The organism is Nonomuraea sp. NPDC048901 (assembly GCF_040649695.1).
Taxonomy (GTDB): domain Bacteria; phylum Actinomycetota; class Actinomycetes; order Streptosporangiales; family Streptosporangiaceae; genus Nonomuraea.
The window spans coordinates 1-56,167 of sequence record NZ_JBEZFW010000033.1; the positions used below are offsets into that span (position 1 = coordinate 1).

Annotated in this window: 54 protein-coding genes, 1 pseudogene and 2 riboswitches (1 of these 57 cut by a window edge); of the genes and pseudogenes, 30 read left to right on the plus strand and 25 right to left on the minus strand. The window is 71.4% G+C overall.

The features are described from left to right. The first annotated feature begins 119 nt into the window (after positions 1–119). From AB0C30_RS55485 to AB0C30_RS55495, 3 genes are all read left to right on the plus strand, one after another. Complete coding sequence (locus tag AB0C30_RS55485; protein ID WP_357960383.1) at positions 120–1,172, plus strand: helix-turn-helix domain-containing protein; 1,053 nt, start codon at positions 120–122, stop codon at positions 1,170–1,172. Between the two features lie 187 nt (positions 1,173–1,359). After that, the gene (locus AB0C30_RS55490; protein WP_357960386.1) at positions 1,360–2,604 is read left to right on the plus strand and encodes an FAD-dependent oxidoreductase; all 1,245 of its coding nucleotides are present in this window, start codon (positions 1,360–1,362) and stop codon (positions 2,602–2,604) included. A 144-nt stretch (positions 2,605–2,748) separates the two neighbouring features. Next, positions 2,749–3,066 (plus strand): glyoxalase/bleomycin resistance/dioxygenase family protein, encoded by a 318-nt coding sequence (locus AB0C30_RS55495; RefSeq protein ID WP_357960389.1) that lies wholly within the window; start codon positions 2,749–2,751, stop codon positions 3,064–3,066. 234 nt (positions 3,067–3,300) lie between these two features. Here AB0C30_RS55495 and AB0C30_RS55500 read toward each other — a convergent pair whose 3' ends face one another. From AB0C30_RS55500 to AB0C30_RS55510, 3 genes are all read right to left on the minus strand, one after another. Next, a complete protein-coding gene (locus AB0C30_RS55500; protein WP_357960392.1) occupies positions 3,301–3,468 on the minus strand; it encodes a hypothetical protein in 168 nt (55 codons plus the stop codon). A gap of 357 nt (positions 3,469–3,825) precedes the next feature. Next, positions 3,826–4,998 (minus strand): MFS transporter, encoded by a 1,173-nt coding sequence (locus AB0C30_RS55505; protein ID WP_357960394.1) that lies wholly within the window; start codon positions 4,996–4,998, stop codon positions 3,826–3,828. 282 nt (positions 4,999–5,280) lie between these two features. Next, positions 5,281–5,895, minus strand: coding sequence for a DJ-1/PfpI family protein (locus tag AB0C30_RS55510; protein ID WP_357960397.1), 615 nt, complete (start codon positions 5,893–5,895; stop codon positions 5,281–5,283). 581 nt (positions 5,896–6,476) lie between these two features. Between AB0C30_RS55510 and AB0C30_RS55515 the strand changes: the two genes are divergently transcribed. Genes AB0C30_RS55515 through AB0C30_RS55525 form a run of 3 tightly spaced genes read left to right on the plus strand, consistent with a single transcriptional unit; the run spans position 6,477 to position 10,089 of the window. Beyond that, entirely contained in the window at positions 6,477–6,929 is a 453-nt protein-coding gene (locus AB0C30_RS55515; RefSeq protein WP_263655841.1) for a (2Fe-2S)-binding protein, read from the plus strand. Then, positions 6,929–7,909, plus strand: a complete 981-nt coding sequence (locus AB0C30_RS55520; RefSeq protein WP_357960400.1) for a xanthine dehydrogenase family protein subunit M — start codon at positions 6,929–6,931, stop codon at positions 7,907–7,909. The genes AB0C30_RS55515 and AB0C30_RS55520 overlap by 1 nt, the downstream gene beginning before the upstream one ends. Next, positions 7,906–10,089 carry a xanthine dehydrogenase family protein molybdopterin-binding subunit gene (locus tag AB0C30_RS55525; protein WP_357960402.1) on the plus strand — a complete coding sequence of 728 codons (2,184 nt, stop codon included), beginning with the start codon at positions 7,906–7,908 and terminating at the stop codon, positions 10,087–10,089. Before AB0C30_RS55520 ends, AB0C30_RS55525 begins: the two co-directional genes overlap by 4 nt. Before the next feature lies 1 nt (position 10,090). On the opposite strand, the gene cobF is transcribed toward AB0C30_RS55525, so the two are convergent. Continuing rightward, on the minus strand, positions 10,091–10,849 hold the full coding sequence (gene cobF / locus AB0C30_RS55530; RefSeq protein ID WP_357960403.1) for a precorrin-6A synthase (deacetylating): 759 nt from the start codon (positions 10,847–10,849) through the stop codon (positions 10,091–10,093). Positions 10,850–10,912: 63 nt separating this feature from the next. Here cobF and AB0C30_RS55535 point away from each other — a divergent pair, with 63 nt between their 5' ends. The 4 genes from AB0C30_RS55535 (at position 10,913) to AB0C30_RS55550 (ending at position 14,067) form a co-directional block, all read left to right on the plus strand. Then, a complete protein-coding gene (locus AB0C30_RS55535) occupies positions 10,913–11,299 on the plus strand; it encodes a pyridoxamine 5'-phosphate oxidase family protein (RefSeq protein ID WP_357960405.1) in 387 nt (128 codons plus the stop codon). After that, positions 11,296–12,501 (plus strand): precorrin-6y C5,15-methyltransferase (decarboxylating) subunit CbiE, encoded by a 1,206-nt coding sequence (gene cbiE / locus AB0C30_RS55540; protein ID WP_357960407.1) that lies wholly within the window; start codon positions 11,296–11,298, stop codon positions 12,499–12,501. The genes AB0C30_RS55535 and cbiE overlap by 4 nt, the downstream gene beginning before the upstream one ends. Then, positions 12,498–13,253 (plus strand): precorrin-4 C(11)-methyltransferase, encoded by a 756-nt coding sequence (gene cobM / locus AB0C30_RS55545; protein ID WP_357960409.1) that lies wholly within the window; start codon positions 12,498–12,500, stop codon positions 13,251–13,253. Before cbiE ends, cobM begins: the two co-directional genes overlap by 4 nt. A gap of 73 nt (positions 13,254–13,326) precedes the next feature. Next, the gene (locus AB0C30_RS55550) at positions 13,327–14,067 is read left to right on the plus strand and encodes a cobalt-precorrin-6A reductase (protein ID WP_357960412.1); all 741 of its coding nucleotides are present in this window, start codon (positions 13,327–13,329) and stop codon (positions 14,065–14,067) included. Here AB0C30_RS55550 and cobJ read toward each other — a convergent pair. From cobJ to cobG, 3 genes are read right to left on the minus strand one after another with little or no spacing between them, the layout of a single operon-like run. After that, a complete protein-coding gene (cobJ, locus tag AB0C30_RS55555; protein ID WP_357960415.1) occupies positions 14,058–15,539 on the minus strand; it encodes a precorrin-3B C(17)-methyltransferase in 1,482 nt (493 codons plus the stop codon). The genes AB0C30_RS55550 and cobJ overlap by 10 nt on opposite strands. Positions 15,540–15,544: 5 nt before the next feature. Further along, positions 15,545–16,165: a precorrin-8X methylmutase gene (locus tag AB0C30_RS55560; protein ID WP_357960418.1), complete on the minus strand. Its 621-nt coding sequence runs from the start codon at positions 16,163–16,165 to the stop codon at positions 15,545–15,547. A gap of 37 nt (positions 16,166–16,202) precedes the next feature. After that, the gene (cobG, locus tag AB0C30_RS55565) at positions 16,203–17,450 is read right to left on the minus strand and encodes a precorrin-3B synthase (protein ID WP_357960421.1); all 1,248 of its coding nucleotides are present in this window, start codon (positions 17,448–17,450) and stop codon (positions 16,203–16,205) included. A 28-nt stretch (positions 17,451–17,478) separates the two neighbouring features. Beyond that, positions 17,479–17,667, plus strand: a riboswitch (cobalamin riboswitch). 34 nt (positions 17,668–17,701) lie between these two features. On the opposite strand from cobG, the gene cobN reads away from it, so the two are divergent. Continuing rightward, positions 17,702–21,289, plus strand: coding sequence for a cobaltochelatase subunit CobN (gene cobN, locus AB0C30_RS55570; RefSeq protein ID WP_357960424.1), 3,588 nt, complete (start codon positions 17,702–17,704; stop codon positions 21,287–21,289). On the opposite strand, the gene AB0C30_RS55575 is transcribed toward cobN, so the two are convergent. The 8 genes from AB0C30_RS55575 to AB0C30_RS55610 form a co-directional block, all read right to left on the minus strand. Beyond that, positions 21,244–22,623: a cobyrinate a,c-diamide synthase gene (locus tag AB0C30_RS55575; protein WP_357960628.1), complete on the minus strand. Its 1,380-nt coding sequence runs from the start codon at positions 22,621–22,623 to the stop codon at positions 21,244–21,246. The two genes, cobN and AB0C30_RS55575, sit on opposite strands and share 46 nt — an antisense overlap. An 8-nt stretch (positions 22,624–22,631) precedes the next feature. Then, entirely contained in the window at positions 22,632–23,234 is a 603-nt protein-coding gene (cobO, locus tag AB0C30_RS55580; protein WP_357960427.1) for a cob(I)yrinic acid a,c-diamide adenosyltransferase, read from the minus strand. Between the two features lie 2 nt (positions 23,235–23,236). Further along, on the minus strand, positions 23,237–25,417 hold the full coding sequence (locus AB0C30_RS55585) for a VWA domain-containing protein (protein WP_357960430.1): 2,181 nt from the start codon (positions 25,415–25,417) through the stop codon (positions 23,237–23,239). A gap of 19 nt (positions 25,418–25,436) precedes the next feature. Then, a complete protein-coding gene (locus tag AB0C30_RS55590) occupies positions 25,437–26,054 on the minus strand; it encodes a histidine phosphatase family protein (RefSeq protein ID WP_357960433.1) in 618 nt (205 codons plus the stop codon). A gap of 6 nt (positions 26,055–26,060) precedes the next feature. Beyond that, positions 26,061–26,801, minus strand: coding sequence for a CbtA family protein (locus AB0C30_RS55595; protein WP_357960435.1), 741 nt, complete (start codon positions 26,799–26,801; stop codon positions 26,061–26,063). Positions 26,802–26,809: 8 nt separating this feature from the next. Then, positions 26,810–26,998, minus strand: coding sequence for a CbtB-domain containing protein (locus tag AB0C30_RS55600; protein WP_357960438.1), 189 nt, complete (start codon positions 26,996–26,998; stop codon positions 26,810–26,812). 34 nt (positions 26,999–27,032) lie between these two features. Further along, positions 27,033–27,162: riboswitch (cobalamin riboswitch) on the minus strand. After that, entirely contained in the window at positions 27,140–28,690 is a 1,551-nt protein-coding gene (locus AB0C30_RS55605; protein ID WP_357960441.1) for a M28 family metallopeptidase, read from the minus strand. Its footprint overlaps the riboswitch before it by 23 nt. 173 nt (positions 28,691–28,863) lie before the next feature. After that, positions 28,864–29,886: a hypothetical protein gene (locus AB0C30_RS55610; protein ID WP_357960444.1), complete on the minus strand. Its 1,023-nt coding sequence runs from the start codon at positions 29,884–29,886 to the stop codon at positions 28,864–28,866. A 170-nt stretch (positions 29,887–30,056) separates the two neighbouring features. Here AB0C30_RS55610 and crcB point away from each other — a divergent pair, with 170 nt between their 5' ends. From crcB to AB0C30_RS55640, 6 genes are all read left to right on the plus strand, one after another. Next, a complete protein-coding gene (gene crcB, locus AB0C30_RS55615; protein WP_357960447.1) occupies positions 30,057–30,536 on the plus strand; it encodes a fluoride efflux transporter CrcB in 480 nt (159 codons plus the stop codon). Beyond that, positions 30,533–30,886: a DUF190 domain-containing protein gene (locus tag AB0C30_RS55620; RefSeq protein WP_357960450.1), complete on the plus strand. Its 354-nt coding sequence runs from the start codon at positions 30,533–30,535 to the stop codon at positions 30,884–30,886. Before crcB ends, AB0C30_RS55620 begins: the two co-directional genes overlap by 4 nt. A gap of 11 nt (positions 30,887–30,897) precedes the next feature. After that, positions 30,898–31,260, plus strand: a complete 363-nt coding sequence (locus AB0C30_RS55625; protein WP_357960631.1) for a CrcB family protein — start codon at positions 30,898–30,900, stop codon at positions 31,258–31,260. Positions 31,261–31,265: 5 nt separating this feature from the next. Beyond that, positions 31,266–32,087, plus strand: a complete 822-nt coding sequence (locus AB0C30_RS55630; RefSeq protein ID WP_357960453.1) for a sulfite exporter TauE/SafE family protein — start codon at positions 31,266–31,268, stop codon at positions 32,085–32,087. Positions 32,088–32,248: 161 nt separating this feature from the next. After that, positions 32,249–32,899 (plus strand): Chromate resistance protein ChrB, encoded by a 651-nt coding sequence (locus AB0C30_RS55635; protein WP_357960455.1) that lies wholly within the window; start codon positions 32,249–32,251, stop codon positions 32,897–32,899. Continuing rightward, the gene (locus AB0C30_RS55640) at positions 32,896–33,324 is read left to right on the plus strand and encodes a DUF1232 domain-containing protein (protein ID WP_357960458.1); all 429 of its coding nucleotides are present in this window, start codon (positions 32,896–32,898) and stop codon (positions 33,322–33,324) included. Before AB0C30_RS55635 ends, AB0C30_RS55640 begins: the two co-directional genes overlap by 4 nt. Before the next feature lie 115 nt (positions 33,325–33,439). On the opposite strand, the gene AB0C30_RS55645 is transcribed toward AB0C30_RS55640, so the two are convergent. Next, a complete protein-coding gene (locus AB0C30_RS55645) occupies positions 33,440–34,120 on the minus strand; it encodes an ABC transporter permease (RefSeq protein ID WP_357960460.1) in 681 nt (226 codons plus the stop codon). A gap of 123 nt (positions 34,121–34,243) precedes the next feature. Between AB0C30_RS55645 and AB0C30_RS55650 the strand changes: the two genes are divergently transcribed. Continuing rightward, a complete protein-coding gene (locus tag AB0C30_RS55650; RefSeq protein WP_357960463.1) occupies positions 34,244–34,405 on the plus strand; it encodes a hypothetical protein in 162 nt (53 codons plus the stop codon). A gap of 9 nt (positions 34,406–34,414) precedes the next feature. Here AB0C30_RS55650 and AB0C30_RS55655 read toward each other — a convergent pair whose 3' ends face one another. Continuing rightward, on the minus strand, positions 34,415–35,101 hold the full coding sequence (locus tag AB0C30_RS55655; RefSeq protein WP_357960466.1) for a TetR/AcrR family transcriptional regulator C-terminal domain-containing protein: 687 nt from the start codon (positions 35,099–35,101) through the stop codon (positions 34,415–34,417). Between the two features lie 115 nt (positions 35,102–35,216). Between AB0C30_RS55655 and AB0C30_RS55660 the strand changes: the two genes are divergently transcribed. Next, positions 35,217–36,362 (plus strand): NAD(P)/FAD-dependent oxidoreductase, encoded by a 1,146-nt coding sequence (locus AB0C30_RS55660; protein WP_357960468.1) that lies wholly within the window; start codon positions 35,217–35,219, stop codon positions 36,360–36,362. Positions 36,363–36,375: 13 nt separating this feature from the next. Here AB0C30_RS55660 and add read toward each other — a convergent pair whose 3' ends face one another. Then, positions 36,376–37,320 (minus strand): adenosine deaminase, encoded by a 945-nt coding sequence (gene add, locus AB0C30_RS55665; protein ID WP_357960471.1) that lies wholly within the window; start codon positions 37,318–37,320, stop codon positions 36,376–36,378. Continuing rightward, entirely contained in the window at positions 37,317–38,291 is a 975-nt protein-coding gene (locus AB0C30_RS55670; protein ID WP_357960474.1) for a nucleoside hydrolase, read from the minus strand. The genes add and AB0C30_RS55670 overlap by 4 nt, the downstream gene beginning before the upstream one ends. Positions 38,292–38,359: 68 nt before the next feature. Here AB0C30_RS55670 and AB0C30_RS55675 point away from each other — a divergent pair, with 68 nt between their 5' ends. From AB0C30_RS55675 to AB0C30_RS55700, 6 genes are all read left to right on the plus strand, one after another. After that, positions 38,360–39,355, plus strand: a complete 996-nt coding sequence (locus AB0C30_RS55675) for a LacI family DNA-binding transcriptional regulator (RefSeq protein ID WP_357960477.1) — start codon at positions 38,360–38,362, stop codon at positions 39,353–39,355. 40 nt (positions 39,356–39,395) lie between these two features. Further along, positions 39,396–39,824 carry an MmcQ/YjbR family DNA-binding protein gene (locus AB0C30_RS55680; protein WP_357960479.1) on the plus strand — a complete coding sequence of 143 codons (429 nt, stop codon included), beginning with the start codon at positions 39,396–39,398 and terminating at the stop codon, positions 39,822–39,824. 149 nt (positions 39,825–39,973) lie between these two features. Beyond that, on the plus strand, positions 39,974–40,792 hold the full coding sequence (locus AB0C30_RS55685) for an NAD(P)H-binding protein (RefSeq protein WP_357960482.1): 819 nt from the start codon (positions 39,974–39,976) through the stop codon (positions 40,790–40,792). A gap of 192 nt (positions 40,793–40,984) precedes the next feature. Next, entirely contained in the window at positions 40,985–41,422 is a 438-nt protein-coding gene (locus tag AB0C30_RS55690) for a hypothetical protein (protein ID WP_357960485.1), read from the plus strand. Further along, on the plus strand, positions 41,419–42,642 hold the full coding sequence (locus AB0C30_RS55695; protein WP_357960488.1) for a divalent metal cation transporter: 1,224 nt from the start codon (positions 41,419–41,421) through the stop codon (positions 42,640–42,642). The genes AB0C30_RS55690 and AB0C30_RS55695 overlap by 4 nt, the downstream gene beginning before the upstream one ends. After that, entirely contained in the window at positions 42,639–43,451 is an 813-nt protein-coding gene (locus AB0C30_RS55700; protein ID WP_357960491.1) for a hypothetical protein, read from the plus strand. Before AB0C30_RS55695 ends, AB0C30_RS55700 begins: the two co-directional genes overlap by 4 nt. 223 nt (positions 43,452–43,674) lie before the next feature. Here AB0C30_RS55700 and AB0C30_RS55705 read toward each other — a convergent pair whose 3' ends face one another. The 5 genes from AB0C30_RS55705 to AB0C30_RS55725 all read right to left on the minus strand — a co-directional run bounded on the left by AB0C30_RS55705 (position 43,675) and on the right by AB0C30_RS55725 (position 51,475). After that, positions 43,675–44,484, minus strand: coding sequence for an alpha/beta hydrolase (locus AB0C30_RS55705; RefSeq protein ID WP_357960494.1), 810 nt, complete (start codon positions 44,482–44,484; stop codon positions 43,675–43,677). An 11-nt stretch (positions 44,485–44,495) separates the two neighbouring features. Further along, positions 44,496–45,260: an alpha/beta hydrolase gene (locus AB0C30_RS55710; RefSeq protein ID WP_357960497.1), complete on the minus strand. Its 765-nt coding sequence runs from the start codon at positions 45,258–45,260 to the stop codon at positions 44,496–44,498. Between the two features lie 84 nt (positions 45,261–45,344). Continuing rightward, positions 45,345–48,302: an AAA family ATPase gene (locus AB0C30_RS55715; protein ID WP_357960500.1), complete on the minus strand. Its 2,958-nt coding sequence runs from the start codon at positions 48,300–48,302 to the stop codon at positions 45,345–45,347. 278 nt (positions 48,303–48,580) lie between these two features. Then, entirely contained in the window at positions 48,581–49,135 is a 555-nt protein-coding gene (locus tag AB0C30_RS55720) for an alpha/beta hydrolase (protein ID WP_357960503.1), read from the minus strand. 114 nt (positions 49,136–49,249) lie between these two features. Then, the gene (locus tag AB0C30_RS55725; protein ID WP_357960507.1) at positions 49,250–51,475 is read right to left on the minus strand and encodes a helix-turn-helix transcriptional regulator; all 2,226 of its coding nucleotides are present in this window, start codon (positions 51,473–51,475) and stop codon (positions 49,250–49,252) included. A gap of 406 nt (positions 51,476–51,881) precedes the next feature. Between AB0C30_RS55725 and AB0C30_RS55730 the strand changes: the two genes are divergently transcribed. From AB0C30_RS55730 to AB0C30_RS55745, 4 genes are all read left to right on the plus strand, one after another. Beyond that, a complete protein-coding gene (locus tag AB0C30_RS55730; protein WP_357960510.1) occupies positions 51,882–52,916 on the plus strand; it encodes an alpha/beta hydrolase in 1,035 nt (344 codons plus the stop codon). Positions 52,917–52,942: 26 nt separating this feature from the next. Further along, a complete protein-coding gene (locus AB0C30_RS55735) occupies positions 52,943–53,416 on the plus strand; it encodes a cupin domain-containing protein (protein WP_357960513.1) in 474 nt (157 codons plus the stop codon). Positions 53,417–53,543: 127 nt separating this feature from the next. Continuing rightward, the gene (locus AB0C30_RS55740) at positions 53,544–54,404 is read left to right on the plus strand and encodes an alpha/beta hydrolase (protein ID WP_357960516.1); all 861 of its coding nucleotides are present in this window, start codon (positions 53,544–53,546) and stop codon (positions 54,402–54,404) included. Between the two features lie 215 nt (positions 54,405–54,619). Then, entirely contained in the window at positions 54,620–55,687 is a 1,068-nt protein-coding gene (locus AB0C30_RS55745) for an MBL fold metallo-hydrolase (RefSeq protein WP_357960518.1), read from the plus strand. 149 nt (positions 55,688–55,836) lie between these two features. Here the strand turns inward: AB0C30_RS55745 and AB0C30_RS55750 are convergent, their stop codons facing one another. Further along, entirely contained in the window at positions 55,837–56,061 is a 225-nt protein-coding gene (locus AB0C30_RS55750; RefSeq protein ID WP_357960521.1) for a Tn3 family transposase, read from the minus strand. A gap of 41 nt (positions 56,062–56,102) precedes the next feature. Here AB0C30_RS55750 and AB0C30_RS55755 point away from each other — a divergent pair. Further along, positions 56,103–56,167 (plus strand): annotated as a pseudogene (locus AB0C30_RS55755) (hypothetical protein); its annotated part runs 134 nt beyond the window's last position; the annotation flags it as partial.

Genomic DNA, 56,167 nt, shown 5'->3' on the forward strand with positions numbered 1-56,167 from the left:
CAGCCCGTGCCGCCACATCGCGCCGACGAAGGACGAGCCGAGCGCCCTGGCCGTACGCAGATAGTCGGCGCCGAGCACGTCCACCGTGGCCGAGCCAGCAGGCGGGGGATCCGGCCCGGGTGGAGACGATCCTCGGCCGGCGCGTCCCGGACCGGCTACGCGAGCTGTTCCAGCAGCGGGGGGTGTTCGCCCAGCTGGCGGCGACGGACGAGCCGGTGTTCGTCCCCGCCGATCCCGGGCACGGCCTGACCGGGCGGATGGCGGTGGCGGTGCGGGCCGGCCGCGAGTTGCTCGGTTCGGTCTGGGTGAGCTGCGAGCGCCCGCTGACCGGCGCCCGCCGGCGCGCGCCGGCGCACGGCGCACGCACGGTGGCGCTGCACCTGCTGCGCTCGCGGGCCAGCGCCGACCTGGAGCGGCAGGTGGAGTCCGACCTGGTCATCCGGCTGCTGGAGGGCAGCGTCGACGCGGAGACGGTGATCAGCCGGCTGGGCCTGCCGTCGCAGGCGCTGCGGGTCATCGCGATCCGCGCCCACACCGACGGCGAGGAGCCCCACGCCGCGCTGCTGCTGGCCTTCGAACAGGCCACCACCGGCTTCGGCTGGTCCAGACCCGGCCGCAGCACCCTGCTCGGCGACACGCTGTACACGATCCTGCCCGCCGAGCAGGCGGACATGGCCCGCCACTGGATCACCGCGCTGCGGGTCGAACTGCCCGCCCGGGTACGCATCGCGGCCGGAATCGGCGCGCCCGCCGCGACCGAGGAACTGCCCGCCGGCCGCCAGGAGGCCGACGAGTGCCTGGCTTTGCCCGAGACCGGCCGGCCCGGCACTGTCGCGCCCGCCTATGACGAGTCGTGGGACGACATCTTGCTGCGGCGGCTACGCGCGGCCTCGCGCACCGGCCGTGTCCCGGCCCGCGGGCCGCTGAGCACGCTGCTGCGACATGACGCCCGCCACGGCACACGCTACGTGCCCACGTTGCGGGCCTGGCTGGAAACCCAGGGCGACCCCGCTTTGGCCGCCGAACGACTGCAGGTGCATCCCAACACCGTCCGCAACCGGCTGCGCAAGATGAGCGAGGTCACTCTCCTGGACCTGGACGACCCCCGTAAACGCCTCGCCATGATCATCATGCTGGCCGCCTCCGACGCCGAGGACGACCCCCGCCGATGATCTTGTACCAGGCCTGTCACTGACGCCGACGCGGCCGGTCAACGCCGTCGAGGCGTGGCTGGGGGCCGGGCGTTGTGACGATGGCACAACGGCCGCGAAGTGATTGTCGGCCGCCCACAACGCCGCCGGCTGCCGCGCGCGCCATGCTGGCTTGGACATCGGCATTCGTACCCGTTGGAGGTTGGGCATGGTCGGCAACTGGCCGCGATCGGTGATCGTGGTGGGCGCGGGCATCGTGGGCCTGTCGACCGCGTGGTTCCTGCAGGAGCGCGGCGTCGAGGTCAAGGTGGTCGACCGTGGCGGCGTGGCGGCCGGCGCATCCTGGGGCAACGCCGGATGGGTCGCCCCAGGCCTGGCCATCCCGCTGAACGAGCCCGCGGTCCTGCGCTACGGCCTGCGCTCGCTGCTGAACGCGGACGCGCCGCTGCACGTGCCGGCGAGCCTCGATGCGGGGCTGTGGGCGTTTCTGGCCCGGTTCGCCGCCAACTGCCGCTGGCGATCGTGGATGCGCGCCGTGCGCGCCAACCTGCCGCTCAACGAGGAATGCGTCGAGGCTTACGAGGTACTGGCCGCCAACGGCGTGTCCGCCCCGGTCATCGCGGCGCCGATCACCGCCGCGTTCCGCACACCACGCCATGCCGAGAGCCTGCTGCGCGAACTGCGCCGACTGGAAGCGGCCGGGCAGCGGGTCGACCATACCCTGCTGGACGCCCGGCGACTGGCCGAGCACGTGCCGCTCGCCGGTCAGGCGCTGGGCGTGGGGGTGCGCATCGACGGGCAGCGCTACGTCGACCCGGGCGCGTTCGCGCACGCCCTGGGCAAGGCCGTGATGAGCCGCGGCGCGACCGTGTACGCCTTCGAGGTCGACGAGGTGCGCACCGACGGCAGGAAGGTGATCGTGCGCTCGGGCAAGGGCACCGTCCTGTCGGCCGACGCGGTGGTGCTGGCCACCGGCGCGTGGCTGCCCCGCCTGGCCCGGCAGTGGGGCGTGCGCGTCCCGGTCCGGGCCGGCCGGGGCTACTCCTTCACCGTGCCGGTGGACCACCCCGTCCCCGGCCCGATCTACCTGCCCGACGTACGGGTGGCGTGCACGCCGTATCGCAACGGGCTGCGCGTGGCAGGCACCATGGAATTCCGCGACCCGGACGCCCCGCAGGTGCCCGCCCGGCTGGCGGCCATCGTCGCCTCCGCCCAGCCCCTGCTGCGCGGTGTGCACTGGGATGAACGCACGGATGTCTGGGTGGGCCCTCGCCCGATCACCCCGGACGGCCGGCCGCTCATCGGCGCGACCAAAGCCCCCGGTATCTACGTGGCCGGCGGTCACGGCATGTGGGGTCTGGCCCACGGCCCCATTACGGGGCGGCTGCTCGCCGAGCACATCACCACCGGCAAGCAGCCCACCGCCCTTGCCGACTTCGCCCCCCTGCGCTGACGGGCTTCTCCTGTCCGGCCGAGCACGCGGGCCGGCCACTGTGTCGAAGTTTCGCTGCCGAGCGCCGGAGCCGAGAGATCGTCAAAGGAAATACCCTGATCGGTCGGCTCGGCAGGTCAGGCGCCGGCGCGCACAAGGAGCACCATGTACACCAGCTTGATCGTCCTGTACACCGACCACCTGCGGGAGTGCGCCGACTTCTACCTCAGCCTTGGTCTGCCGTTACAGCTCGAACAGCACGGCAACGGCCCCGAGCATTACGCCGCCGAGCTTGGCGGGACGGTCTTCGAGGTCTACCCGGCCTCCGACCGCCGACCCCCCACAGGCAGCCTGCGTCTGGGTTTCCGCGTCCCCGCGCACGCGGTCGTCCGCGGGCTCCCGACCGGCAGGCACCTTCTCACCGACCCAGACGGCCGCATGGTAGAGCTGGAGATCATCAAGGAGACGAACATCAAGGCGTAGCGCGCCTGGCAAGCCATCGCCGCCACCCTCGGCGGGGACGTTCAAAAGGCCCGTCATCGCGAGCAGTCCCGCCCGTCTAGCCGTGCTGCAGGCCCAACAACGTCTCCTGGGCTTGCTCGACCCCCGGCACCCAGCCAAGAGGTCGGCCCGCTTCAGAACCCCCTGGAGCGGGCTTCTCGTCCGGAACGAAACTGCGTTGTGACCACCACCCATAGATGGCGGCTGGGAGACAGATCAGCCTGCGGGATCGCCCGGATTCCCAGGTGCATGCTGCCCTCGGAGATCAACGGCGATCACCTCGGCGGAGACTCGGCCACCGACTTCAAGGGGTTCAGACTCCCAGGAAATATCGAGCGGGTCGATGATGCCGATCGGATCACTGGCGAAGGCGTCGAGAAGCACGGTCGTCTGCGATCGCGTGACCGCGCAGCCCTGCGCGGCGCAAGTCAAATAAATCTACAATGTAAAGGGCTAGGTCTGAAGGATTTCACTCATCACAAACCCCCGGACAACGACGACGCCCAGTTGTGTACCACCCCATGGTGGATCAACGATCTTGTTGTGTTTCCTACGTAGGCGAACAGGGCTGAGCGCGTCAAAAACTACACCGCTCTGCCGGACGTCATCCGACGCCCTCGACCTGGCCCGGCCCGCCACGGGCCACCTAACGTTCGGCCACGGCATCCGCCGGCAACCGGCCCGGGCCGCGATGCGCCAACCCATCAACGAGCACGACAACCGTCAGGCAGATCTTCGCCGTCAACCTGGCAGACGCCGCAGCATCAATGGCACCAGCAGGAACGCTAAGCCGGCAGCCAGGAAAGCACCGGCTCCGACAGCGCCGGCGATGGTTGCGGCGGCCGCGGCCAGCGGTGGGACCATGGGCTGCGCCACGCCCCACGACGATCCTTGTACGGCGAACCAGCGCGGCCGGTCGTCTTCCGGCGCGGCATCGGCGACCGCCGCTTGCCAGCGGCCGAGCAGGACGCTGTTGGTCGCGGTACAGCCCAGGTAGGCGGCGATGGTGAGCGGCACACTGGTGGTGGCGGCCATTACCAGCGCGAGCGCCCCGAGCAGCAGTGCGCCCATCCCGAGGATCAGCCCGTGCGAGCGCCCGGCGAGCAGCCGGCGGGCGGCCCACAGCGTGAGGGGGGCCAGCGCGGCGGCGCTCGCCAGCGTCAGGCCGGGCAGCCACGATGCGGCGCCCCGCTCCAGCAGCGCCAGCGGCACGTACATCATCACCGCCAGAGAGCCGATCGCGAACGCGGTGCCCGCCACGGTCAGCCGCATCAAGACGGCGGGTGGCCGGAAGCGCCCGCTCAGCCCAGCGGGCCGCTCGGTGCGGCGGTCGCTCTTCCCAGTCTGCCGCGCGGCGCGGCGCCCGCCGGATCGGGCATCATCGCGTGGTAGGAACGACACAGCGACGGCCGCCGCGACCAGGCAGGTGAGCGCGTCGGCGGCCACCAGCCAGCGCACTCCCAGCGGCAAGAGCACCGCCGCCAGCAGTCCCGCCGCGGCCCCGGCGGCCGACAGCGCCACTCCCAGGACGGCGAAGGTGGCATGGCGCTGCTCACCCTCGCTCGCCCGCGCCAGCAGTTCCTGCGAGGGCGGCTCGTACACCTCGAAGGCCAGTCCGACCAACGCGATGGCGATCAGCACCTGCGCCGGGCCCTGGGCCAGGACGAGCGTGAACAGGGCCAGGCCGGTCGCGGCCAGCCCGGCACTCAGTACACCGCGCGGCGAGAACCGCTCCAGCAGCAGCGCCCCCGCCCAGCGTGAGAGCAGCGCGGCCACCCCGAACAGGGCCAGCGCCGCCGCGGCCAGCTCCGGCCCGGCCAGCACCGCCAGGAACGACAGTGCGTAGGCGCCGAGCGCGTTGAGAATCCGGACCCACAACAGCACCCGCGCCGCCACCGGCAGCGACCTCCACATGGAACCCCCAGAGACGCCGACAAAGACGCCATCCTCACAGACGCCACCGACGATTCCAGCGCCCTCCTGGAGCCTGGCGGCACCGTGAGAGCTCGGCGACCTGCGGCTCGGCTGGTCGGCCAGGCTCGGCGTTCGCCGGTCGGGCGGCGGCAGGCCCGACGGCCGGCCTCGTCATGGGTGGCGTACTACTTCGGTGATGGCGGCAGCGTCTGGCACGGAGAGCCCGCCCGAGCCGCGTAAGCCGACCCCGCCCCTATCCCGTTGCGGTCCTCGTGAGACCGGTCAGCGCAGCGCCGCTTCGACCGTACGCACCCTGGACATGACGCGCTGAACGATCTCCTGTTTCTCACCTACAGGCGCCGCGTACTCGATCGCGGCCCAGGCGGCGGACTCGCCGACCGTGTGGAGGAGTGTCCACGCCGCCAGATAGACAGATGCCAGGCATCCGCCCGCGGTCGCGATCGCGCCCTCCGCGTGGAACGGCGCGTCCAGGACCGTCACTCCGCGCTCTTCGAGCCAAGGCCGGGTGATGGCGTCGGTGCAGGCGGGTCGTCCGGTGAGGAGGCCGAGGTGCGCGAGCACCAAGGCTCCGGAGCACTGCGAGCCGATCAACTGACGTGCGGGATCAAGGGGGAGACGCGTCAGCAGGGTGTCATCGGCCACGACATCACGGGTCTTGATGCCGCTGCCGAGGAGTACGACGTCGGCCTCGGTGATGAAGCCCAACGGCCGCTGACCGGCCACCTCCACGCCGTTCATCGAGGTCACGACGGGCGTTGGTGTCGTGATGTACGCGGTCACGTCCTGACCTTGCACGCGAGCGCGATTGATCAGCCCGTACGCGATAAAGCTGTCGAGCTCGTTGAATCCGTCAAAGGTGACGACCGCGACCTGCAAGCTCACTCCCTGCGCAGCTCTCCATAACAACCTCATATGGTACAAGTCTCACGCCTGACAGCCCAGGTCGGCACCTGTCCTGGGGCCGACGATGCCATTCCGCTCGGGCTCATCACGGTCGTCCTCGCCATGATCGTCTACGTCGTGTCCATCCGACGTCGCCGCATGGCCAGACTCAAAGGTGCCCTGTCAGTACATGTCTCAGCAGGGTCTCCCTCAGGCCGCTGACCAGTGCTTTCATGGGGAGCGGCCCGGAGAGACGGCTGGCGTCGCCGCCTCTTGCCGCCGGGCGCGGATACGGCTACGGCCGCGGCGCCGGAATCCTTGAATCGCGTGGCGCGGCCATGCCTCCGGCGCGCGGATGAGTGTGAACGCCGGTCCTTCGCCCAACCGAGAGGGTGCCTATGTCTTCCGAACTTCCTGACTCATATGTTCCGGGGCCCGCCTCGACGGTGTCTCGGCGTACGTTCATCGCCACGTCCACCGCGGCGGTCGTTGTCGCGGGCGACCTGGTGAGCGCGGAGACGGCGGTCGCGGAGGCGGCGGGCGCCGCCGAGGGGCCGCTCAGCGGGCGCGTCTCGCTGACCGTCAACGGTGAGCGGCACGCCGCGATGATCGACAATCGGACCTCGCTGCTGGACCTGCTGCGCGAGCGGTTCGGGCTGACGGGCACCAAGAAGGGCTGCGACGCCGGGGCCTGCGGAGCGTGCACGGTTCTGGTCGGCGGTCGCCGGGTCAACGCGTGCCTGACGCTGGCGGTACGGCTGGAGGGCGCGGAGGTCACCACCATCGAGGGGCTCGCCCCGGGAGAGGGTGACGAGCTGCATCCGTTGCAGGAGGCGTTCGTCGAGCAGGACGCCTTCCAGTGCGGCTACTGCACCCCGGGTCAGATCATGTCCGGGATCGGCTGCATCCGGGAGGGTCACGCCGGGTCGCCGGCGGAGATCCGGGAGTGGATGAGCGGCAACATCTGCCGCTGCGGCTGTTACGTGAAGATCGTCAGAGCGGTTGAGCAAGCGGCGCGGAGGACCTGATGCATCCCTTCTCCTACACCAAGGTCTCCGACCTCGAGGGAGCGCTTGCCGCCGGGCGGCGGGGCGGGCGCTACATCGCCGGCGGCACCACCCTGGTCGACCTGATGCGCGAGAGCGTCGAGCGCCCCGGCGCGCTGGTCGACATCAGTGCCCTGCCCCTGGGGGAGGTCACCGCCACCGCGGGCGGGGGCCTGCGCATCGGCGCGCTGGTCTCGATGGCCGAGGCCGCCGCCGATCCCAAGGTGCGGGCCACCTTCCCGGTCGTGTCGCAGGCGCTGGAGCTGAGCGCGTCGGCCCAGCTGCGCAACATGGCCACCATCGGCGGCAACATCATGCAGCGCACCCGGTGTACGTACTTCCGTGACGTGACAGCGCCCTGCAACAAGCGCGAGCCCGGCTCGGGATGCGCGGCGCTGGAGGGGTTCAACCGCGCTCACGCGATCCTGGGCGGCTCCGACCAGTGCGTGGCCACCCACCCTTCCGACGTCGCCGTGGCGTTCGCGGCGCTGGAGGCGAGTGTGCGCTTGCGGGGCCCGGACGGGGAGCGCGGCGTCGCCTTCGCCGACTTCCTGCTGCGGCCGGGCGCCACCCCGGACCGGGAACAGGGCCTGCGGCCCGGCGAGCTGATCACCGCCGTGGAGCTTCCTGCCCTGCCGCGTCCGCTCAGGTCCGGCTACCTCAAGGTGCGTGACCGGCAGTCGTACGAGTTCGCGCTGACCTCGGCGGCGGTCGCGCTGCACGTCAAGGGCGGGGTGATCCGGGAGGCGAAGGTCGCCGCCGGAGGCGTGGGCACCGTGCCGTGGAAGCTGCCCGCCGTCGAACGCCGCCTCATCGGTGAGCGGCCGTCGCCGGCGCTGTGGACTGAGGCGGCCGAGCACGCGGCGGATGGAGCCCGCCCGCTCGCGCACAACCGCTTCAAGGTCGAACTGCTGAAACGTACCGTCGAACGGCAACTGCGCGTCGTGGGAGGAAGCGAATGAGCCGGCGAGCCGTGGGGGCGCCGCTGTCCCGGGTGGATGGGCGGCTGAAAGTGACCGGGCGGGCGACGTACGCCGCCGAGCATGACGTTGATGGCGTGGTGTACGCCGTCATCGTCGACAGCGGCGTGGGGCGAGGCCGCATCACCGGCCTCGACGCGCGCGCCGCCCTCGGTCAGTCCGGCGTCCTGAAGGTGATCAGTCACCTCAACGCGCCCAAGCTCGCCTACCGTCCCAACGCGGGATCGAACAACCCGGAGGGCGGTGAGCGGCTGCACGTCTTCCAGGACGATCGGGTGCGCTTCTTCGGTCAGCCGGTCGCCGTCGTGGTGGCCACCACGCTCGAGGCCGCGCAGCACGCGGCCCGCCTGGTCGAGGTCCGCTACGCCGCCGAGAAACCGTCGACCGGCCTGGCCGGCGACCGGACGAACAAGCCCGTGACCTACGCGCGGGGTGACGCGGAGCAGGCCCTGCGCTCGGCGGAGGTACGGATGGAGATGACGTACCGTACCGCCCGCAACCATCACAACGCGATGGAGCCGCACGCCACCATCGCCCGCTGGAACGGCCATCGGCTCACGGTGTGGGACAAGACCCAGTGGGTGAACGGCACCCAGGAAGAGCTCGCCGCCGTGTTCGGCATGCCGAAGGAGTCGGTGCGGGTCATCTCGCCGTTCGTCGGCGGCGCGTTCGGCAGCGGCCTGCGGGCCTGGCCGCACGTCACCATCGCGGCCCTGGCCGCCCGCGAGACCGGCCGCCCGGTCAAACTCGTCCTGGCCCGCAGGCAGCAGTACTTCGGGACGGGCTACCGGCCCGCCTATGAGTACAAGGTGCGGCTGGGCGGCGACCGGCGGGGGCGCCTGCTCGCCATGACGCACGACATCAGGGCCGAGACCTCTACGTACGAGGATTACCAGGAGGGCGTCCTGACGACGGGGCAGATGCTTTACAGCATGCCCAACATCTCGCAGACGTATGAGAGGGTGCCGCTGGATGTGAACACTCCGCTGTACATGCGCGGCCCCGGTCACTCGACCACCTCCTACATCGTCGAGTCGGCGATGGACGAACTCGCCCACGAGCTCGGCCTCGACCCGATCGAGCTACGCCGGCGCAACGAACCCGACGACGATCCCGCGACGGGGCGGCCGTTCTCCACCCGGCGGCTGCGCGAGTGCTACACCGTCGGCGCCCGCGAATTCGGCTGGGACCGGCGTGACCCCAAGCCGCGCTCCACCCGCGACGGCGACTGGCTGATCGGCATGGGCATGGCCGCCGGCGTCTATGACACCCAGCGCGGCGCGGCCCAGGCGCAGGCCAGGCTCGATGCCCGGGGGAGCGCCCTGGTCGAAGCCGCGTCCAGCGACATGGGACCGGGCACGTACACCTCCATGACCCAGGTCGCCGCCGACGCCCTCGGGTTGAGCGTGAGCGCCGTGACCTTCCGGCTCGGCGACTCCATCATGCCGCCGACCCCGCCCCACGGCGGTTCCATGACCATGGCCAGTGTCGGCTCCGCCGTCCAGGACGCCTGCGACAAGCTGCGCCGTCAGGCCGTCGAGCTGGCCGTCGCGGATGAGCGGTCGCCGCTGCACGGCGTCGACGCGGGCGACGTCGTGGCCGGTGACGGCCGGCTGCACGTCAAGGGCGATTCCGCGCGCGGGGAGACGTACCAGCAGCTCCTTGCCCGTAACAACCGCACCCACCTCGAAACGCTCGGCTCCTTCACCCCGGGAGAGAGTCGTTTCTCGATGTATGCCTATAACGCCACGTTCGCCGAGGTCGCCGTCGACCACCGTCTCGGCCTGGTCCGCATCCGGCGGATGCTCGGCGTCTACGACGCGGGACGCATCATCAGCCCCAAACTCGCCGACAGCCAGGCGATCGGCGGGATGGTCGGCGGCATCGGCGCCGCCCTGCTGGAGCACACGGTCACCGATCCTCGCGACGGCCGGATCGTCAACGCCAACCTCGCCGACTACCTCGTCCCCGTCAACGCCGACGTGCCCTCCCTGCGCGCGATCTACCTCGACGGTGACGACCGCGAGGCCGACCCCATCGGCGTCAAGGGCCTCGGCGAGGTCGTGTACACCGGCGTGGCGCCCGCCATCGCCAACGCCGTCTTCCACGCCACCGGCCGCCGCGTCCGCGAACTGCCCATCACCGCCGATGCGCTGCTTTGACTCAACTGTCCGTACGAGGAAGGCGGCGCAGCAGGTAGGTGTCCATGATCCAGCCCTTGCGGGCCCTGGCCTCGGCGCGAAGCTCGCGGATCCGGTCGCCGACCTCGGCCACCGGGCCGGACACCAGGATCTCGTCGGGGCTGCCCAGATAGGCGCCCCAGTGGATGTGGAAGTCGTCGAGGCCGGCGAAGGAGCAGTGGGCGTCCAGCATGACCACGACATCGTCGGCGGACGGGCCGTCCTCGGCCAGGCGGCGGCCGGTGGTCAGGTGCACGGGGCGGCCGACCTGGGTGAGGCTGGTGCGGTGGCGGGCGGTGAGCGCGGCCACGCTGCTGACCCCTGGGATCACCTCGTAGTCGAACGTGACGTTTCCGCGTTGGAGGATCTCCTCGACGATGGTCAGCGTGCTGTCGTACACGCCCGGATCGCCCCACACCAGGAACGCCCCCGTCTGGCCCTCCTTCAGCTCCTCACGGATCAGCGCCTCGCAGGCCAGCGCGCGGCGGGAGCGCCAGTCCTCGACGGCGGCGGTGTAGGCGGGGGTGGTGCGGTCGCGCTCGGGGTCGCGGGCCTCGGCGATCCGGTACGGCGGGCGGCCGTGCTGGTCGATCAGGTCCAGCCGGAGACGTACGAGATCCTGTTTGACCTCGCCCTTGTCGACGATGAAGAACACGTCCGTGGCGGAGATGGCCTTGGCCGCCTGCAGAGTGAGATGGTCGGGATCTCCGGCGCCGATGCCGATGATGAGTAGCCGCTTCACCCGCACGAGTCTGCCAGAGAGCTGGATATACGATATGCCTCCGCAATTCCCTCGAGGAGGCTCGTGAATCTGGTCGAGCAGGGCGCCGCTTTCGCCGCGTTCTGGCAGGAACGGCACCTGTGCACGCTCTCAACGGCGCGTTCCGGCGGGCCGCCGCACGCGGTGCCGGTCGGCGCGACGCTGGATCTGGAGACCGGCGTCGCCCGGGTGATCACCTCCGGTTCCTCGTACAAAGCCCGGCTCATCGGAGCGGACGGCGCGCTGGTCGCGCTCAGCCAGGTGGACGGCCGGCGGTGGTCGACGCTGGAGGGGCGGGCCGTGGTGCGTACCGAACCGGAGCAGGTGGCCGACGCCGAGCGCCGTTACACCGCCCGCTACAAGCCGCCCCGGCCCAATCCGGCGCGGGTGGTGGTGGAGATCCAGGTGACGCGCGTGCTGGGCAACGTGTGATCACCGTCGTCGGCATCGGCGCGGACGGCTGGGACGGCCTGCCGGCGGAGTCGCGACGCGTACTGGAGGCGGCGGAGGTGCTCATGGGCGCCTCCCGCCAACTCGGCCTCGTGCCCCGGTCCGGTGCTGAGCGGGTGGCCTGGCCCTCGCCGCTGCTGCCCGCGCTGCCCGAGCTCATGGAGCGGTACGCCGATCGCCAGGTGTGCGTGCTGGCCAGCGGCGATCCGATGTTCTACGGCATCGGCTCCACCCTGGTGCGGCTGCTCGGCGCGGCCCGGGTCAGGGTGCTGCCGCATCTGTCGTCGCTGTCGCTGGCGTGCGCTCGGCTGGGCTGGCCGGTCGAGCAGGTGGACGTGGTCAGCCTGGTGGGCCGGCCGCTGGCCGCGCTGAACGCCGCGATCCTTCCCGGGCGCCGGGTCCTGGTGCTGGGCGCCGGTCGGGACGCCCCGGCTCTGGTGGCGGGGCTGCTGACCGGGCTCGGGTACGGTCCGAGCCCGATGACGGTCTTGTCGGACCTGGGCGCGGCGTCGGAGTCCGTCCGGACGGGAACGGCCGAGAAATGGGCGGGAGCGACATCGGTGTTGCAGGTGATCGCGGTCGAGTGCGTCGCCGGACCCGGCGCCGAGCCGTTCGCTCGCGTGCCCGGACTGCCGGACACGGCCTTCGAGCATGACGGGCAGCTCACCAAGCGCGAGGTCCGGGCCGTCAGCCTGTCACGGCTGGCGCCGCTGCCCGGCGAACTGCTGTGGGACGTGGGCGCGGGCGCGGGCAGCATCGCCGTCGAATGGCTGCGCGCCCACCCGTCGAACGCCGCCGTGGCGGTCGAGAGCAGGGCCGATCGCGTCGCTGCCATCCGCCGCAACGCCGACCGGCTCGGGGTTCCCGCCCTGCGCGTCGTGGAGGGGCGAGCGCCGGTGGCGCTGGAGGGCCTGCCCGCGCCGGACGCGGTGTTCGTCGGCGGCGGCGCCACCGCGCCCGGAATGCTGGAGACCTGCTGGGCGGCGCTGCGGCCCGGCGGCAGGCTCGTGGTGAACGCCGTGACCTTGGAGTCGGAGTCCCTCGTCGCCGGATGGTACGCCCGGCTGGGCGGCGATCTGGTGCGCCTGTCCGTGCAGCGGGCCGCGCCCGTCGGCGGGTTCACCGGCTGGCGGGCCGCGATGCCGGTGACCGTGTGGTCGATCGTCAGGGAGGACGTGTCGTGACCGTGTACTTCATCGGGGCTGGCCCCGGTGCCGCGGATCTGATCACGGTGCGGGGGTTGCGGCGGTTGGAATCGTCGCCGGTCTGCCTGTACGCGGGCTCGCTCGTACCCCGCGAACTGCTGGAGTCCTGCCCGGCAGACGCCAGGCTGGTGGACACCGCGAACCTGACGCTCGACGAGATCGTCGCGGAGCTGGCCGCCGCCCACGCCAAGGGCATGGACGTGGCGCGGCTGCACTCGGGGGACCCGTCGGTGTTCAGCGCGGTGGCCGAGCAGATGCGCAGGCTGGACGCGCTCGGCGTGCCGTACGAGGTGGTGCCGGGCGTTCCGGCGTTCGCGGCGGCGGCGGCCGCGCTGGGCAGGGAGCTGACCGTGCCCGGTGTCGGCCAGACGGTCATCCTGACCCGTACGTCGGCGCGGGCCACGCCGATGCCCGACGGCGAGGACCTGACCACGCTGGGCGCCAGCCGTGCCACGATGGTGCTGCACCTGGCCGTACAGCGGATCGACGCGGTGGTGGCGGAGCTGCTGCCCTCCTACGGGGCCGACTGCCCGGTCGCGGTGGTGGCGCGGGCGAGCCGGGCCGATGAGGTCGTTCTGCGCGGCACGTTGAGGGACATCGCCGAGCAGGTCCACGAGGCCGGGATCCGCCGCACCGCGGTGATCGTCGTCGGCCGGGCGCTGTCGGCGACACAGTTTCCCGACAGCCACCTGTACAGCGCGGAGCGGGAACGATCATGCGACGGGACCTGATCGCGCTGCCCCTGCGGCAGGGCAGGCGGTGCCGCAGGGGCAGCGGCACAGCGCAGGCGCGCAGGATGGCGGCATGAGACGGGTTCTGATCCTGGGCGGCACGGCGGAGGCGCGGGCGTTGGCCGCCGAGCTGGCCGACGTCCCGAGCGTGCACGTGGTGTCGTCGCTGGCCGGGCGGGTGACGAACCCGAGGCTGCCGGTCGGCGAGGTGCGCGCGGGCGGATTCGGCGGGCCGGACGGGCTGGCCACGTGGCTGGCCGCCGAGCGGATCGACGCCATGGTGGACGCCACCCACCCGTTCGCGGCGCGGATGACGGCTTCGGCGGCCGAGGTGTCGGCGCGCACGGGCGTGCCGCTCCTCGTCCTGCGCCGACCGGGCTGGCCGCAGGGACCAGCCGACACCTGGCAGCGCGTCGACTCCCTGCAGGCCGCCGCCACCCGCCTCGCCGAGTCGGCCGGGCCGGTGCGGGTGTTTCTCACCACCGGGCGCCGGAGTCTGCCCGTCTTCACCGGGCTGGCCGGGGTGTGGCTGCTGGCCAGGTCCGTCGATCCGCCCGAATCGCCGGTCCCGCCCCACGTACACGTACTGCTCGACCGTGGGCCCTACACGGTCGAGGGCGAGCTGGCCCTCATCCGCGAGCACCGTCTGGACGTGCTGGTCACCAAGGACAGCGGCGGCCGGCTCACGGCCGCCAAGCTCGTCGCGGCCCGCGAGCTGGGGCTACCGGTGATCATGGTGGACCGGCCGCCGCTGCCGACGGGTGTCCGCCTGGTGGAGACCGTGAACGCGGCGGCGCTCTGGGCTCAGGGGTAGCGGCGGGGGGTGTAGACGACGCCGCGGGCGGTGACCCGGGTCGTGGAGGAGCCGACGATCAGCAGGCAGCGCATGTCCACCTGGGCCGGGTCGAGCTCGCCGAGCGTGGTGACGGTGACGCTCTCCTGCGCGCCGCCGACGTCGCGGCCGATCACCACGGGAGTGGCCGCGTCGCGATGTTCCAGCAGCAGGTCACGCGCGGCGGCGAGCTGCCACGTACGGCTGCGCGAGGCCGGGTTGTACAGCGCCAGCACCAGGTCGGCCTTGGCCGCCGCCGTCAGCCGGTCGGCCACCACCTCCCACGGTTTGAGCAGGTCCGACAGAGACAGAACGCAGTAGTCGTGGCCGAGCGGCGCCCCCGCCCTGCTGGCCACCGCCTGCGCGGCCGTCAGGCCGGGCACGATCCGCACCGGCACGTCGGGGAACCCGGCCGCCGCCTCCTCCAGCACCGCGCTCGCCATGGCGAACACCCCGGGATCGCCGGAGGACACCACGGCCACCCGCGCGCCCGCAGCGGCCAGCTCCAGCGCGTGCCTGGCGCGTTCGGCCTCGACCCGGTTGTCGGTTCGGTGGCGGCGCTGGCGCGGGTTGGGCGCCACCCGGTCCACGTACGGGCCGTAGCCGACCAGGTCGGTGGCCGCGGCGAGGGCCTCCTGCGCCTCCGGCGTGAGCCACGGACGCCCGGCCGGGCCGAGACCGACGACGGTCACCTCGCCGCGCCCCTCGGTCGATGAGGGCTCGGGGACGAAGGTGCGCTCGGCCGGGCTGGCGAGCAGGGCCAGCGAGAAGTACGGAACGCCGTCGGCGTCCACGTCCTTGAGCGGCGCGACGCGTTCGGCGCCCATGGTGGCGCGCTCGACGTACCAGGCGTCGTCCAGCCGCCCGGCCTCGGCCAGGGCGTCGCGGACGTTCTCGAACGTCCTGCCCAGCTTCAGCACCGCCGCCGAGTCGGTGCCGCGCAGCCGCTCGGCCAGCACCTCGGCGGGCAGCGTGCCGGGCAGTACGGTCAGCACCTCGTCCCGCTCCACCAGCGGCCGCCCCAGTACGGCGGAGGCGGCGCTGACCGAGGTCACGCCCGGCACCACCTCGGTCGGATAGCGGTGGGCCAGCCGCTTGTGCATGTGCATGTAGGAGCCGTAGAACAGCGGGTCGCCCTCGCTCAGCACGACCACGGTCCGGCCCGCGTCCAGGTGGGCGGCCAGCCGTTCGGCGCAGTCGGCGTAGAAGTCGTCCAGCGCGCCCTGGTAGCCGCCGGGGTGGTCGGTGGTCTCCGTGGTCAGCGGGTACAGCAGCAGCTCCTCGATCTGCCCCTCCCGCAGGTACGGCAGCGCGATCGAGCGGGCGATGCTGCGGCCGTGCCTGGCGGCGTGGTACGCGATCACGTCCGCCTCGCCGATCAGCCGGGCCGTCTTGACCGTGACCAGCTCAGGGTCTCCCGGGCCCAGTCCGACCCCGTACATCCGTCCCGTCATCGCCGTCACTCCGTCTCGTTCGCGATGGCGTTGACCGCCGCCGCCGTCATCGCACTGCCGCCGCGGCGCCCGTGCACCACCAGGTATTCCAGGTCGCTGTCCGCCAGGGCCCGCTTGGACTCGGCCGCGCCGATGAAGCCGACCGGCACGCCGAGCACCGCCGCCGGCCTGCCGGCCCCGTCGGCGACCAGTTCGAGCAGCCGGAACAGGGCGGTCGGGGCGTTGCCGATCGCCACCACGGCGCCGTCCAGCCGGTCGCGCCACAGCTCCAGGGCGGCGGCGCTGCGTGTGGTGCCGAGGCGTTCGGCCAGCTCCGGCACGCCTGGCTCGCCCAGAGTGCACACCACGTCGTTGCCGGCGGGCAGCCTGCGCCTGGTGACGCCGGAGGCGACCATCTGCGCGTCGCACAGCACGGGCGCGCCGCGCCGCAGCGCCGCGCGGGCCCGGACGACCACCGAAGGCGACCAGTCCAGGTCGGCGACGAGGTCGGTCATGCCACACGCGTGGATCATCCGCACCGCCACCTGGGCCACATCCGGGGGCATCCCGGTGAGGTCGGCCTCGGCACGGATGGTCGCGAACGAGCGCCGGTAGATCTCGGCGCCGTCGCGCAGGTAGTCGGTCACTGCTGCCTTTCCTCGTATCGGTCGAAGCTGACCGCCATCAAAGCGGCCGTTCCTCGTAGCCGTCGGCGGTGGCCACCATTTGGACCACCCGGCCGCGGGGCAGCCCGCAGCGCCGCTCGCAACCTGCCCAATGCACCGGCGTCGCAGCGGGCGCGTCCAGGGTCGCCACCCACCGCCGTACGTCCTCCTGCACGTCCGCCAGCGACTTGGCGCAGCCGGGACGTCCGGTGCAGGCGCTCACCCCGACCCAGGGCGACGCCGGATCGGTCACCAGCCCGGCCGCGGACAGCTGCCGCACCGCCGTCTCGGCCGCGGCGGGGGACAGGTCCAGCAGGACGACCGTCCGCCACGGCGTCAGCCGTACAGGAACCGCCCCGCCGTCGTCGGCGGTGTCGGCGACAGCGCGTACCTGAGCGGCGGACAGCCGCCCGAGCGGCACCACGGCCTCCAGCGCCACGCGGCCGTCCCGCTGATCGACAGGTCCGGGACGATGGGCCGAGCGGGGAGAGGATGCGTCCAGAGCGGTCGTCGCACGCTCGCCCGCAACGCCGAGGTGGGCGGCGATTCGGGCGGGACCGTCCGCCAACTCCGCGATCCGCCACGCGCCCCGGTCACGATCGGAAAGCCCGCGCTCCCGTTCGTCGAGGAACGCCTCGGCGGCGGCGATCATCTGCCCGACCGCCGCGTCACGAGGCACGACAAGCCCGGTGTCCACGCCCGCCAGCAGCAGTGACACCCAGGCGTCACCGCCCGCCACCGCGCTGTCGGGCAGTGCCGCCCAGGCGTCCCCATCCACTGCCGCAGGCACGAGAGTGACATCGGCGGCCAGCTGCCGCATGTCACCTGTGCCGTCGTCCAGCGCGAACAGGAAGCGCCCCGGCAGCCCGGCCAGCCGGGTCCGCGCGCACAGCGCCAGGTCCAGGGCCTCGACCAGGGGTTGCGTGTCCACCAAACCCGCAGGACCGCGGCCGCCGAGCGGCGAGGCGACGATGTTGCGTACCCGTTCGTGCGCGGCCGAGGGCAGCAGCCCGGCGGCGGCGATCCGTTCGGCGAAGACGGCCGGCGCGCGCAGGCCCCGCACCTGTACGTTCGCCCGCGACGTGAGCTCGACCACCCCGGAGCCCAGCTCCGCCGCGCAGGCCGCCAGCTCGCGGAGCTGGACGCCGGAGACCGCGCCGCCGGGCAGGCGGACCCGGGCCAGCGGGCCGTCGGCGGCCTCGTGCACCTGGAGCGCTCCCGGACAGGCGTCGGGCCGGACCCGTCCGGAAAAGTCGGCTATGGACACGATGAGGATGGTAACGCCACTTCTGGTGGAGGTTGCTCCTGCCGTAGGCTCCTGGGTAGGCGATGGCAAAGGGAGGAAGCCGGTGCGAATCCGGCGCGGTCCCGCCACTGTGACCGGGGAGCGAACCCCACCGCAGGCCACTGCCCGGCAACGGGTGGGAAGGCCGGGGTGAGCGCTGATCCGGGAGCCAGGAGACTCCTGCCGTCGCGACACCCACGACCGGGGCGAGGACCCCGAGGGAGGATCGTGCCGTGCCTGGCGACAGCCATACCGTCCTGCTGCTCTCCACCTCCGACACCGACCTGCTGAGCGCGCGTGCCTGTGGCGCCGCCTACCGTCTGGGCAACCCCGCCCGGCTCGACCCCGACGATCTGCCCGGCCTGCTGGAGGGGGCCGACCTGGTCGTCGTACGGCTGCTCGGCGGTCGCCGAGCCTGGCAGGAGGGGCTCGACGCGCTGCTGGCCGGGCCCCGTCCGGTCGTGGTGCTGGGCGGCGAGCAGGCGCCGGACGCCGAGCTGATGGAGCTGTCCACGGTGAGCGGCGGCGTCTGCGCCGACGCGCACGCGTACCTGGCGCACGGCGGGCCCGCCAACCTGACCGAGCTGCACGCCTTCCTGTCCGACACCGTCCTGCTGACCGGGCGCGGGTTCGCGCCGCCGGCGCCCACGCCGTCCTGGGGGCGGCTGGAGCGCGAGGCACGGTCACACCAGGGGCCCGTGATCGGGGTGCTCTACTACCGGGCGCACCACATGGCGGGCAACACGGCCTTCGTCGAGACGCTCTGCGCCGCCGTCGAGGAGGCGGGCGGGCAGGCGCTGCCGGTGTTCTGCTCCTCGTTGCGCACCGCCGAACCCGAGCTGCTGGAGACCCTGCGGGCCGCCGACGCGCTGGTGGTGACCGTGCTGGCGGCGGGCGGCTCGCGTCCCGCGACGGCGGGTGCGGGCGGGGACGACGAGGCGTGGGACGTGGGCGCGCTGGCCGCGCTCGACGTGCCGATCCTGCAAGGTCTGTGCCTGACCACGTCCAGGAAGGCGTGGGAGGACAACGACGACGGCCTGTCGCCGCTGGACGCCGCCTCGCAGGTGGCCATCCCCGAGTTCGACGGGCGGATCATCACGGTGCCGTTCTCCTTCAAGGAGATCGATCCGGACGGGCTGACCGTCTATGTCGCCGACCCGGAGCGGGCCGCGCGGGTGGCGGGCATCGCCGTACGCCACGGGCTGCTGCGCCACACCCCGCCCGGCGGGCGGCGGCTGGTGGTGATGCTGTCGGCGTACCCGACCAAGCACTCGCGCGTGGGCAACGCCGTCGGCCTGGACACCCCCGCCAGCACCGTACGGCTGCTGGCCCGGCTCGCCGAAGCGGGCTACGACCTGGGCGAGGGCTTCCCCGGCGTGGTCGAGCAGGACGGCGACGCGCTCATCCACGCGCTCATCGCCGCGGGCGGCCAGGATCAGGACTGGCTGACCGAGGAGCACCTGGCGGGCAACCCGGTACGCATCTCCGCCGCCTCCTACGAACGCTGGTACCGCACACTCCCCGCCGGCCTGCGCACCGGGATCGAGCGGCACTGGGGACCCCCGCCCGGCGAGCTGTTCGTCCATGACGGCGACATCGTCCTGGCGGCGCTGCGCGCCGGGAACGTGGTGGTCATGGTCCAGCCGCCACGCGGCTTCGGCGACAACCCGATCGCCATCTACCACGACCCCGACCTGCCGCCCAGCCACCACTACCTGGCCGCCTACCGCTGGCTGTCGGCCGAGTTCGGCGCGCACGCGATGGTGCACGTGGGAAAGCACGGCAACCTGGAATGGCTGCCGGGCAAGTCGGCCGGCATGTCCGCCTCGTGCGGCACCGACGCGGCCATCGGCGACCTGCCGCTGATCTACCCGTTCCTGGTCAACGATCCGGGCGAGGGCACCCAGGCCAAGCGGCGGGCGCACGCGGTGCTGGTGGACCACATGGTGCCGCCGATGGCGCGGGCGGAGACGTACGGCGACATCGCCCGGCTGGAACAGCTCCTGGACGAGCACGCCACCATCGCCGCCATGGACCCGGCCAAGCTCCCGGCGATCCGCGCCCAGATCTGGACACTGATCCAGGCCGCCCGGCTCGACCACGACCTCGGGCTGGCCGATCGGCCGCACGACACCGAGTTCGACGACTTCATCCTGCACGTGGACGGCTGGCTCTGCGAGGTGAAGGACGCGCAGATCCGCGACGGCCTGCACGTGCTCGGCCAGGCGCCGGCCGGGCAGGTCAGGGTGGACCTGGTGCTGGCCATGCTGCGCGCCAGGCAGATGTGGTCGGGCCGCGAGACCCTGCCCGGCTTACGTGAGGCGCTCGGCCTGGCCGAGGACGGCACGGCGGGGCTGGCCGAGGCGGACCGGGCCGAGGCGACCGCTCGTGCCCTGGTCGAGGCGATGGAGGAGCGAGGCTGGGCACCGGAGGCGGCCGAGGAGGTCGCTCGCACGCTGCCCGCCGATCGGCGCGAGCTCGTCACGCGGGTGCTCGCGTTCGCCGCCACGGAGGTGGTCCCGCGCCTGGCCCGGACGACCGACGAGCTCGACCACGTCCTGCACGCCCTCGACGGCGGCTACGTGCCCGCCGGGCCGAGCGGATCGCCGCTGCGCGGCCTGATCAACGTGCTGCCGACCGGCCGTAACTTCTACTCCGTCGATCCCCGGGCGGTGCCCAGCCGCCTGGCCTGGGAGACCGGCCAGGCGATGGCCGAATCACTGCTGGAGCGCTACCGCGCCGACACCGGCGACTGGCCCCGCTCGGTGGGACTGTCCGTCTGGGGCACCAGCGCCATGCGTACGGCCGGCGACGACGTGGCCGAGGTGCTGGCCCTGCTCGGCATCCGCCCCGTATGGGATGAGGCGTCCCGACGGGTCACGAACCTGGAGCCGATCCCGCCGGCCGAGCTGGGCCGGCCGCGCGTCGACGTGACCGTCCGCATCAGCGGCTTCTTCCGCGACGCGTTCCCGCACGTGGTGGCCATGCTGGACGACGCCGTACGGCTGGCCGCCGGGCTGGACGAGCCGCCCGAGCACAACTACGTACGCGCCCACGTGACCGCGACCGGCGGCGAGGAACGCCACGCCACGATGCGCATCTTCGGCTCCGCGCCGGGCGCCTACGGGGCCGGCCTGCTGCCGCTGATCGACAGCCGCAACTGGCGCGACGACGCCGACCTGGCCGAGGTGTACGCGGTCTGGGGCGGCTACGCCTACGGCCGCGACCTCGACGGCGTGGCCGCGCGCCCGCAGATGGAGGACGCCTACCGCAGGATCGCCGTGGCCGCCAAGAACGTCGACACGCGCGAGCACGACATCGCCGACTCCGACGACTACTTCCAGTACCACGGCGGCATGATCGCCACCGTCCGCGCGCTCACCGGCCGGGCCCCGGCCGCGTACGTGGGCGACAGCACCCGCCCCGACGCCGTACGCACCCGCACCCTGTCGGAGGAGACCTCACGGATCTTCCGCGCCAGGGTGGTCAACCCGCGCTGGCTGGCGGCGATGCGGCGGCACGGCTACAAGGGCGCCTTCGAGCTGGCCGCGACCGTGGACTACCTGTTCGGCTACGACGCCACGACGGGCGTGGTGGCGGACTGGATGTACGACAAGCTCGCCGAGACGTACGTGCTGGACCGGGAGAACCAGGAGTTCATGGCCCGGTCCAACCCGTGGGCGTTGCACGGGATCGCCGAACGGCTCCTGGAGGCCGCCGAACGTCGCATGTGGGAGCACCCGGACCCGGAGATTCTGCGCGGTCTGCAGGAGGTCTATCTCAAGACCGAAGGGGACCTGGAGGACGACACGAGCCGGTGAGCGAGGGCCGGCGATCCGGCCCAGTGAAGGTGCAGGTAGGACGCGGTGACCAGCGGGTCGCCGTGTCCGTCCGTGCCGCCACCCCGGTTCCGGAACAGCGGCTCGCCCCCGTGCTCGACGGTGGTCCGGTGGAACTCGTGCCCGTGGAAGCGCTCGCCCGCCCGCGTCAGGGGTGAATCCTTCAGGGCCACGGCGTCCCGGTAGCCGAGCGTGAGCCTGCCGGTCATCCGCGCCCGGCCCGGCACCCGCCCGCACATGCGCCGCCCGTCCAGCTCCTCGCACAGGTAGAGCAGCCCCGCGCACTCGGCGGCGATCGGGCCGCCGAAGGAGGCCACCTGCTCACGCAGCGGCTCGTTGGCGGCCAGCTCGGCGGCGTACACCTCGGGGAAGCCGCCGCCGAGCACCACCGCGGCGGTGCCGTCCGGCAGCTTCTCGTCGCGCAACGGGTCGAAGGTCGCCACGTCGGCGCCGGCCGCGCGCAGCAGCTCAACGTGCTCGGCGTACCCGAACGTGAAGGCCGCCCCGCCCGCCACCGCCACGACGACACCCTCTCCGACGCACGCTCTCTCCTCGACGCCGGCGCTCTCCTTCGCCGGGTCCCATACCGGGCCAGTGAGGGCAGACGCCGTCGCGGGGTCCCATGCCGTGGCGGTGAGCGGGGGCGCCGTCGTCGCCAGCCGCATCAGCCCGTCCAGGTCGCAGGAGCGCGCCACCAGGGCGCCGAGCCGTTCCACGGCCTGTACGGCCTCGGCTTCACGTTCGGCGGCGGGCACCAGACCCAGATGGCGGGAGGGCGTGGAGACGGCGTCGTCACGGCGGATCGCGCCGAGCACCGGCATGCCCGCCGCGTTCAGCGCGGCCCGGCACAGCTCCTCGTGCCGGTCCGAGGCCACCCGGTTGAGTACCACCCCGCCCACCCGTACGCGCGGGTCGAACGTGGCGAACCCGTGCACCACGGCCGCCACCGACCGGCTCTGCCGGGCCGCGTCCACGACCAGCACCACCGGCGCGTCCAGCAGCCGGGCGACGTGCGCGGTGGAGGCGAAGTCGCCGTCGCCCTTGCCGTCGAACAGCCCCATCACGCCCTCGACCACCGCAACGTCGCACCCGGCCGCACCGTGCAGGAACAGCGGCGCCACCCGCTCCTCGCCCACCAGCCACGGATCCAGGTTGCGCCCGGGACGCCCGGCGGCCAGCGCGTGATAGCCCGGATCGATGTAGTCGGGGCCCACCTTGTGCGGCGAGACCGCCAGCCCGCGCGCCCGCAGCGCCGCCATCAGCCCGGTGGCCACGGTCGTTTTGCCGCTGCCCGAGGCAGGCGCGGCGATCACCAGCCGCGGCACTACCACTCGATGCCTTTCTGACCCTTCTGCCCGGCGTCCATGGGATGACGTACCTTGCCCATCTCCGTCACCAGATCGGCGAGTTCGACCAGCCGCTCGGGCGCGTCCCTGCCGGTGATCACCAGGTGCTGGTTGCCCGGCCGCCCGGCGAGCGTCTCCAGCACGTCGTCCAGATCGAGCCACCCCCACTTCAGCGGGTAGGTGAACTCGTCCAGCACGTAGAACCGGTACGTCTCGGCCGCCAGGTCGCGTTTGATCTGCGCCCAGCCCTCGCGGGCGTCGGCCGCGTGATCCTCCTCGGTGCCGGGACGCTGGATCCACGACCAACCCTCGCCCATCTTGTGCCAGGTCACCGAGCCCCCCTCGGCCGTGTCGCCGAGCACCTTGAGCGCCCGTTCCTCACCGATGCGCCACTTGGCCGACTTCACGAACTGGAACACCCCGATCGGCCACCCCTGGTTCCAGGCGCGCAACGCCATCCCGAACGCGGCCGTCGACTTCCCCTTGCCCGGCCCGGTGTGCACGATCAGCAGCGGCCGCGTCCGGCGCTGCCGGGTCGTGAGACCGTCGTCGGGGACGGTGGCGGGCTTCCCTTGCGGCATGATCAGACCGCCTTCCGGTGATCGCGTACGACCGAACTCAGATCGGAGAGCGCGTCGAGCGGGACGAGGCGCGCCCGCAGCCGTGCCGCCAGCCGGACCGCCAGGCCCAGCCGCACCGGGCCGCTCTCGCAGTCCACGACCACGCTCGCCGTGCCGTCCAGCAGGGTGGCGGCCCGTTCCACATCGCCACCCGCCGTCACCCGCCCGTCGGTCACCAGCACCAGCAGCGGCCGCCGTGCGGGGTCGCGCAGCCGCTCCACGCGCAGCACCTCCGCCGCCCGCACGAGCCCGGCCGCCAACGGGGTACGGCCGCCGGTCGGCAGCGAGCGCAGCCGGGCCGCGCCCGCCTCCACCGACGAGGTCGGCGGCAGCGCCAGCACGGCGCCCGCGCCACGGAAGGTGACCAGGCCGACCTTGTCGCGCCGCTGGTAGGCGTCGAGCAGCAGACTGAGCACCGCCGTCTTGACGGCGCTCATCCGTCGGCGAGCCGCCATCGAGCCACTGGCGTCCACCACGAACAGCACGAGGTTGCCCTCGCTGCCCTCACGCACCACCTCGCGCAGGTCGTCCTGGCGCAGCACCAGCCCGGGACCGGTACGCCCGCGCCTCACCTGGTGCGGCGCCGCCGCCAGCACCGTCGCCAGCATGTGGAGATCGCGGACCCGTCCGCCGGGGCGGCGCGAGGCGGTGGCCCGGCCGCGTGTGGTGCGTGAGCGCGAGCGCCGCCCCGCCACGCCCTCGCCGATCCCTGGCACCTGAAGCAACGGCACCCGGTACGGCGCCGCCAGCCCGGCCACTCGGCCCGGCGGCTCCTGCCCATAGATGCTCCCGGCGTCCGGCGACTGCCCGGCATCGGCCAGCTGCTTCGCCGGTCCCTTGCCATCCGGCATCCAGCCGTAATTCGGCATCCAGCCGTCGTTCGGTACGCGGCCGTCGTTCGGTAGGCGGCCATCATCCGGGACGCGGCTGTCATTCATCATCCGGCCGTCGGAGGGACCGGTCGGCTGATCGCGCATCGGCGTTTCGCCGTCACCCGCCGGTGGCGCGGCGCTCGCCGGGCCGCCGTCCTCCCCAGGCCCGGAATGGTCAGCAGGCCCGGAGGCGTCAGGAGGCCCACAGGCGCCAGGATTCCCGCCATCGGGACCCTCCGGACCGTCCGGATCGTCGTCCTCCGACGTGCTTTCCAGCAGCTCGTCGAGCAGCGACTCGTCCAGCCCCGGAGCGTCGAAGGGGTCGCGCCGCCGCCGATGCGGCAGCGACAGGCGGGCCGCCGCCCGTACATCCTCGGTCGTCACCCTCTCGCGCCCATGCCAGGCGGCATGGGCGATGGCGGCGTTCGCCGTGACCAGGTCGGCTCGCAATCCGTCCACCTCGAACGCCGCGCACACCGTCGCGATCTGCCGCAGGCGCGAGTCGGGCAGCCGCACGCCGGACACCCGGCCGCGAGCCCGAGCGATCCTGGCCGCCAGCGCCGATTCCTCGGCCGCCCACCGGGCCGCGAACTTCTCGGCGTCCGCGTCGAAGGCCAGCCGGCGTCGTACCACCTCGGCGCGTTCCACCGGATCCCTGGACGCCTTCACCTCCACCGTCAGCCCGAAGCGGTCCAGCAACTGCGGCCGCAGCTCACCCTCCTCCGGGTTCATGGTCCCGACCAGCAGGAACCGGGCCGGATGCCGGACCGACACCGACTCCCGCTCCACGTAACAGGTCCCCAGGGCCGCCGCGTCCAGCAGGAGGTCGACCAGGTGGTCGTGCAGCAGGTTCACCTCGTCCACGTACAGGACGCCGCGATGCGCGGCCGCCAGCAGGCCCGGCTCGAACGCCTTCACCCCCTCCGTCAGCGCCCGCTCGACGTCGAGCGAGCCGGCCAGACGGTCCTCCGACGCGCCGACCGGCAGCTCCACCAACGCGGCCGGACGGCGAAGCCCTTGGGCGTCCGGCTCGTGCGGGCCGTCCGGGCACTCGGCGTCGGACGTGGCCGGATCGCAGGCGAACCGGCAGCCGGGCACCACGTTCACCGGGGGAAGCTGGGCGGCCAGCGCGCGCACGATGGTGGACTTGGCGGTGCCCTTCTCACCTCGTACCAGCACACCGCCCACCCGGGGCGAGACGGCGTTGAGCACCAGCGCCAGCTTCAGGTCGTCGAGCCCGACGACGGCGCTGAACGGATACGAGACGATCAAGACAGGACCTTCCGTACGTTCAAGACAGGATCTTCCGGTTGACGTGGGCGACCCGCCAGCCGCCTCGCGTGACGGTCAGTTCGGTGACGGACAGCGGCGCGAGATCGAAACGGGCGGCGCGCAGGGGGTCCAGCCCCAGCGCATGGCCGAGGGCCGCCCGGATGGCGCCCGCGTCGCAGACGGCGACCGCCTCGGGCTCCGCGCGTACCGAGTCGAGCCAGCCGGCCACCCGCGCCGCCAGCACGGCCAGGCTCTCCCCGCCGTGCGGCGCCGCGTCCGGATCCGCCAGCCAGCTCGCCAGCGCGTCCGGCTCCTCCCGCGCGACCCGCCCGTACGGCAGGCCGCGCCACCGGCCGTGATCCGCCTCGGCGAGCGCGGCGACCACGCACGCTTCCCGGCCGAGCGCGGCGGCGGTCTGCCGCGCCGCGACACTGGGAGCGACCCACGCCACCGAGCCGCCCGCCACCGAGCCGCCCGCCACCGAGCCGGTCAGCGCCGAGCCGACCGCCATCGAGTCGGCCACCACCGAAGCCAAGCCGTGTGCTCTGGCCAGGCTCGCCGTGTCGGCGTCCTCATCGGCCAGGGGAAAGCAGGCGGTCCGCATCCCCGGCGTGCTGGCGTGCCGGACGAACAGCACGCCGGCTCAGCCCGGCGAGACGGCAGTCGCGGGTACGGCCGCCGCCCGCCGCGCCGCCCTGTCGCTCACCCACCCGAACAGCACACCGAAGGCCGTCCAGAAGACGAGCTGCGTCCCCAGCGACACGAGCCTGAACTGCCACAGCAACGTGGCAGGAAAGCCCTCGGGCACCTCGTCCACGGTCGGCAGCAGCAGCCACGCGGCGACCACCGGGACCAGGTACGCGACCCCTGCCGTGACCCACCGCGCCCATGGCCCGGCGGTCACCCGGCGCGCGGTCGCCACCGCGATCGCGATCGCGGCCAGGCCGACAAGGATCATCACGACATAGAGGGCGGTCCGGCTGTTGATCGTTTCCGGGTCTCCGACAGCCGGCGGATTGGCCGGATATTTCACGAACGGTACGAGGATCACCGCCCCGAACGCCGACCCGGCGGCGGCGAGCGCCAGCCCGCCCTCCGACCGGGGACCGACCCGGCCCCGCAGACCCGCGTACACCAGGGCGAAGACCCCTCCCACGGCCAGCCCGTACAGGCCGGTGGCGAGGAAGAGCCCGGCCTTCTGGCCTGGCCTGCTGACCAGTTCCTCCTCGCCGTGGTCATGGCCAGGTTCCTGCGCGGCGTGCGCCTGTTCCAGTGCGATGGCACTGTCCACCTGCGGTTCCCCGAAGGCGAAGGCGAAGCCGCCCGCGATCAATCCGGCCAGCAGGCCCAGAAGCAGGCCCCTGACCAGCAGGGTGCGTACCATGCCGAGGTCTAGTGGCAGGGCACGCCGAGCAGGTGACGCCCGTCGTGCATGAGTTCGTGCAGGTACGCACCCGTCTGCGAGATGGCGCCGTTGTCCATCAGCACCAGGTAGGCGACCAGCAGCAGTACCGGTACGGCCAGCAACCACAGCCGCAGACGGGGGAACGGAATGACGGTAGGAGCGGACAGGCCACTCATCAGTGCCTCCTCAGGGATGACGCGTCCCAACAAATGAGGTCACGGAGGCCCAAGCGACCTGGCTCCCGGGATCTACGTCCCGGATACAGTGGCGCGTCCGCACCGGCATCTCACCGGATTTCCCTTGGACAACCGTGAAATCTACCGGAACGTATCCTTTCCTCCCGTTCGCGTCAACACATCGAGGAAGGCTGACGTTGGCGGGGTGAAGCGCGCACGGCTGGTCGCGGGTGCCACTCGCGGCGGGATGGAGCGGAGGTTGAAGGCGTATCGGGCAACGGAGTCGGCGATGGCGTCCGTGTCCACGTCCAGCGCCGTGGCGTTGATGTTGGCGATGGTGTCGCACGCCTGGTGGTAGCAGGCGTCGTAGGCGACCCCGGCCGTCCCGCCGAACAGCGCCGCCTCAGCGGCCGTCTTGATCCCCTCGGCGCCGGTGAAGATGCCGCCGGCCGGGATCCCGACCGCGATGAACGGCCCGTAGTCCGAGCGCCCGTCGAAGTCCGTGCCCACCGTGGGCAGGCCGCGGGAGCCGTAGAACGCCGCCAGTTGCTGCTCGATCTCGGCCGAACCGGGCGGACCGGCGGGGGAGCCGACGTTGTCGGAATTGTCGCCGTCGTACAGCTTGTAGGCGTAGTTCGGCGTGGCCACCATGTCGAAGTTCAAGTACACCCGGATGCGGTCCCGCTGCGCCTGCGACAACGACCCGACGTACTGATCGGAACCGAGCAGCCCGATCTCCTCGGCCGCCCAGAAGGCGAAGCGGACCTTGTTCCTGACCGGGTAGAGCGTCATCTCCTCGGCGACCTCCAGGATCGCCGCGCTGCCCGAGCCGTTGTCGTTGATGCCGGGCCCCGCCGTCACGCTGTCGAGGTGCGCGCCCACCATGACGACATTGCGCGGGTCGCCGAAGCGGGTCTCGGCGATCACGTTGTCCGTGCTGCCGAGTACGAGGTTGGCGTCGACCTTGAGGTGTACGGTCGCGCCCGGCGTGCTCGCGAGTTCGTTGCCCACGGCGAAGTCGGCGAACACCATGGGGATCCCGCCCCGCCACTCGCCGATGTCCAGCGGGAACGCGTCAGTACGACCCGGCTGGCCTTCGTTGAAGATGATGAGCCCGGTCGCACCCGCCGCGGCCGCGTTCTGCACCTTCGTGACGAACGGGCAGGTGCCGCGCTGGACGAGCGCGATACGTCCGGCCACGAACCCGGCGAAGTCCGCCGCTTCGCAGCCACTGGTCGAGGTCGGCGTGGGGGTGGGTGGCAGCGTGAGGTCCACGCCCTGGACCGGCGCGGTCACCTCGCCCGACGGGGAGGGCTGGAAGGTGAAGAAGTCCTCGTTCGGTAGGTACGTTTTCGCGCTCGGCGCGGTGAGCGCCAGCGTCGGCGGGGTGTTCTCGGCCCAGCTCTCGACGAAGTTGATCGGCTGCCGCGTGACCTTGTATCCGGCCTTGCGCAGTTTGTTCGCCACGTAGTCGCGGGAGGCGTCGTAGCCGCTGGTGCCGGTCGCGCGGATGCCGCCGTGGGCGGTGGCGATGTCCTGCAGGGCTCGCAGGTGCTTGGCGACGTTCGTCCCCTTGACCTGCTTGACCAGCAGCTTGGCGAAGACGTCGTCCAGGCCGCCGGCGTTGGCGGGCACGGCCATGGCGATGGTCACGGAGAGCGCGGTGACCAGGATGGTGATGACTCTGCGCATTCGGATTCCCCCTGTGGGACAGGAACGGGAAGGCAGACGATCCCCGAGTCTCGCCGAACGCGAACGTAACCCGGCCCCGTAACCGTTGAAAAGACCCCCAGTTGAAAGACCCCCGGCGCCGCGCTTGGTGCGGAGAGAGGGCGGCCCCGCGTGGTACATGGGACCGCCCCAGGTCAGCGGGCCGGCCGGGATGAGCGGGTCAGCGGACGCGGCTGAACGGGACCGCCCAAGGCCGGCGGGCTAGCGGACGCGGACGAAGACGGGTTGGAGTAGAACCACAGGTCCTGCCACGGGCTCTCCTTGCCGTCGGCCGCCGGCTCCATCTCGTCGGTGCTGGTGCCGCGTACCCGCAGGTAGCTGTCGGTCTGCACGTCGCTCAGCGTGTGCCGGATGACGTAGTCCCGGCCCTGCCGACGCCAGTCGCCCGGGCCGAAGCGCGCCACGACCTTGGTGGTGGGGTTGGTGTCGGCGTCCAGGTTGGCGCTCACGCCGCTCACCTGCCCGGTGATGAGGTCGACGCGCCGCACCTCCGGGCGGTCGCCGTTGCCGTTCTTGCCCTCCAGCGGCCGGAACCGGATCTCGACCTCGACGTCGGTGCGGTTGCGCCGGTTGACCACCAGCGTCTCGCCCACGGTGGCCTGGCGGCCCTGGTTGCCGGCGGTGACGTCGAGAGCGGTGATCAGGTCCCCGGTGGTGACGAAGATGCGGCCGTTGCGCAGGGCGTCCATGATGTCGCCGTAGTCCTGGCGGGCCATCACGTACGTCTTGCTGTACTCGCCCGGCCAGAAGTCCGAACCGCCGCGGGTCCAGTGCACGTGCGAGTCGGAGGTGGCCGTGATCCACCAGTGCCGCCCCTCGCCCAGCAGCGAGTCCCACAGGCCGCCGACCCGCGCGGTCATCTGGTCGAAGCCGCCGTAGGTGGGGTGGTTGCCGTACCCGCCGCGGGCGCCGCCGTTCAGCGGGCCGGCCTGGTGCCCGGGGGCGCCCTCGAAGCCCACGTACACGTCGGGGGCGGTGTTGTTGCCGTTGCGGAACTCGAGCGGAGTGTCCTGCCCCCACACGCCGAGCCCGGTCGCCGACCGCGCCGCGTGGTGCGCGATCACCAGCGGCTTCTGCCGCATGTCGTGGGCGGCCTTGAGGAACTCCACCATCACCGCGGCCTGACGTCTTGCGGAGGCGCCGGCAGGAGAGGCCACTACCGGGTCCTGTTTCGGCCGATCGGTATAGTCGAGGGGAACCTCCCCGGGGGAGGTCGCGGTGGTGGGGCCCACCGCCTCGCCGCCGATCCGGTGGCGGGTAACCGTGGCACCCAGCCGCCAACGGTCCCTACCAGAGGTTGTTTTGTGCTGCTGGTAGGAGGATCTTCATGTCCCGTCCCGAAACGGAGCGTCCCGTGGACGCCGATGTCGACCTGCGCGTGGCCGCCCAGCGTGCCGAGCTGCGCCGGGCTCCGTGGGCGACGCTGGGGGTGATCGCGCTCGGCGGCGCGGCGGGTGCGCTGGCCCGCTACGGCCTGGGCGTGGCCTTTCCGCGCCAGGCCGGGGCCTTTCCGTGGACGACGCTGGCCGTCAACACCGTCGGGTGTCTGCTGATCGGGGTGCTCATGGTGGCCATCACCGAGGTCTGGTCCGCGCCCGGATGGGTGCGCCCGCTGCTGGGCGTCGGCGTGCTGGGCGGGTTCACCACCTTCTCCACGTACATCCTGGAGACCAGCCAGTTGCTGGCGGGCGACGCGGCTCGCATGGCGCTGGCGTACCTGGCGCTGACCCCCCTGCTGGCCTTGACCGCGGTATGGGCGGGCAGCGCGGCAGCCCGCTGGTGCGTCGGAAAGAGCAGGCGGGCATGAAACTGGCCGGAGCGGCGCTACGGCTGACCATCTACGTCGGCGACACCGACACCTGGCACCACAAGCCGCTTTATCACGAGATCGTCCATCGCGCGCATGCGGCCGGGCTGGCCGGCGCGAGCGTGTTTCGCGGCATGGAGGGCTACGGGGCCTCGAACCACATTCACACCTCGCGCATCCTGTCGCTGTCGGGGGACTTGCCGGTGTCGGTCGTCATCGTCGACGCCGCCGAACGGATCCGGGCCTTCCTGCCGCAGCTGGACGAGCTGATCTCTGAGGGGCTGGTCATCTTGGACGAGGTCGAGGTGATCCGCTATGTCGGCCGCCCCAGCAGCGGGCCGGCCCAGTGAGCGGCGGCCCGCTGACAGTGGCGCTGGTCGTTCTCGGCGGGGCGATCGGCGCGCCGCTGCGTTACCTGGCCGACCGGTTCGTCCAGGCGCGCCACGATTCCCTGTTCCCGTGGGGCACCTTCACCGTCAACCTGGCCGGCTCGGCGCTGCTGGGCTTCCTGGCCGGACTGCCCGCCGACGGCGCGGTGATGGCCTTCGCCGGCGCCGGGTTCTGTGGCGCGCTGACCACCTACTCGACCTTCAGCTATGAGACCCTGCGGCTGGCCCAGGATGGCGCTCGCTTCGTCGCCTGGGCCAATGTGGTGGCCAGCGTGGCCGGCGGCCTGGGCGCGGGCGTGTTCGGCTTCGCGCTGGCCCATGCCGTAACGGGCTGAGCCCGGTGGTGATCGATGCCGTGTACGCGTCGGCCTCGGATGCGGCGTTCGTGCCGACGTCGGTGATCGACGGCACGTTCGCGCTGACGTCGGTGATCGATGCCAGGTTCGCGCTGACGCTTGCCGCCGCGTGCGCGGCGGCGTTCGTGCTGGCGGTGGTCTCGGCGGTGGCCGGGTTCGGTGGTGGGGTGCTGTTGCTGCCGGTCTTCACCGCGTTGTTCGGGTTACGCGTGGCGGTGCCGATGCTGACGCTGGCCCAACTGGCCAGCAACGGCTCCCGCGTCGTGTTCAATCGGCGTGAGCTGCGCTGGTCGCTGGTGGGCTGGTTCGCCCTCGGCGCCGTCCCGCTGGCCGTGGCCGGCGGCCTGCTGCTGGCGCACGCTCCGCTGGGGCCGCTCAAGCGGCTGTTGGGCATCTTCCTACTGGTCGTGGTCGCCTGGCGGCGCCTGCGTCCCCATCCCCGCTCGCCGGCCGCCCCGGCCTTCGCGGCGGTCGGGGCGGCCTCCGGTCTCGGCTCGGCGCTGCTGGGCTCGGTCGGACCGCTCACCGCGCCGTTCTTCCTGGCGTACGGCCTGACGCGAGCCGCCTATATCGGCACTGAAGCGGCCAGCGCCCTGGTCATGCACCTGGCCAAGATCGCCGCTTATGGTGCCGGAGATCTGCTCGGCTGGCGCGTGCTGACCTACGGCGCGGCCCTGACCCCGGCCACGCTGGCCGGCGCCTGGCTGGGCAAGAAGATCGTCGCCCGGGTCAGCGACGGGGTGTTCGTCGTGGCGGTGGAGGTCGGGCTGGTGGTGGCCGGCGTGTTGTTGCTGATCGGTCTCTGACCCGGGCGGATTCCCGTGGTGGCCGCTTTCAACGGCCGGTGTGGGCTTGGCCGCGAATAACCGCGAATGGCGGCGGTGACGCGACTCGGCGATCAGGGAGAGCCAGCCATGACGCCGGAGCTATTCGTTGCTGTTGATTGTTACGGATGTAACATGGGCGCGTGACGGAGAGCGCGGACGAGCAGGGCTGGTTGTTGATCAGCGTGTCCACGGCGGGAGCCGCCCCCACGCTGCGGGTGCAGGTGTGGCGCAAGCTGCGCTCGCTGGGCGCGCTGTATCTGCAGCAGTCGGTGTGTCTGCTGCCCGAACGTGAGCAGACCCTGCGGCAGGTACGCCGCTTGCTCGACCGGGTGCGTCAGCAGGGCGGCACCGGCCGCCTCCTGCACGTGGCGATGACCGATCAGGCCGAGGAGCGGCAGGTCATCGGCGAATTCAACGCCGCCCGAGACGCCGAGTACGCCGAGGTGCTGGAGCGCCTGCCGGCCTTCCGGCAGGAACTGGCGCGCGAGCGGGAGCGCGGCAGGGCCACCTACGCCGAGGTCGAGGAGTCGGAGGCCGACCTGGAGCGCTTCCGCTCCTGGCTGGCCAAGATCGCCGCCCGCGACTATTTCGCCGCTCCGGCCGGCGCGGCGGCGCGAGCCGGGGTCGAGGAGGCCGCAGCCGACCTGGCCGCCTTCGAGCAGGACGCGCTCGCGGCCGAGTCCCCGGCCACGGAGAGCGGTCTCACTGTGCCGGCGCGGGTTGCGGCCGAAGTGCCCGCCACCGAGAGCGGTCTCCCCGTGACGGAGAACGGAACGGGGGAGCGGGCATGACCGGCTGGTGGGGATGGGATCTGCTGATCGGGGTCGCCGTCGCGCTGCTGGTCACCTGGCTGGCGCTGATCGCGGCGCTGGCAGTCCTCCGGCCGCGCGGCGGGCTGCTGCGCGAGGCGTTGCGGCTGCTGCCCGACGTGCTGCGGCTGGTGCGCCGCCTGGCCGCCGACCGCGAGCTGCCACGTGGGGTGCGGGTACGTCTGGGGCTGCTGCTCGCTTACCTGGCCATGCCTCTCGACCTTGTGCCCGACTTCATCCCGGTCCTGGGCTACGCCGACGACGCGATCATCGTCACGGCGGTGCTGCGCTCGGTGGTCCGCCGCGCCGGGCTGCAGGCTGTGCGCCGCCACTGGCCCGGCACCGAGGACGGATTCACCGCGCTGTGCCGCCTGACCGGCCTGGCCGAGCGCGGCTCGGCGTCCTGAGTCTCGCTGAGAGCGGGTGGCATCCTGCCGACCGCTGGCCAGCTTTGTGGCATCTTGCCGACTGCCGGTCAGCGGGTATGGGCAGCACTCTTCTGTCCCGCAGGCTGCGTGCTCGTCATCGGGTATGGTCGGCGCGGTTCCACCAGAGGGCGGTCGTGACGGCTCCGGCCGCGCCGGTGGCCGTGACCAGGAGCAGTCCGGCGAGGCCAGGCGGGTCCTGGCCGGGGTCGGCGATGCGGGCGTACAGGGCGGGCACCGACCAGGGGAAGGCGGCGCCATAACCGAGCGCGGCGATCACCTGAGCGGTGAAGACGATGGCGAGCAGGACGCCGACGGCGGCCAGGTAGCCGCGGCCGACGCTGGCGGCCAGGGCCAGTGGCGTGGTGGTCAGCGCGGCCAGCGCGGCCGCGGCCACGACGCGTGCGACGCCGTCTCCCACGGTCGGCCCTGACCAGCCGGGCAGGGCGAGCAAGGTGCCGATCAGCAGACCGAGCCCGGCGAGTAGCAAGGCCAGCAGCAGTGCCCAGTGCGCGGCGATGGTGAACTTGGCGGCCACAATGGCGGTGCGGGAGGTGGGCAGGGCCAGCAGGTCGGTGGCGGTGTGGTCGCTGAACTCGCGGCCGAACAGCCAGATCGCGATCATCCCGTAGAGGCCCAGGCCGCCCACCGCGACGGCCTGGGCGAGCAGGGCGAGATAGCCGGACCAGTCGGCGCCGGCGCCGGACAGCTGGGCCTTGGCGCCGAGCAGGCCGAACGCCCGGGCGCGGGCGGGGTCGGCCAGGATGAACATGAACATCCGTCGGCGCGGAGCACCGCGCAGGCGGCGTGGTCGTCGCGGGTGGCCAGGCGCAGGTGGCGGCGGCGGTGCCGGTCCAGGTGGTCGGCGTCGTGCTCGCCGATCAGGCGGCCGTGGTGCAGGATGCCGATGCGGGTGGCCAGGCGGGCGACCTCGGCCAGCAGGTGGCTGGACAGGAACACGGTGGTGCCGTGCTGGTGGGCAGTCGAGACCGACCACGGGGAAGGCGGCGAGCCGGTCGTGGGCGTGCACTGGGCACATCCTTCGGGGTTCCGCACCGCCTGAAGCGCGGCATCACGGGTCCGCGGTCGTGTTCAGGCCGTCCAGGAGCAGGTCGAGGCCGGTGATGAACTGGTCGCGGTCGTCGTGCTCGCGCAGGTCCGTGGTGGTGCGCGTCAGGAAGGGGTAGTCGGCGGGGTCGAGTTCTGCCCAGCTTTCGGCGGTCTGCGCGAGGTAGGCGTCGCGGCTGGTGGCCGCGTCGAGGGTGGCGCGTGGGGTGATGATCTGGGCGCTGACGCCGGTGATGTAGTAGGAGATCGCGGTGGAGACCGCGAAATGCCGTTCGGCGGGCAGCCCGGTCCGTGCGACAAGGGTGCCGATGCGGTCGAGCAGGCGCAGAGCGTTCGCCAGCGTGGCCGGCGCGGTGACGTGGGAGGCCGCCCAAGGGTGCCGATCAAGGGCGTCGAAGACGGCGATGGCGAGCGCGCGCAGCCCGGCGCCGGCGCCTTCCTCGAGGCGCGGAACCGCGGCGAAGGCGTGGCCGAGCACCTGGTCGGCGGCCAGGGCGACGAGCTCGTCCTTGTTCGTCATGTGCCAGTAGAGCGCGCCGGGTCCGGTGTTCAGCTGTTTGGCCAGCAGCCGGAAGGTGAGTCCTCGCTCGCCGTGCTCGTCCAGCAGCGCGACGGCCGCGTCGACGATCACCTCTCGCGAAAGGGCGCCGGCGCGTCCCCCGGTGGGTGCTCTTCCGCGGGTCCGTGGCATGACCTCATTTTGACACATCCTGGATCGGCGTTCCATATTACTTATGGAACGCCGATCCATATTGGTGTCCGGGCAGCCGCCCGGCGCTCCGCCCGTACGGGAACGAGGAAGCCCCATGAACACCAGCCACCACCCGATCGCCATCGTCGGCGCCGGCCTCGGCGGCTTGACCCTCGCCCGGGTCCTGCACGTCCACGGCATCCCCGCGACGGTCTACGAGGCCGACCCCTCGGCGAAGTCCCGTACGCAGGGCGGCCAGCTCGACATCCACGAGGACGACGGGCAGCGCGCGCTCGCCGACGCCGGTCTCACCGCCGAGTTCCGCGCGATCATCCACGAGGGCGCTGAGGCGCTGCGCGTGCTCGACCAGCACGGCAAGCCGCTGTTCGAGGCCCCCGACGACGGCATGGCGCGGCGTCCCGAAGTGCTTCGCGGAGACCTGCGCCGGATCCTGCTCGACTCCCTGCCCGGCCAGACGGTCCAGTGGGGGCGCAAGGTCACCGGTGTCCGGCCCCTCGGCGACGGCCGGCACGAGCTGACCTTCGCCGACGGCGCGAGCGTGACCAGCGGCCTGCTCGTGGGTGCCGACGGCGCCTGGTCGAAGATCCGCCCACTGCTGTCCGACGCCGAGCCCGAGTACACGGGCACGACGTTCATCGACACCTACCTGTACGACGCCGACGAGCGGCACCCCGCGACGGCCCAGGCGGTCGGCGCCGGCGCGATGTACGCGCTGACCCCGGGAAAGGGGATCATCGCGCACCGCGAGGCGGGGAACATCCTGCACACCTACGTCGAGCTGAACCGCCCCGCCGAGTGGATCGCCGACCTCGACTTCACCGATGCCGCCGCCGTGACCGCTCGGGTCGCGGCCGAGTTCGACGGGTGGGCACCGGAACTCACCGCGCTGATCACCGACGGCGAGACCGCTCCGGTCGCGCGCATGATCCACACACTCCCGGACGGACACCGATGGGATCGCGTGCCCGGCGTGACGCTCCTCGGCGATGCCGCGCACCTGATGCCGCCGTCAGGCGACGGCGCGAACCTGGCGATGTTCGACGGCGCCGAACTCGCCAAGGCGATCGCCGCACACCCCGGCGACATCGAAGCGGCACTCACCGCCTACGAGAAGGAGCTGTTCCCGCGTACCGAGGCCTTCTACGCCGACGCCCACGAGATGCTGGACCTCTGCCTCGGCGACCGCGCACCGTTCGGACTCATCGACCTCATCAACGGTGATTCCCAGGGGCAGCCCTGAGCCACAGCGCCGATCACGGGGTGAAGGCCGCGGCGGCCGCGTGATCCTGCGCGAGCCTGTCCTGCTCAGCCGTCCACCCGGTCGCCGCGCGCAGCTGGTCGAACTCCTGGGACAGGGTGGTCCCCGAGGTGGTGCGCGCGTCGGTGCTGATGGTGACGGCCAGCCCGTCGGCCAGGAGCCGGGGCGCGGGATGCGCCTGGAGGCTGGAGACCGCGCCGGTGAGCACATTGCTCGTCGGGCACATCTCCAAGGCGATACCGTCGCGCCGCAGCCGCTCGAGGAGCGCGTGCTCGCCGACGCACCTGACGCCATGGCCGATCCGGCGCGCGCCGAGCACGTCGATCGCCTCCCACATGCTGTCAGCGCCCGCCGCCTCACCGGCATGGACCGTACAGGGGAGCCCCGCCCCGTGGGCGAGATCGAAGGCGGCCCGGTGCGGGGTCGCGGGGTGCAGCCGCTCATCGCCCGCGAGATCGAGTCCGGCCACCTTGTCGCGGTGCCGCAGCGCCGTCTCGGCGACGGCGAGGCTCTCCTCGGGCGTCTGGTGCCGCAGGCAGCACAACAGCAGCCCGGTGCGTACGCCGGTGGCCTGCCGCCCCGCCGCCAGCCCCTCGGAGACCGCTTGGACCGCCTCGTCCAGAGTCATGCCGCGATGGCCGTGCAACTGCGGGGCGAAACGCGCCTCGCCGTAGACCACCCCATCGGCGCTCCAGTCTTCGACCAGCTCGCGGGCGGCCCGGTGAAGGGCGTCGGGGGTCTGCAGTACGCATAGCGGCAGGTCGATGTAGGTGAGGAAGTGGGCCAGGCTGCCGCAGGAGGCGGGTGCCGTGACCAGTTGCTCGACGGGGGCGGTCAAGGCGATGCCCTGGTGGTGTGCCAGGTCGGCGACAGTGCCGGGGCGTACCGATCCGTCGAGATGACAGTGCAGTTCGTGACGCGGTACGGAAGCGGCGGTCATTGGTGCTCTCTCACGTCATGTCGGCTTTGGCGGATTCCGGCGCAGGTGGTGAACAGCAGGTCCTTGAAACCGGCTTCATTGACCCGGCGGACCAGCGTCAGATTGGGCGGCGGGGCGGAGCGGCGGCGGTCGATGATCAGCTGGCCGCGGGTCTCGTCGCCGAGGGCGATGTCCACATGGGCCCGCTCCTGTTCGGTGATCAGTTCGGGCCGGAGTGCCACGGCCATGGCGACGGGGTCGGGGAGGTCATAGCCGGCCAGGCCGGTGACGTCGCGGGCCCAGTCGGCGAGAGTACGGTTCACGCGGTGGGCGAAGGTGGCCATCGGAGTACCGAGCCGCTCCAGCCGGGACTGGTCCGCGGGCGTCATGACGGCGTCCCGGCGGGAGACGTCCCAGCCGATCCAGGTCACCTTGTCGGGCGTGGCGCTCTCCAACACCACCCGGGCCGCCTCGGGGTCGGCCCAGGCGTTGAACTCGGCGGTGGCCGTGATGTTGCCGCTCAGGTCCGCGGCGCCGGCCATGCAGTACACATGCCGGTAGCGGGTCAGCAGATCGCGGTCGCGGACCAGCGCGGCCGCGAGATTGGTGAGCGGGCCGAGCGTGACCAGCGTCAACTCGCCCGGATGACCGCGCGGGGAGGACAGCAGGACCTCGACGGCGTGCCGCTCCTCGGCCGGCCGCAGGGGGTCGGGTAAGCCGATGTCGCCCATCCCGTCCTGGCCGTGCACCTGCTGGGCGGTGGACAGCGGACGTGTCATCGGGCGTTCGCATCCCGGATGGACGGGGATGTCGACGCGCCCGGCCACTTGCAGGGAAAAGAGCGCGTTGCGGGTCCCCGTCGCCAGGGGTACGTTGCCCGCCACCGTGGTCACGGCGCGGATGTCGCCCAGACCGCCGGCGGCGGCCAGCAGCAGCGCCACCGCGTCGTCCGACCCGGTGTCGGTGTCGATGATCAAGGGAAGAGCCGACACTGCTCACCTTTCATCTAATCGGTTAGACCACGCTATCTAATCGATTAGCTGGCAGAATGTAAACCGCCATGACGAAACGCGCAGACAAGCCCATCACGCTCGCCGATGTGGCCCGCCGGGCGGGGACCTCCACGGCGGTGGTCAGCTATGTGATCAACGACGGTCCGCGTCCCGTCGCCGCCGCGACGCGCGAACGCGTCCTGGCGGCCGCGGCCGAGCTGCGCTACCGGCCCAACCGCATCGCCCGGGCACTGCGCTCGCGTACGACGGGCGTGGTCGGCCTGGTGCTGGCCGACGCGTCCAATCCCTACTTCGGCGCCCTGGCCAGACACATCGAGCAAGAGCTTGAGAAGCGCGACCGCCTCACGCTGGTCGGCAACGCCGGATACTCCGCGGAGCGCCAGCGGCATCTCACCGAACGGTTCCTGGCCGCCCAGGTCGACGGGCTGGTGATCGTCGCCGCGGACGGCGGGGGAGATGTGGCGGCCCAGGCTGAAGCGGCAGGCGTACCGGCCGTGTACGTCCATCACGGGCACCCCGGCGGGCACGGACAGGTGGTGGCGGCCGACAACCAGGCCGCCGTGCGCGAAGCCGTCGGACACCTGCGCCGGCACGGGCACCGGAGCCTCGCCTTCCTGGCCGGCCCCACCGACGATGGGCCCGTGGGAGTGCGCCGCGAGGCATGGGCCGCGGCCGTGACCGGCGATCCGGACGCCGTACTCCTGCGCTGCGACTACTCACGCGGCGCCGCGGACGCCTTGACCCGCCACCTCATCGCCGAAGGGACCATGCCGCGCGCCTTGATCACCGCCACGGACGAGCACGCCATCGGGGTCCTGTCCGGGGCGTGGGCCCGCGGGCTTGCGGTCCCCGACCGGCTGGCGCTGATCAGCCTCGACGGTACGCCGGAGAGCGCCCACACCGCTCCGGCGCTGACCGTCACCGAACAGCCGTTGCGGGCCATGGCGGAGCAGGCCGTCGAGCTGCTGTTCGGCGATATTTCCGGGGCGCTTGCCGCACATGCCCCTTTGGTCGTCAGGCGCAGCTGCGGCTGTGCGGCTTGATGATCTCGTCCAACACGCTGAAATTTCTTACGCTGGGCGTGTGCCCGACGATGATGGAACTCGGCCCGCCCGCGTCGAGGACGTGCATGAACTGGCCCTGGCCATGCCGCACGTCACCGTCGTACACGGGACCGGCGGCAATCCGGTCTACCAGGTAGGCGGGAAGTCGTTCATTTTCTTCCGCAACCCACGGCCTGATGCGGTCGACCCCGAAACCGGGCAGCGCTATTCGGATGTGATCGTCTTCTGGGTCGAGTCCGAGGCGGACAAGCAGGCGCTGGTGCAGGACGAGGCGTCGCAGTTCTTCACCACCCCGCACTTCGACGGTCACCCGTCGGTACTCCTGCGGGCCGGCCGGATCGGTGAGCTCACCCGGAACGAGTTGGCCGAGGTGGTCCAGGACGCGTGGCTGTCCCGTGCGTCAGGGCGCAGAGCGGCAGCCTGGCTGAGCGCGCATCCTCCGGCGTGATCACACTTTCCCTGGGGAAGCTTGCTTACGGGTCCGGGCGTCCCCATGCTCCGGCTCGACGGTTCATTCAATTAATTGATTGAGTAGTATGTGCGGCATGCCGCCAAAGGAACGGCATGCTCACCGAGGATCAGGGGAGGCCCCACATCATGGTCACGGTTGTTTTCGGCGCCCGGGGGAGTGTCGGCCGCCATGTCGCCGCGGGTCTGACCGCTTTGGGCAAGCAGGTCCGGCTGACGAGCAGGACGCCGGACAGCTCCCACATTGCGGCGGATCTGGACGCGCCGGAAACGTTGCCCGCCGCGCTGGAAGGCGCCTCGCAGGTCTTCCTCTATGCCAAGCCCGCGGGCATCGCCGGTTTCGTGACGGCTGCCCTTACGGCGGGGGTGCGGCACGTGGTGTTGCTCTCGTCCGGGGCGGTCGTGCAGCCCGGCGCTGACCGCAATCCGATCGCGCGGGACCATCGCATCGTGGAGTCGGCCCTGGAGGAGTCCGGGCTGTCCTGGACCTTCCTGCGGCCGGGGATGTTCGCGACCAACGCCCGATGGTGGTGGACGCGGGCGATCAAGGGTGGGGAGGCGGTGCGACTGCCGTACCCGGAGGCGATGACGGCTCCCGTCAGCGAGCGGGACATGGCCGCGCTCGCGGTGACGGCGCTGACCGAGCGCGGGCACGGGCGGCAGGCGTACACGTTGTACGGGCCGCAGGCGCTCACCCTGCGCGAGCAGGTCGGGCACATCGGCGCGGCCATCGGCAGGGAGATCCCGATCGAGGTGGTCACACCCGAACAGGCGCGGGCCGACCTGGGCAGGACGATGCCCGCGATGGGAGTGGAGGCGATCATGGGCGCGTGGGCGGCCGGCGCCGAGACCGTCCCGGAGACCTCCGTCATCGTCGAGAAACTCACCGGACGCCCCGCCCAGACCTTCGCGGAATGGGCGCGGGACCACGCCGCCGACTTCCGCTGACCACCTTCAGGCCGGTCCTGCTCTGACAGGTCTCGCAGGACCGGGAGCCTTCGCCGTCGCAAGGTGCATGATCGCTGGGCGGCTGGGCAGGTGCACGCTCGTGCAAGATGAGGGGTTGGTGTTACTCGCGGCCTGGGGGCAATTCCTGGTGCTGCTGGTGCTGCTGGGTTATTTCCTCCTGCGGCGCCGTTCATGACGGGCTCGAAGCGCGTCGCGCCGATCCTGGCTGTGCTGCTGCTGAGCGGGTGTGCGAGCCCGGCCTGGGATGACCACGACTACGGGCTGAAGGCCGCCCAGTCGGCGCAGTCGGCCGCCTCAAGCCTGGAGATCGTACGGCTGGCCGTACGCCATGAGGACCGCCTGACCACGCCCTACCTCAAGACGTTGTTCACCGAGACGGTCAAGGATCTGGGCAGCGTCAACAGCCAGTTCGGCGGGGTGCAGCCGCCGTCCCCCGCCGCCGACGAGGTGCGCGGGCGGCTGCTCGACCTCACCGGCGAGGCCGAGGACCAGGTGGCGTCGCTGCTCATCCAGGTCAGGCGGGACGGGATCAAGGACCCGGCGGCGGCCGCAAAGGATCTTGAAGAGGTCGCCGTGAAGCTGCGGGCCTTCGAGGAGGCACATCGGTGAAGAAGCTCTTCGCGGTGACGCTGGGCATCCTCACCGCCTTCGGGGGGTTCGTCGACATCGGGGACCTGGTCGCGAACTCACTGGTCGGCGCCAGGTTCGGGATGTCGCTCGCCTGGGTGGTCGTGGTCGGCGTCATCGGGATCTGCCTGTTCGCCGAGATGTCGGGCCGGATCGCGGCCGTCTCGGGGCGGCCGGTGTTCGACCTGGTCAGGGAGCGGATGGGGCCACGGGCCGGCCTGGTCAACCTGGGGGCGTCGTTTTTCATCAACGTCCTCACCCTGGCCGCCGAGATCGGCGGCGCGTCACTGGCTCTGGAGCTGGCCACCGGGATCAACTACCTGCTGTGGGTGCCGGGCGTCGCGCTGGTGGCGTGGCTGGTGATGTGGCGGGTCAAGTTCGAGACGATGGAGCGGATCTTCGGGCTGGCCGGGCTGGCGCTGGTGGCGTTCGCGGTGGCGCTGTGGCAGCTCGGGCCCGACTGGCACGAGCTGGGCCGCCAGCTCACCCGGCCGCCGGCCGACGAGGGCGCGCCGACGTACTGGTACTACGCGATCGCCCTGCTCGGCGGTGCGATGACGCCGTATGAGGTGTTCTTCTTCTCCTCCGGCGGGGTCGAGGAGAAGTGGACCCGCAAGGACCTGATCACCTCACGGGCCAACGTGTTCGTCGGCTTCCCGCTGGGCGGATTCCTGTCGCTGGCCATCGCGGGCTGCGCGGCGGTGGTGTTCTTCCCGGTGAAGGCGGAGGTCGACACGCTCGGCCAGATGCTGCTGCCCGCCGGGATCGGGCTGGGGCAGCTCGGCCTGGCCGCGGTGATCTTCGGGGTGTTCGCGGCGACGTTCGGCGCGACGCTGGAGACCGCGCTGTCGTCGGGCTACACCATCAGCCAGTACTTCGGCTGGCAGTGGGGCAAGCTGGTCCGCCCCCGCGACGCCGCGCGCTTCCACTCCGTGGTGCTGGCGGGGGTCGTCATCGCGACCGCGCTGATCCTGACGACCATCGATCCGATCATGGTCACTGAGTACTCGCTGGTCTTCTCGGCGGCGGCACTTCCCCTGACGTACCTGCCGGTGCTCATGATCGCCAACGATCCCGACTACATGGGCGGCCAGGTCAACGGCCGGTTCAGCAACGCACTCGGGACCGCGTACATGATCCTTCTGCTCGTGGTGGCCGTGGCGGCCGTCCCGCTGATGATCGCGACGAAGGCGGGGCAATGAGGGCCAGGGAACTGCACGCGAACCTGCACCTGCTCGACCGGCAGGTGATCAGCGCTGACGACGGGCGCCCGGTGTGCAAGATCGACGACCTGGAGCTGACCTTCGACGAGGAGGGGTGCCCTTACCTCGTGTCGATCCTGACCGGCCCGCTCGCGCTGGGCCCGCGCCTCGGCGGCCTCGCCGGCCGCCTGATGGTGGCGGTCACCGAACTGTTCCGCCCCGAAGAGGATCCGGGCCCGCAGCGCCTCCCCATGCGCCTGGTATCCGACATCAACAGCGCTGTCACGGTGGGCGGTACGCCTCAGGAGGCGGCTCTCGAACACTGGGCCCGGGTCAACCTCATCGCCCCGCTGCCGGGCAGCGGCGCCGAGCCGGTCGCCCGCGACCGGCGCCCGGCCAGGATCGGCGAGGTCACGGGCGAGCTGCGGATGAGCGCCCTGCTCGGCCGCCGCGTCCTCGACGCCGACGGCAGGCCGGTCGGGCAGGTGGCCGATGTACGGCTCCGCCAGGACGGGCCGATGCTCGACGACGTGCAGCACGCTTTTCGCGTCGCCGGCCTCATCGTGGTCCCTCGTCACACCGGCCGACTGTTCGGCTACGAACGCGGCCCGCACGGACCCGGCCCAGCACTCGTCCGGGCCCTCGTCAGAGGACTGCACCGCGACAGCCGCTACGTCACCTGGGAGCAGGTGGACACCCTCGGCGAGGACGTGCGGCTCAACGCCGAGGTGGACGCGCTCTTGCCGCTCTCCGACCTCTACCGGCCGATCTCAGCAGACGAGGGGCAGGAGAGCGGTCCGACATCATGAATGCCTCGTCGGCCACACTGAGTACATGCGATATGTCGGCCGGGTGCCCGCCCCGCCACTCGACCGGTTCATCGACGACATCTACTGTCTGACCGGGGTGCCACGCATTGCTGGCGCCGGTCACCACCGCGACCTTGCCCTGAAGTTTCTAGTCCATGGCATCCCTTTCTGCGGCACAGCCGCAGCGTTGACCGGTGATGGCGATCAAGGCTACGGATCGCTCTCAGCTCGTGTGTAGGTCGTTCCTGGTGAGCCAGGTCAGGCAGGCGTCGGCGACCTCACGCCAGCCATGGTCGATGGTCAGGGAGTGGCCGCGGTCGGGGAACTCCTGGAAGTCGGTGATCGCGGTGGAGTCCCGGTACTGCTTGAGGGTCGCCTTGGTGACGGTCTCGGGGACGGTGTGGTCCTTGCCGCCGGCGATCAGGAGCAGCGGTCCCCGGGCGTTGTTGCCGGTGTCGACCTTGGCGGGTGAGTGGGGGGAGACGTTGGCGACGGCGGCCTCGAACAGCGGCTTGCCCGGCGCGGGGATGGTCCAGCGTTCGTACAGGTCGGCGGCCTCCTGAGCCGGGATGGCGTTGCCGAATGCGTAGGTGAACTGGTCGAGGGTGAGGGAGACGGCCCGGTGCTTGTTGGCCGGGTTCTTGAACACCGGCAGGGTCGAGCGCAGCGCCGACAGCGGCAGCGGCAGCACGCCCTTGATCTGTGCGGCGTCGATCGCGATCGCGGCTCTGGCCAGGTCCTGCCCGAGCAGCTTCTCGGCGATCATGCCACCGAAGGAGTGGCCGATCAGGATCGGCTTGACCTCCAGAGCGTTGATGATCTCCGTGTAGTGGGCGACGACGTCGTCGATGCCATGGTCGGCGATAGCGTCGGGGTCCTTGCGGGACTGTTCGACGCTTTCGCTGTCGCCCGGCCAGCCGGGGGCCATCGCGTCGTAGCCGGCGGCCGTGAACAACTCGATCCAGGAGGACCAGGAGGTGGCGTGCAGCCACAGGCCGTGAATGAAGATGACGGGAGTGGTCGGTGCGGTCATCGGTTGCTCCTCTATGCCGGATGGGGGTGCTTGACCGCCTGGGTCGCGGTCGCGGCGGTGCGGATGTGGTCGGCCACGGCTGCCGGTTGCGACAGCGCGATCGCGTGTGAGGCATCGACCTCGATGGTGTCGGCCCCGGCGCGCTTGGCCATGAAACGCTGGGCGGCGGGATGGATCGCCTGGTCGGCGGTCGCCACGACGTACCAGGACGGCAGGCTCTTCCAGCTCGCGGAGGGAGAGCTCTGCTCGAACGCCACAGCCGCGATGGGGCGCTGCGCGACGGCCGCCACCGAGGTGAGACGCTCAGGCAGGTCGGCGGCGAACACAGTCGGAAACTGGTCGTCCTTGAGGTACAGCTCCACGGCCTCCTGCCCATCGCCTGTGCGGAAGACGGCCGGCCGCAGCGCCGGGCCCAGCAGGCTGTCGGGGAAGCGGCCCGTGATATTCAGCACGCTTTCCCCTGCCTCCAGGGCGAAAGCGGTCACGTAGACCAGCCCGACCACGTTGCCCAGTTGGTCCGCGGCCCCGGTGATGACCACGCCGCCGTAGGAGTGACCCACCAGCAGGACCGGGCCGTCGATCGCGGCGACGACGCCGGCGAGGTAGGCGGCGTCGGTGGTCGGTCCGCGCAGCGGGTTGGCAACCGCGATCACGGGAATCCCGGAATCCTGCAGCTCGGCGATCACGCCCGCCCAGCTCGAGGCGTCCGCGAAGGCACCGTGGACCAGCACGACGGTCGGCGTGCTGCCGTTCTTGAAGGATCTCGCTGTGGTCATGGCCTCACCGTAGGAACCTCTCTGCGCGCCTCGCGTACGTCACATGACTGCGTCACCGAGCGTTACCGGAGAGAAGCGGTGGGGTCAGGCTGATATGCGCAGGGTTGTGGTCAACGCCGATCGCGAGGTGATCCCCAGTTTGGGGAAGATCCTGTAGAGGTGGGAACTGACGGTTCGATGGGACAGGTAGAGTTTCTCGCCGATCTCCCGGTTCGTCAGGCCGTCGGCCGCCATCTGGGCGATCTGGAGTTCCTGCGCTGTCAGCACGTCGCGTGCTTCGCTGCTGCGGCTGCGGCTGCTTTCGCCGGAGGCCCGCAGTTCCTGGCGCGCTCGCTCGCTCCAGGGGATGGCCCCCAAGGCGTCGAACGTCTCACGAGCCATGCGCAAGGGCGCCCGCGACTCGGCCGTACGCCGTTGGCGCCGGAGCCATTCACCGTACGCCAGCTGCACCCGGGCCCGCACGAAGGGCCATCGCCGCAGGTCGGCCCCGAGCGCGGCGTCGAAGAAAGGCTCTGCCGCCGCCTCATCGGCCAGAACGGCCCGGGCGTAGCGCAGGTCGGCGTGCAAGGACGGCGACGGTGTGGTGAGCGCCACCGTCTCCAGTTCCTCGATGATGCCGGCGACCGCGCGGCTTTGACCGCTGTGCACCGCGGCGTCTGCGAGTTCGGCGATGGAAAAGCAGCGTAGCGCCAGGTGGAAGGCCGGATCGGCGGGGTCGTGCATCCGTCGCAGATGGTCGAAGGCGTCGGCATAACGTCCCTCGCCCAGCGCGGCGAGCCCACGCGCATGCTGCACCGTGGCCAGCACGGGGCGGGCTCCGATGGGCAGGGCCACCTGCTCGGCCGCCACCGCGAGGCTCTCCACGCGATCCTGTTCGCCGCGTAGCGCGGCGAGCACCGCGCCCGAGGCCTGAGCGATGGCGTGCATCAGCGGCTGGGATGTCTCGTGCGCCAGACGGGCGGCCTCCTCGGCCGCGGGAATGGCCACGCTCAGGTCGGCCAGCCGGGCCGCGCTCCACGCCTGGGCGCCGAGGTCTCGTGCCAGGAGGCTGAGCCGGCCCTGCGCGCGCAGCGCCGGCAGCGAGGCGGCGCAGAATTCCTCTGACAGGTCGAACGCCCCCACCATCAACGCCGAACTGCCGAGCAGGCGGGCCGCCAGCTGGTCGCCGGCCGGGTGGGCGGCCAGATGGCGTAATCGCTCGATCACGACCTTGCCACGCTCGATGGGAGCCGCGAACGCCAAGACCGTCAGCAACCGCCCGTCCAGATCGTCGACGGGCAGGCCCTCGGCCACGGTGACGACGCGTTGCCGCGACCGCTCGTCGGCATGAGCCCAGAAACATCGCAAGGACGCACTGGACAGGAGTTTCAGCGCGAGATCGACGTCTCCCTGCGCCGCCATGCTCTCGGCGAGGTCGGCCAGCGAGTGCGCTGCCGCGCTGTCGTCGCGGATGCCGTCTTCGAAGGTCTCGCGGATCCACACGATACGGGCCCGCTGCTGGGCCGACAGCTGCAGCCGCTCGCCTTCGCCCAGCAGTCGCACGACGATATCGCGCCGTCCCATCTCAGCCGCGTACTCGGCGGCCCGCACCAGCCGTTCGCACCGGTGAGCGGGATTCTCGCTGAGCCTGGCGGCGTGCTCCAGCGCCGCGACGGCCGACAACAGGTCGCCCCGACGTCGCACGCTTTTGGCCGTAGTCTCCAGCTCGACGGCGATGGTCTCATCCGGCCTGGAGGTGGATGCCGCGCGGTGCCAGAGGCAGCGGTCCGGCCGGCCGGTGAGGACGTCGGCCAAGGCGGCGTGCACCGCGTGCCGCTGGGAGATGCTCGCCCCCTGGTAGATCGCCGAGCGCATGAGCGGGTGCCGGAACGACACTCCGGCTTCGTGCACGTCGACCAGCCGTACGGTGACAGCGGGCGCCAGATCGTCTGCCGTGACCGGTACGCCGGTGATCAGCGCAGTGGCGTCGAGGGTCTCGGAAAGGGCGGTGCTGTCGTTGAGCGCGGCGACCAGCAGCATGGTCCTGAGGATCGACGGCAACTCCGACATGCGGGCGGTGAAGGTCTGTTCCAGCCGGGTGGTCAGCGGGAGCCACCCCGGCGGCAGGGGCCCCTTCCCGTCCTGCGTTTCTGCGGCGATCGGCAGCTCGACCAGGGCCAACGGGTTTCCCGCGGCCTCCCTCAGCAACCGTGTGCGCACCGTCGGCGTAAGGGTGGGGCTGCAGGCGTCCAGCAAGGCGGTCGCGGCCGTGTCATCGAGCCGATCGAGGAGCAACTCCGGCAGCTCCGCCCCGTCAAGTGGACTCCGGAAACCGTCGCGTATCGCGGCCAGCAGCACGATCGGTTCGGAGTCCAGCCGTCGCGCGACGAACGCGAGCACGTCGGCGCTGGCGCGGTCCAGCCAGTGAGCGTCTTCGACCAGGAGCAGGACGGGCGAGCGGGCGGCGGCTTCGCCCAGGAGGTTCAGCGCCGCCAAGGCGATGAGGAACGGATCGGGTACCCGGGCGTCGGTCAACCCGAAGGCCGCTCCCAGCGCGTCGCGCTGCGGGGCGGGCAGTTCTCCGATCTCGGCACGGAGCGGAAGCAGCACCTGATGCAGACCGGCGAAGGGCATGTGCGTCTCTGATTCCACACCCACCGTCCGCAAGATCCGCATGCCACGCGCGGCCGCGATCCCCGCCGTGTCCAGCAACAGGGCCGACTTCCCGATCCCCGCCTCGCCGCGCACCAGCATCGCCCCGCCGCTCATGCGGACGCCGTCCACGAAATCGTCGAGACGCCGCTGTTCGGACTCCCGCCCGAAAAGTGCTCTTACTGGCTGGTTTGCCGGCATATAAAGCCATGGTCGCTTGCTCTCGGAGTCCCGTCCAGCGAACCCGGCCTCCGGGTAGAAGCGGACCGCTGAGCCGGAGTCACTGTCCCATCCGTTGACAGATCGCTTCTGACCAGGCCGGTCGTGCGCTGTGGTGGAATCTGCGGGTGTGGCGGTGATGAGGGTGCCGCCGGGGATGAACAGCATGCCTGCGTCGGGAACGTGGGTCATGAGGATTCCGCCTTTCACTGATGCGTTCAGTTCTGCGGGTGCGCGTGTTCTGGGCGGCTCGCAGGCGGCGCGGATTCATCTCGATCACGCCGGCTCCAGCCCGGGATCGGCTTCCGTGGCGCGAAGTCCCTGGTGAAGACCAGGGCCGGCGGCAGCCCGGCCGGTTCCGGCGTCGTCGTGAGGGAGAGTCCCTCATCCCCTGTTCGAACGCCTCTGAGCAGCGCCTTGTCACTTGGTGGAACTGTCCGGTCGGATGTGACCGATATCCGGGGCGGAGGTCAGGCGGCGGCCTCGCGGATGAGGTCGGCGACGGCGGCGGGCTGGGAGACGTAGACGGCATGGCTGCCGATGACCTCGACGACCTTCGCTCCGGCGCGCGCGGCCATCGTGCGCTGAGCCGGTGGCGGGATCATCCGGTCCTCGGTCGCGACGAGGTACCAGCTGGGCTTGTGCCGCCAGGCCGGTTCGGTGACCGCCCCGCCGACGGCGTCCACGCCCCACGGGACCTGGGAGTCAGAGGCGATGAGGGTGTTGACCGATTCGCCCCTGTCGGGGGCGAACGCGGCGATGTACACCAGCGACGCGACGTTGGGGTGGGTGCCGGCCTCGCTGATGACGGCCCCGCCGTAGGAGTGACCGACCAGGATGGCCGGGCCGTCGAGGCGGTCCAGGATCCGGCGGGTCTCCGCGGCGTCATCCTCCAGCGACAGCGCCGGGTTCCGTACGATGTGGACGCGGAGTCCGTCCCTGGTCAGCTCGTCGCAGATGCCCTGCCAGCCGGATCCGTCGACGAAGCCACCGTGCACGAGCACGATGTTCCCGATGGTGGTCATGGTCGCTCCTGAGCTGGATGGACAGGCCCGGCGCCGGTCCCCGTGCACTCCATCCAAGTCGCGCGCGCATGGCCCGACCACGCAGAACAGGACGCAGAAGTAGCGCGGAAACCGTCAGTCGTTCGCCAGATCGCGGCAGCGGCTGCTCGCCTCGGCGTCGCCGATGGCCTCGTACACCTCGGCCGCCCGCGCGTAGGTATGGCGGCTCTCGCCGGTCCGGTCCTCGTCGGCCAGCAAGGCCGCCAGTGTCTCCAGGGAGCGTGCCTGCGGGACGGGCAGCTGAGCCTGCTCCATGAGGCTGATCGCCTTGGTGAGCTTGGTGATCGCTTCGGCGCGGTGGCCGAGCAGTCCCAGACATTCGCCGACGCGGGCAAGCGCGATCGGCCGGGCGAACGCCGCGACGCTCGGCGTTACCCCCGAGCGGTCGTCGTTCAGCAGGGCCAGCAGGTCGAGGTACTGCTCCAGTGCCTTGGCGTGGTGTCCCGCATCGCGAAGGCAGGTGCCGAGGGCGCCGAGACAGTGGCAGTACCGATCCATGTCGCCGTTGGCCAGGTGGATCCGCGCCGCCTGGGTTTCCGCCGCGATGGCCTCATCGAGCCGCCCGAGCCGTCGAAGCGCGCCAGCCGCGTGGTGGTGGGCCAGGGCGATCTGCGTGGTGGCACCGCTGCGGGTTGCCAGGTCTATCGCCTGGGCTGTGTAGCGCAGTGTGGTCTCCAGGTCCTCTCGCGGCACCAGATGGACCCAGGCCAGCATGTTCAGCTGCGCGGCCTGCCGGGCAGGATCCCCCAGAACAGCGGCGGCCTCGGCACCGAGGGTGAACACCTCGTACCAGTGCGGCGCGTGCATCCACTGATCGGAGAACCAGTCCATCGACTCGGCGCAGTCGAGGACGGCGGTGAACCGGCCGATGCTCGCCGCGTAACGTAACGCGCCCAGCCAGTTGTCCGCATTCACGCGTAGCCAGTGGTCGGCCTCCTCGGGGGAGGCCAGGTCGGCGAGGTCGGGGTCAGGCCGGTCGGGACGGCCGTACAGGGGCTCGAACCACCGCCCGGCGGTGGTGGCCATCCGCACCAGCCACGACGTCATCGTCATGGTGAGCGCGTCGCGCTCGGCCGCGGGTTCCTCCTTCCGAAGCCGGTCGCGGGCGAACAGCCGGACCAGGTCGTGGAAGCGGTAGCGTCCCAATGTGCTGTCCTGCAGCAGACCGAGGTCGACGAGTTCGTCGAGGGCGTCCCATGCCCCCTCGATCGATGTGCCGCCTACCACGGCGGCAAGAGCGGCGTCGAAGCTGCGACCCGGCACCAGGGCGAGCCGGCGGAAGACTCGCCGCGTTGAGGGGGCCAGCTGCTCGTAGGACAACCCGAACGCGGTGGCGATCTTGAGGTCGCCGGCGCTGAGCTGGTCCAGGCGGCGCTCCTCGTTTGTCAGCCGGGCGGCGAGGTCGGTGGCGTTCCAGTCGGGCCGGCTGACCAACCGATTTCCGGTGATCCGGAGCGCGAGGGGCAGACCGCCGCACAGCTGCGCCAGCTGCCAGACGGCCGAGCCTTCGTCCGAGGCGCCGCGGTCCTTCAGGATTCCGGTCAGCAGTTCGGTTGCCTCCAGCAGGGGCAAGGGCCCGAGGCCGAGTCTGCGCACTCCTTCCAGGCCGGCCAGCAGGCGGCGGCTGGTCACCAGGGCCTTGCCCGCGCCACCGCCCGGCAGCAGCGGCCGGACCTGCTCCTCGGAGGCGGCGTTGTCGAGCACGATCAGTGCGCGCCGGTCACGCAGCAGAGACCGGTACAAGGACGCGCGCCCGGCGACGTCGCCCGGGATCTGCTGATCCGCGATGCCGAGTGCGCGAAGCAGCATGCCCAGGGCCTCGTCGACGGGCAGTGGCTGCGCGGACATACCGAACAGGTCGAGGAAGAACACCCCGTGGGGGAAGTCCGGCCGCAGGGCGTGGGCGGCGCGGACGGTCAGCGTGGTCTTGCCCAGCCCGGCAGAGCCGGTGATGAGCCAAACGCCAGCGGTGCCCGGCGCGTCCCCGGCGCGTAAGAGCTCGCTGGTCCAGGCCAGTTCCGCGGCTCGGCCGGTGAAGTCGTCGACGGAGCGCGGCAGCTCGCACAGACCGGTCGGGCGGGCCCAGTGATCGCGCAGGCGGCCCTCGCGCGCCAGCTCGACGAGCTGTTTGCGGTCGGCCTCGGCCAGACCGAGGGCATCGGCCAGCGCGGTGACGGTCCGATGCTGGGGGCCCTTGCTGCGTCCGCGTTCCATGTCCGACAGCGTCCGGGCGCTGACCCCCGAGGCCTCGGCGAGCTGCTCCAGCGTCAGACGTGCCGCGTGCCGATGGCGACGCAGCACCTCCGCGAAGCTGGGTGGGGCAGTGATCGAGTGCTCCTTCTCCGCGCCCTAGTGGAGATCACCCAAAGCTTACGGGAAGACCGGTGACAGCGGCCTTGGTCATCGGTCACGGGCACGTTCACCCCGCGCAGATCGGCGGCACGAGACACCCGCGTCAAGCCCGCTCTGAACCTGGAACAAGACCTGCAGTCACGTAGCGCTCGGTGACGCAGTCAGGTGACGCTCGCGCGGCAAGCGAGCCGGTTTCTACGGTTTGCCCCATGAGCACCCAGCGCTCCTTGAGCAGCGATGCCGGGGACCGTCGGCGACGCCCCGGTCCACCGTGGAGACACCGGCGAGCCGGACCGCACAGTCGGCGCATTCGGCAGCCTACGACCCTCGCTCGCCTCGAAAAGGGGAACGTCTTGTGAAAGCAATCCATTTCACCCTTGACCCGAAGATCCGCGGCCGCGTCGTCGTCCCGATCGCGGTGATCGGCATGCTCGCCTCCTTCGCCCCTGCCGCCGCCGCTCAGGCCGTCCCGGCGCGCATCACAGCCATCGCCTCCAAGACGCCGTCGAAGACCGGCCATGAGCCGCGCATTCCGGCAGGTTTCCGCGAGAAGAGAGTTCAGGTCGGCAACGTCGCGATCAACTATGTGCGGGGTGGACACGGGCCGACGCTGGTCCTGCTGCACGGATACCCGCAAACCTGGTACACCTGGCGCGAAATCCTGCCCGAACTCGCCAAGCACTACACGGTCATCGCGCCGGATCTACGCGGAGCAGGCAAGAGCGACGCACCCGCCCGTGGCTACGACAAGAAGACCCTCGCCGCTGACCTGTACGGCTTGCTGACCACGCTCGGCCTCAGGCGGGACATCAGGCTCGTGGGGCACGACATCGGCACGATGGTCGCCTACGCCTACGCCGCCGGCCACCCCGGTGACGTCACCAAGCTGGTCCTCAGCGAGGCCCCCATCCCCGACAAGACCCTCTACACCTTCCCCTCCCTCACCGCGAAGGGGCCCGGCTTTTGGAACTTCGGCTATTTCAGCCTCACCAACGGCCTGCCCGAGCGCATGGTGAACGGCAGGGAAGAGCAGTGGGTGGAGCGTTTCGTCGACTCCCTCGAAGTCAGGAAGAACGGCGTCAGCGACAAACAGGTCCGCGAGTACGCCCGCTACCTGCGCGATGACGCTCACCTGCGGGCGAGTTTCGCATGGTTCCGCGCCTTTCCCAAGGACGTCGCCGACAACAGCGCGTACAGCGCGAAGAAGCTCACCATGCCCGTGCTCGCCATCGGCGCCCGCGGCAGCCTCGGTGACTCCGTCCCCACCCAAGTCCGCCAGTACGCCAGCCATGTGACCGGGATCGTCATCGAGGACTCCGGTCACTGGATCTTCGAGGAACAGCCCGAACAGCTCACCCGCACACTCCTGCGCTTCCTCAAAAAGAACTGACCCGACACCGAAACAGGAGCACCCACATGAACAAGGAACGTCCACCCCAGACCGGCGACACGCAGAACCCCTTCTGGTTCCTCGGCGGCCGGGTCCAGATCCTGGTGCCGGGCACGGCGACCGGCGGCACCTTGAGCGTGATGGAGTTCACCGACCCCAAGGGCCACGCGCCACCCCTGCACGTTCACGAGGCAGAGGACGAGATCTGGATCGTGCTCGACGGTGAGATCACCTTCTTCGTCGGGGACGACCGCTACGACCTAGACGCCGGTGCCGTCGCGCACGGTCCCTGCGGCGTCCCGCACAGCTACCTGGTCCGCTCACCGAGCGCCCGCATGGTCGCCGCCTTCGGCCCCGCCGGCCTCGAGAAGTGGTTCGCCGCCAACGGCTCGCCCATCTCCGACGTGAACGACGCGCCGGCCTCCTTCGACATCGAAGCCATTATCGCCTCGGCCGAGGCATACCGCCTGCGCGTGGCGGGTCCTCCGCCGGTGGCCTAGGCGCACCGTGCCACCACGCCGCGCCACCCTGTGCCCCGGCCCTGCTCGACGGGCGGACAACGGCTGGAGCCCCCCGCTGCCTCGTCGCCTCGCTTGAGAACCCCCATCCCTACCAAGGAGATCCGCCATGTCGGCGTACGCGTCCCCACAGACCTCTCCGCTCTCCCGGCCGAGCACTCGGATCCTGCTGTCCGTGATGCTGGCCGTCCTGGCCGTGCTGGTCACGGCTCTCTCCTCGTCGGCCGCCGCCGTCACCGCGGCGAGCCGCAGTACGGCCAAACCCACCGTGGTGCTGGTCCACGGTGCGTTCGCCGACGCCTCGAGCTGGAACAAGGTCGTCGCCCGGCTCCAAGGGGCCGGCTACCCGGTGATCGCCCCCGCCAACCCCCTGCGTGACCTGGCAGGTGATTCGGCCTACCTGTCGAGCGTCGTCTCCACCATCGACGGACCGGTCATCCTGGTCGGCCACTCCTACGGCGGAGCGGTCATCTCCAACGCCGCCACCGGCCACCCCAACGTCAAGGCGCTGGTCTTCATCGCCGCGTTCGCACCCGAGGAAGGCGAGTCAGCTCTCGACCTGACCGGCAAGTTCCCCGGCAGCCAACTGCCCACCAGCCTGATCACCCGCCAGTACCCGCTGCCCGGCGGCGGCACCGGCACCGACGCCTACGTAGATCCGGCCAAGTTCCACGCCGCCTTCGCCGCCGACCTACCCGCCCGCGACACCAAGCTGATGGCCGCCACCCAGCGCCCGGCCGCCCTGGCCGCGCTCGGCTCCCCGAGCGGACCGCCCGCCTGGAAGACCATCCCCTCCTGGTACCTGGTCGCTGGCGCCGACCAGGCCATCCCATCCGCGGCCCAGCGGTTCATGGCCCAGCGCGCCGGCGCGCACACCAGCGAAGTCGGGGAAGCCTCACACGTGGTCGTGATCTCCCGGCCTGACGCCACCACCGCCCTCATCACAGCGGCGGCCCGCACCACCAGCTGATCCCACACGACGACGGTCCGTCCGGCACCGCGACAGGCGAGACCCCGCGCCTGTCGCGGTTCTCACCCTGGCCGCCGAAGCGTTCGCCCCGCGGACTCGACCGGATCGTGACTGCCCAGGACACCGGCTGACCACCCCCACCACCGGACCCGTCGCGCCGCTCCGCCCGTCCCACGTTCGCCCGGCAGCCACACCTTCCGAATGGAGACAACCCCATGGTCCGCTCCACCGCCCCCTCGAGCAGGCGAACCTTCCTCACCCGAGCGACCGTCGCATCGGCGCTGCCCCTGGCCGCCGGCCTGCTCGGGGCCGGCGAGGCGCCGGCATCCGGCGCCCTGCCCGACTACGCGCCCATCCCCGAGGCGTCGAAGGGCCCGAAACTCAATGAGAAGGGCTACTTCGTCGGCCGGATCGACGGCGACCTGTACTGGGTCACCGACTCCTCCTATCAGGCCATGTTCCTGACCACGCGCCAGGGCGTCGTCCTCGTCGATGCGCCACCCACCATCGGTTACAACCTGCTGCGCGCCATCGAGGAGGTCACCCGGGCCAACGGCCGCCCCCGGAAGGTGACCCACCTCATCTACTCCCACTCGCACGCCGACCACATCGGAGCCGCCTCGATCCTCGGCAAGGACGTCATCCGCATCGGACATACCGAGACCGCGAGATTTCTGCGCCGGGACGCGGACCCGACTCGGCCGGCGCCCACGCTCACTTTCGACGACCACCACGTCCTGTGGGTCGGCGGTGAGCGTCTCGAACTGGCCTACCACGGCCCCAACCACTCACCCGACAACATCTTCGTCTACGCCCCCAAACACGAGACCCTGATGGTGGTCGACGTGCTCTATCCCGGCTGGGTGCCGTTCAAGAACCTCGCCGTCTCCCAGGACATCCCCGGCTGGCTGCGGGCCCACGACACCGCCATGAGATATCCGTGGCGCACCCTCGTCGGCGGCCACCTCGGCCGCCTCGGCATCCGCGCCGACGGACACCTGCAACAGCGATACCTGGCTGACCTGCAGACCAGCGTCCGTGACACGGTCTCCAGCCTCGATCCGGCGCCGTTCTTCGGCAAGTACGGTCCGGCAGGCAACGCGTGGGCGATCTTCGCCGGTTACCTGAACGCTGTCGCCCAGCAGGCCGCCGCCCCGGTCATCGCCGGCTACCTCGGCACGCTGGCCGCCGCCGACGTGTTCACCAAGGACAACGCCTTCGGCCTGCTGGAATCCATGCGAATCGACACCGGCCTGCTCGGCCCCTTCGGCATCCGTCCCTGACCAACACGCCCGATTGCCAGCGAAGAGACTGATCGGCGTGCCGTTACGGGCGGCCAGAAGTCGTGGTCCCACGAACACCACCCCCACACCGATCAGGAGGACGGCCGCGTTGGATACCGTCTTCGTTGGTTGCCGTCGCCGAAGCGCAGCTAAGCGAAGAATCCGTTAACCCCTCGACCTTGTTTGGTGACCGCGGTGATGCGCCGCCGCAGCGCCGGATCGGCGAGGAAACGCAGCTGTGCCACAGTGCGCACGCTGCGGCCGACCTCCCGAAACGCCCGGTAGATCTCGTTCTTGCGCGAGTGCGAGCCAAGCCGGCGCAGCAGCGTGACGGAGTTGAGCCGGCCCTCGCGGATGGAGATCGCCACCGGCATGAGGTCGGGCCACATCTTCTCCCGGCAACGGCCCTGGCAAGGTGCTGTGGTGGGCGCTGGCCCTCGGCGCGGATCTGGGCGGCAACGCCACGGCGGTGGGCGCGGC

What these genes read in the sequence shown, in the direction of transcription:
- AB0C30_RS55720 (WP_357960503.1), bottom strand. Translation starts at nt 49,135, where the DNA reads ATGACCACCATCGGGAACATCGTGCTCGTGCACGGTGGCTTCGTCGAC.
- AB0C30_RS55745 (WP_357960518.1), top strand. Translation starts at nt 54,620, where the DNA reads ATGGTCCGCTCCACCGCCCCCTCGAGCAGGCGAACCTTCCTCACCCGA.
- AB0C30_RS55700 (WP_357960491.1), top strand. Translation starts at nt 42,639, where the DNA reads ATGAGGGCCAGGGAACTGCACGCGAACCTGCACCTGCTCGACCGGCAG.
- AB0C30_RS55685 (WP_357960482.1), top strand. Translation starts at nt 39,974, where the DNA reads ATGGTCACGGTTGTTTTCGGCGCCCGGGGGAGTGTCGGCCGCCATGTC.
- cobJ (WP_357960415.1), bottom strand. Translation starts at nt 15,539, where the DNA reads ATGACGGGACGGATGTACGGGGTCGGACTGGGCCCGGGAGACCCTGAG.
- AB0C30_RS55690 (WP_357960485.1), top strand. Translation starts at nt 40,985, where the DNA reads ATGACGGGCTCGAAGCGCGTCGCGCCGATCCTGGCTGTGCTGCTGCTG.
- AB0C30_RS55505 (WP_357960394.1), bottom strand. Translation starts at nt 4,998, where the DNA reads ATGTGGAGGTCGCTGCCGGTGGCGGCGCGGGTGCTGTTGTGGGTCCGG.
- AB0C30_RS55620 (WP_357960450.1), top strand. Translation starts at nt 30,533, where the DNA reads ATGAAACTGGCCGGAGCGGCGCTACGGCTGACCATCTACGTCGGCGAC.
- AB0C30_RS55650 (WP_357960463.1), top strand. Translation starts at nt 34,244, where the DNA reads ATGCCGATGCGGGTGGCCAGGCGGGCGACCTCGGCCAGCAGGTGGCTG.
- AB0C30_RS55735 (WP_357960513.1), top strand. Translation starts at nt 52,943, where the DNA reads ATGAACAAGGAACGTCCACCCCAGACCGGCGACACGCAGAACCCCTTC.
- AB0C30_RS55750 (WP_357960521.1), bottom strand. Translation starts at nt 56,061, where the DNA reads ATGCCGGTGGCGATCTCCATCCGCGAGGGCCGGCTCAACTCCGTCACG.
- AB0C30_RS55715 (WP_357960500.1), bottom strand. Translation starts at nt 48,302, where the DNA reads ATGACCCACGTTCCCGACGCAGGCATGCTGTTCATCCCCGGCGGCACC.
- AB0C30_RS55525 (WP_357960402.1), top strand. Translation starts at nt 7,906, where the DNA reads ATGAGCCGGCGAGCCGTGGGGGCGCCGCTGTCCCGGGTGGATGGGCGG.
- cobO (WP_357960427.1), bottom strand. Translation starts at nt 23,234, where the DNA reads ATGCCGCAAGGGAAGCCCGCCACCGTCCCCGACGACGGTCTCACGACC.
- AB0C30_RS55645 (WP_357960460.1), bottom strand. Translation starts at nt 34,120, where the DNA reads ATGTTCATGTTCATCCTGGCCGACCCCGCCCGCGCCCGGGCGTTCGGC.
- add (WP_357960471.1), bottom strand. Translation starts at nt 37,320, where the DNA reads ATGACCGCCGCTTCCGTACCGCGTCACGAACTGCACTGTCATCTCGAC.
- AB0C30_RS55490 (WP_357960386.1), top strand. Translation starts at nt 1,360, where the DNA reads ATGGTCGGCAACTGGCCGCGATCGGTGATCGTGGTGGGCGCGGGCATC.
- AB0C30_RS55600 (WP_357960438.1), bottom strand. Translation starts at nt 26,998, where the DNA reads ATGAGTGGCCTGTCCGCTCCTACCGTCATTCCGTTCCCCCGTCTGCGG.
- crcB (WP_357960447.1), top strand. Translation starts at nt 30,057, where the DNA reads ATGTCCCGTCCCGAAACGGAGCGTCCCGTGGACGCCGATGTCGACCTG.
- AB0C30_RS55495 (WP_357960389.1), top strand. Translation starts at nt 2,749, where the DNA reads ATGTACACCAGCTTGATCGTCCTGTACACCGACCACCTGCGGGAGTGC.
- AB0C30_RS55740 (WP_357960516.1), top strand. Translation starts at nt 53,544, where the DNA reads ATGTCGGCGTACGCGTCCCCACAGACCTCTCCGCTCTCCCGGCCGAGC.
- AB0C30_RS55710 (WP_357960497.1), bottom strand. Translation starts at nt 45,260, where the DNA reads ATGACCACAGCGAGATCCTTCAAGAACGGCAGCACGCCGACCGTCGTG.
- AB0C30_RS55595 (WP_357960435.1), bottom strand. Translation starts at nt 26,801, where the DNA reads ATGGTACGCACCCTGCTGGTCAGGGGCCTGCTTCTGGGCCTGCTGGCC.
- AB0C30_RS55550 (WP_357960412.1), top strand. Translation starts at nt 13,327, where the DNA reads ATGAGACGGGTTCTGATCCTGGGCGGCACGGCGGAGGCGCGGGCGTTG.
- AB0C30_RS55660 (WP_357960468.1), top strand. Translation starts at nt 35,217, where the DNA reads ATGAACACCAGCCACCACCCGATCGCCATCGTCGGCGCCGGCCTCGGC.
- AB0C30_RS55640 (WP_357960458.1), top strand. Translation starts at nt 32,896, where the DNA reads ATGACCGGCTGGTGGGGATGGGATCTGCTGATCGGGGTCGCCGTCGCG.
- AB0C30_RS55520 (WP_357960400.1), top strand. Translation starts at nt 6,929, where the DNA reads ATGCATCCCTTCTCCTACACCAAGGTCTCCGACCTCGAGGGAGCGCTT.
- AB0C30_RS55675 (WP_357960477.1), top strand. Translation starts at nt 38,360, where the DNA reads ATGACGAAACGCGCAGACAAGCCCATCACGCTCGCCGATGTGGCCCGC.
- AB0C30_RS55605 (WP_357960441.1), bottom strand. Translation starts at nt 28,690, where the DNA reads ATGCGCAGAGTCATCACCATCCTGGTCACCGCGCTCTCCGTGACCATC.
- AB0C30_RS55705 (WP_357960494.1), bottom strand. Translation starts at nt 44,484, where the DNA reads ATGACCGCACCGACCACTCCCGTCATCTTCATTCACGGCCTGTGGCTG.
- AB0C30_RS55655 (WP_357960466.1), bottom strand. Translation starts at nt 35,101, where the DNA reads ATGCCACGGACCCGCGGAAGAGCACCCACCGGGGGACGCGCCGGCGCC.